Below are 43,979 nucleotides of genomic sequence, written 5' to 3'. Positions count from 1 at the left end.
GACCTTGCGGGCGATCCGCCAGCGTCCGTCGCAACCGTCGGAGCCCTCGGCCGGCTCGACGTCCTGGCCGGCCACCAGCGCCAGCAGCGCCAGGGCCGCAGCCGCGTCGTCACCCAGTTCGCCGGCGACGGCGGCCGCCTGGAATGCCTCCACCACGGTGAGCGCGTCGTTGACCAGGCCGGAGACCAGCTCCTGACGCGCGGTGGCGTCGTTCCAGGCGATCGCGGGCTTACCCGGATCGGTGTAGTCGGTGGCCTGGCAGCGTTCGGCGATCAGCTGGGCGGCGCCGGGCACCTGCCGGCCCGCCCGCCGCATCGCCGCGATCAGCTGGGTGATGGTGTCCTGGGTCGCGACCGCGTCCTCCAGCACCGCCGAGTCCAGTACTCGCCGCATCCGGCCGCGCAGGGCCCCGCTGGCCGCGGCCACCTGGCCAACCCGGGCGAAGATCCGGTTCGGATCACCGGACCGGCGCAGCCGCTGCCGGAAATACACCAGCGGTGAGGGGTCGAAGCCCCGATCGTGCAGGCCCAGCCCGCAGGCGGCCTTCCAGCGCAGATCACACCGCACCGCCAGCGCAGCCTCGGGATCGGAGTGGTGCAGCAGCACCTGCAGGACCGTCACACACGCCAGCACCTGCGGCGGGATACTCGGCCGGCCGTCGGTCGCGGCATACAGGTCGGCGAACATCTCCTCGGGCAACAGCTCATCCCGATGTTCGGCCAAGAACGCGTACACGCTGCCTGCCGGGATCAACTCCCGGCAGGTGCTCCATACATCCGGCCCCACCGGCCGCTCGGGACGATGCCCCATCATGCTGCCCAGCCTGACCCTCGACCTACATGATCGGAAGCCTGACCAGCAACATCATCAGAAGTCTCCTAGCGGACCTCGCCGCGTACTCCGCGCGCCAGGCGGCGGAAGAACGCGGCCGGGTGAACGCGGCCGGGTGAACGCTGCCGGGTGAACGCTGCCGGGTGAACGCGGGTCAGGGCAGGTGGAGCTCGGCGAAGACGCCGCGGTGGTCGGTGCGCGGCACGTCCAGGACCTCCACCCGGCTCACCGCCACCCGCCGATCGGCCACCACGTGGTCGATGGAGATGATCGGCGGGATCGGGCGGAAGTTCGGCCACGTCGGCACCAGCCCCTTGCCCACCTGCTCGGCCGCGTCCACGTACCCGCGGTCCAGCAGGTCGCGGAAGGCCCGGTGGTCGAGGCTGGCGTTGAAGTCACCCGCCAGCACCCGCACCACCGACGGCGAGGGGGAGGGGAGGGCGCGCAGGGCGGCGTTCCACTCCGCCTCCTTGCGGCCCAGGGGCGGGTTGGGGTGCACGGCCACGAACTCGATCTTCCCGCCTCCGGGCAGCGACACGGCGGCGGCCGGCATGTTGTGCCCGATCGGCGTGAACAGGCCGGGCAGCTCCGTCACCGGATACTTGGAGTAGATGCCGCTGCCCGTCACGTCGAACTCCGGCTGCAGCACCCGGTACGGCATGAGCTGCCGCAGCCCCGCAGCGTCCAGCTGCTCGGCCTCGGCATGGGTCAGTTCCAGGGCGCTGAGCACCTCGACGTCGTTGCGGCGGACGTAGTCCACCACGGTCCGCGCGTCACCCCGGCCGAACAGGTTGACCGCCAGCACCCGGAGCGCCGGCCCCTTGGCCGCGGGCTGCTCGGCGGCGATCGTCCGCGGCGCCACGACCGCGACCATCGCCACGCACGCCAGCGCGGCCACGAGCGCCGCCCACCGGTTGCGCCGCAGCAGCGACACCAGCGCGGTCAGCGCCGCCAGCCCGGCGCCCCACGGTGTCACGGTCATGAGCTGGGTCGGGAAGGAGCCCTGCTCCCAGCCGCCGATCCGGACGACGGCCCACACGGCCAACAGCACGGCGACCGTCCAGGTGAACCATCGCCTGCGCCGCCTCTTCGGTTTCCGCTGCTCGCCGGCCCCGGCCTGCTCGATGCCGACCGCCGTGCTCACGCCGCGGTCCCGTCGTCCCCGATCCGATACACAGCTTGCACCTTAAACGGCTCGGCAGGAGACGGCGCCGCGCAACCTGTGAAGGCCCTCAGGTTCGCGGCTAGCGCTTGCGCCCCACCCCGGCGTACATCCAGGCCGTCTCGTCGGGGAAGAGCGGCTCGTCGCGCCACTTGGAGACCGCCACCAGGCCGGGCTCGACCAGATCGAACCCCTCGAAGTAGCGGGCGATCTGCTCGCCGGTCCGCGGCGTGCGGTGCATCGCCTGCGACCGCGTCGCCTCCAGGTAGTCGTCGGCCACCTGCCGCGGGATGAGGTCGAGCGTCAGATGGCTGAGCACCAGGTAGCTGCCCGGCGGCAGGGCCTGCGCGTACGTCTTGACCAGCCGCTCGGGGTCGTCGGCGTCGGGGATGTGCATGAGGATCGCGACCATGACCAGGGCGATCGGCTGGGTGAAGTCGAGGGTGGCCAGCACGTCGGGGTGCTCGAGGATCGAGCGCGGCTCGCGGACGTCGGCCTCGATGTAGGCCGTCCTGCCCTCGGGCGTGCTGGTCAGCAGGGCCCGGGCGTGTGCCATCACGATGGGGTCGTTGTCGACGTAGACCACCCGCGACTGCGGCGCCCGCTCCTGCGCCACCTCGTGGGTGTTGCCCTGGCTGGGGATGCCGGTGCCCAGGTCGAGGAACTGCCGCACGCCGAGGTCGGCCAGGTGGCGCACCGCCCGGCCCAGGAAGGCCCGGTTGTTCCTGGCGCTCTCGCGGATCCCCGGCACCGCGGCCATGGTCTGCTCGGCCACCCGGCGATCGGCCTCGAAATTGTCCTTGCCGCCGAGCCAGTAGTCGTAGACGCGGGCGGAGTGAGGGATGTTCGGGTTGATGCCGTGCGGTGCGGTCACACGCCGATCTTAAGTCAGGCGACTGTCACGCCGTCACGAATTCGGCGATGATCACCGTCGCGTCGCCCTTCGGCTCCGCGGCGGCCATCTCGTCATACATCCGGTCCAGGCAGGCCGCCGGCGACGCACCTCCGGCGAGCAGCACCATCATCCGCGCCGTGCCCAGCGCCTTGATCGCCCCGTCGGTGACGATCGCCACGCGGTCGCCGGGGCGCAGCACCACCGAGCCGATCTCCGGGGTCAGCGCCGGGAGCAGGCCGGCCCCGTCCGTCGGCGGGCCGACGCCGGACGCGTGCGGCGTCGTCAGCCGGCGCGGCTCCCCGCCCTTCGGGCAGTGCCAGATCTCGCCGTCGCCCACATGCGCGAAGCGCAGCCGCGGGATCTCCGCCCGCTCCAGCACGACCAGGTCCAGGGTGCTGACCGGCTCGGGCCCCGCCGGCTCGGGCCCCGCCGGACCGGGCCCCGCCGAACCTGGCCCCGCCGAACCTGGCCCCGCCGGACCGGTCAGGGCCGGGCCGGTCAGGGTCGCGGTCCGCACGGCGCGGTGTGCCGCCTGCGCGCACTCGTCCAGCCCCTCCTCGCCGTGCTGCGGGCGCGCCGCGACGACCGCGCCGAGTGCCAGCGCGGCGGCCGCCTGGGCGGAATCCCCGCCGCCCACACCCCTGGCCGCCGCGATCAACCGTTCCTGGACGACGTACGCGTCTGACGGCCGCCCCTGCCCGCCCTCGTACGTGCCCCCCACCGCCACCAGCCGCGGTCGCGCCACCGGCATTCCGGCCGGCCAGTTCCCGTGCCGTCCCCTGACCGTCATCACGGACAGGCAGCCCAGCAGGAACGTGATCACGAACACTGTCATCAGGTCCCCTCCCACCGCGATCTCCGCGGCACATCGCGTCCTAGTACACGCTCTTGTGAAGGGACGCGGCTGACGGCCGTTCGGCCGTCGTAGCACCCTGACGGCCGATCAGCCGTCATGCCACGGGGCGGGGCGCGGGGCAGGGTTCGGTTGGGGCGGGACCACCGCAGCAGAGCCGAGGAAGACGACAATGAGGCCCACGACGCCACGCGTCATCGCAAAAACCGCGACATGCGCGGAAGAAACCCTTTCGCATGCTCTATTAGCCATTATCGTGAGATCCATTCTGTGCCCATATCGCGTGCGGACGGCTTATGGCTCTCACCGGCTCCACGAGATACGACACGAGGTACGACTCGGCCACCAGGCAACTGACCAAGGCCGTCGCGCGGACGGGGGCGGGCGCACGCAGCGCCGTGGGCTCGGTGGCGGTCGTGGCGGCCCTGTTCGGGGCGGTCGCGCCGGTCTCCGCCTCGTGGCTGGCGCCCATGCTGCTGATCCACCTCGCCTCGACGCTCCTGTACGTGCGCGTGTTCTGGCGCAAGGACCTGCTGCCCCACTGGCTGGTGGCCGGTGATGTGGCCATCACTGTCGCGCTCTGCCTGGCGCAGGTCCACCTCGTGCCGGTGGAGGCGCTCGTCACGGGGTCGAGCTGGGTGCACGGGCTGGTCACGATGACCGTCGTCATGGCCGGGGTGACCTGGCGACCCAGGACGGCGATCCCCGTCGGGCTCGCCGTGGCCGCGGCGTTCGCGGCCGGCGTGCGGCTGGCCTCGCCCGCCCACGACGCGTACGGCTCCCTCGGGATCCACCTCGTCCAGCTGCTCGCGATCGTGCTGCTCATGACGCTGCTGCGCCGCTCGGCCGCCTCGGCCGACGCCTTCCTGCGGCAGAGCGCGCGCGCCCAGATCTCCCTCATGGTGGAACGGCTGCGCCGCGAGGACGAGCTGCGCCAGGTCGGCAGCATCCACGAGACCTCGCTGCACACGCTCACCATGGTCGGCCACGGCACCTACGACGAGCCGTCGCCCACCCTGCGCGACCAGGTCGCCACCGACCTGGCGGCGCTGGAGAAGCTGCGCGACCAGCCGCACGCCGGCTCCGTTCCCATCGCCCTGGACTCGCTGCTCGACGAGGTGGCCGGGCGGGCCGCCGGCCTCGACGTACGCCGCCGCCTGACCCCCGAGACCGTCCCCGGCGACGTCGCGGAGCGCTTCGCCCGCGCCGTCACCGAGGCCCTGGCGAACGTCGCCCTGCACGCCGGCGTCCGCGAGGCCGAGCTCGTCTCCGGCAGGCGCGACGGCGAGATCGTGGTCGAGGTCGCCGACTCCGGCCGCGGCTTCGACCAGCACCGCTTACCGCCCGACCGGTTCGGCGTGCGCGGCTCGATCCTCGACACGATGCGCTCCCTGCCGAACGGCGGCGCGGAGATCTCCTCCGGTGACCGGGGCACCCGGGTGAGCCTGTGGTGGCGCCCATGACCGAGGAGATCGAGCAGATCGCCCGCCGCTACGCCCGCTACACCGCGCTCGGCGCGGTCGTCATCGCCGGCGTCTGGCACCTCGGCTACGACCTCACCGTCACCCTCACCGGCTGGAGCTCCTTCCGCTGGCCGTGGGTCGCCCTCGCCGCCTGGGTGCTCTACTCCGCCGTCTTCGTGGTCGGCGCGCTCGCGCTGTCGAACACCTCCCGCGGCCCTGACCGCATCCTGGGGCTCGCCCTCGCCGCCCTCGCCGTGGACGTCGCGGTGATCCTGGCCTCCCGCCCCGAGGAACTGCTCGGCATCAGCGACTGGGGCTGGGGCTCCATCGGCTGGATCGGCGTCATGCTGACCTGGGGCCGGCCGCGCTGGCGTACCGAGATCATCGTGTTCCTGGCCGCGAACGCCGGGATCATGCTGGCCGCCATGGCCGTCCTGGGCGCGCTCGACCGCGTCTCCATCGCCAAGTACCTGGTCGTCATCGCCGGCGGCGTCACCATGCAGCTCGGCTACATGGCGGGTTGCCACCTGCTGCGCACCCGCGCCGAGGAGACCGTGCTGCTGGCCCGCAGGCTCGCCGCCGACGACGCCTGGCGCGAGTCGGCCCAGCGCATCCACGCCGACCGGCTGCGCCGCTACGAGGCCATCCGCGACGTCGCCGAGTCGCTGCTCACCCAGCTCGCCAACGGCGCCGACCCCGGCGACCCGCGCGTGCGCGAGGACTGCACGGCCGGCGCGATGCGCCTGCGGCGGCTCATCACCGAGCGCGAGGACGTGCCGGACGAGCTGGTGTCCGTGCTGCGCGAGCGCATCGACGCCGCCGAGCGGCGCCAGGTCCTCGTGACGGCGCCGCCGTTCGGCGAGCGGCTGCCCGCCCTGCCGGACGGCGTGCGCGAGGACCTGCTCAGAGCGCCCGTCAGGGCACTGGACGGCGCCAGGAGCCGTGCCAGGGTCACCGTGTCCGCCATGTCCACGATGGTCAGCGTGGCGGTCGTGGCGGACAACGAGGACCTGCCCATCAGCCCCACCCCTGTCCGGGAGGCCAGCGGGGTCGTCGTCAGCTACCAGCGGCTTGGAGGTGAGGTATGGGTCAACAGCATCTGGCAGGGCCGGTGACGGTCGCCCTGGTGGAGGATCACCAGGTCGTGGTGGACGGCGTGCGCTCGTGGTTCGCGCCGCCCACCCCGGTCGAGCTCGTCGCGCAGGGCCCCACCATCGAGTCCGTCCGCGGCACGACCGCCGACGTGCTGCTGCTCGACCTCAACCTCAACGGCACCATGGTCGTGGACCGGGTCGCCGAGCTGTGCGCGGGCGGGCAACGGGTGATCGTCTTCTCCGAGCACGAGGAGCCCGAGATCGTCCGCAAGGTGCTGGACGCCGGCGCCTCTGCCTTCATCGGCAAGGGCCGCGCGACCAGGGAGTCCTGCGTGGAGACGATCCTGGAGGTGGCCGCCGACCGGCCCACCGTCACGCCGCCGATGGCCCACGCCATCGCCACCGACGAGGGCCCTCACCGGCCCCAGCTGTCCGACAAGGAGCGGGCGGCGCTGCTGTACTGGTTCCAGTCCATGTCCAAGGCGTCGGTGGCGGCGCGCATGGGGATCAAGGAACGGACGGTGCGGCAGTACATAGACCGGGCGCGGGTCAAATACGCGGCGGCCGGAAGGCCCGCGCCCACCAAGGAGAAGCTGCTCATCTGCGCCATCCAGGACGGCCTGGTCCGCCCTGACGAGGTGACCGTCTACACTTCGTTGGCCGCTCAGACGCCTGCTGACCAGCAGGAATGATGCTCCTGGACCTCGGTGCTCCCGGCAGGAGGGGGCCGGCAGAGCCGGGGTCCAGGTCTATTCGAGAAGCTGGGCGGGGTCGAAGCTGACGGGGAAGGGCTTGGCCAGTTCCGCTACGGTGCCGGCCTTGTAGGCGGTCGGCGGGCCGTAGGTGTCGCCGTTGAGCTCGTGAACGTAGAGGACGGGACCTTCGTCCAGCTCGATTCGCCAGTAGGTGGGAATGCCGGCCTTCGCATAGACCTTGGCTTTGAGATCTTCATCCCGCAGGCGGGTGCTCGGGCTTCCTATCTCCACCGCGAGCAGCATGTCCTGCGGGGTGAACATGAGCTGCCTGATCCTCACCGAGCTTCTCGGCACGATGACGACATCGGGTATGTAGTCATCCTTGTCCGACACGCGCAAGTTGATGGCGGTCAAGGTCACCAGGTCGGGCGGTGCTGCGGCCTGCAGGATGAACATCACGTTGGATATCGCCAGCTGGTGCAGGATGGTGGGGGAAGGGCTCACCAGTAGGCTCCCGTTGAAGAGCTCGTAGCGGTTCCCGTCGTCGGGGAGCTCGAGCAGATCGTCGATCGTGAACGGTCGGCCGCTCGGAAGAAACGGGTTCGTCCTGTGCGGTTCGATCGTTGCCATGGTTGTCACCCACCCATTGTCGGGAGCCGCGCCCTCGCCCACATGCTACTTCCCCGAATTCCGTCACTTTAAGTTTCGATGCCGTTACATAACGGACGAGGCGGTCGCCGGTTGAAACTTTCAACTCTGTGACCCATCCACGGAAAGCCCTTTCCGCTGCTCAGCAGGGACATCGCCCCGTCCCGCCCGCCGCTGACAACCACCCTCACTTGGCCCCGCCCGGACGGTCAGATACCGTCCCCCACCGGGAGCGCTCCTCACCACCGGAACCCCGACCGGAAACACGGAGACCGCACATGCCCCAAGTAGCACCCCGCCGGGCGAAGCGCGCCCTGATCCTGCTGATGTCCCTGGCGATGATCTTCACCGTCCCGCTGACCGGCACCGCCTCGGCGCACGGCTCGGTCGTCGACCCGGCCTCCCGCAACTACGGCTGCTGGCTGCGCTGGGGCAGCGACTTCCAGAACCCCACCATGCAGCAGCAGGACCCCATGTGCTGGCAGGCATGGCAGGACAACACCAACGCCATGTGGAACTGGAACGGCCTCTACCGTGACGGCGTCGGCGGCAACCACCAGGGCGTCATCCCCAACGGCCAGCTCTGCAGCGCCGGCCAGACGCAGGACGGCCGCTACCGCTCCATGGACACGCCCGGCGCCTGGAAGATGACGAACCTCGGCAGCACGTTCGACATCCGCCTCACCGACCAGGCCTACCACGGGGCCGACTACATCCTCGTGTACATCACCCGCCAGGGTTACGACGCGACGACCACGCGGCTCGGCTGGAACCACCTGGAGCTGGTCCGCACCACGCCCAGGTACGCACCCGCCAACACGTACCCGATCACGGGCCTGAGCAAGGGCTCGCGCACCGGCCGCCACGTGGTCTTCACGGTGTGGAAGGCCTCGCACATGGACCAGACGTACTACTTCTGCAGCGACGTCAACTTCAGCTAGCCGCCCCGCCCACGAGCGGCCCCGCCGGGCAACGCGCCACGGCGGGGCCGCTCCGGCCGTTCACCAGGTCACGCGGAGCGCGTTCAGGCCGTACACGATGCTGGACGCGCGGAACGCGGGCTGCTCGTCCGGGTCGGCCAGGGCGAGGCCGGGGAAGCGGCGCAGCAGGGCGGGGAAGGCGATGCGCATCTCCATCCGCGCCAGCGGCGCCCCGAGGCAGTGGTGCACGCCGTGGCCGAAGGCGAGGTGGCCGGCGGCTCCCCGGGTGATGTCGAGGGCGTCGGGGTCGTCGATGAAGGCGCCGTCGCGGTTGGCGGCCGGGGTGGAGCAGATGACGAGCGAGTTCGCGGGGATGGCGTGCCCGGCGATCTCCACGTCCGTGGTGGTCGTGCGCGGCGGCAGCGCCTGTACGACGGACAGCCAGCGCAGCAGCTCCTCGACGGCGGGCTCGACCTGCGCCGGATCGTCGCGGACCAGCGCGAGCTGCTCGGGGTGCCGCAGCAGGGCCAGGGTGCCCACGGCGAGCATGTTCGCGGTCGTCTCGTGGCCGGCCAGCAGGAGCAGGCTCGCGATGCCGATCAGCTCGTCGGTGGACAGGTCGTCGCCGTGCTCGCGCACCAGCATGCCCAGCAGGTCCTCGCCGGGATCGGCCTGCGCGCGGGCGACCAGGCCGGCCATGTAGGCGCGGTCCTCCCGCCGGGCCGCGGCCTGCTCCTCGGCCGGCAGCGACGCGTCCACCATGCGGGCCGAACGCTCGTGGAACTCGGCGCGGTCGGCGTACGGCACCCCCAGCAGCTCGCAGATCACCAGCGACGGCACGGGCAACGTGAAGTGCGCCACCAGGTCGGCCGGCTTGCCCGCCCGCTCCAGATCGTCCAGGGCCGCCCGCACGATCTCCTCGATCCGCGGCTCCAGCCTGCGCATCCGGCGCACCGTGAACTCCGCGGTCAGCATCCGGCGCAGCCGCGTGTGCTCCGGCGGGTCGAACCCGATGAGCTGGCCCGCGCGCAGCCTCTCCCGCTCGCCGGCGTCCAGCGCGGCGGCGCCCGGCATCGGCGTCAGCGCGCTGCTGAACCGGGCCGGATCCGCCAGCACCGCGCGCACGTCCTCATGGCGGCAGACCAGGTACGCGGGCATGCCGAACGGCGTCTCGACCCGCACCACCCCCTCGCCGTCGCGGGCCCTGGCCAGCGCCTCGACCGGGTCGAGACCGTCGCGTCGCATGTGCAGCGGCGATTCCAGCGTTCGTGCCATTGTCCGTCCTTTCGACCGGCTCAGGACGCCGTCCAGAGCCGGAGCTTGTCGGGGTTGCGCACGGCCCAGATGTGCTTGATCCGGTCGTCCGTGATGTCGAACGCGCACACCGTCACGGTGACGCCGTCGCGCTGGACGATCAGGCCGGGCCGGCCGTTGACCGTACGCTCCAGGATCGTCACGTCCCGTAGCAGCGTGGTGAACTTGGTCAGCCCGCGCACGATCTGCTCGGCGCCTTCGACCGGGTGGAGCAGGGTGCTGACGATGCCTCCGCCGTCGGCGGTCACCGTGGCGTCGGGGTCGAGGAGCGCGACGAGGGCGGCGATGTCCTTGGCCTCCCAGGCCTGCTTGAAGTCCCTGACGATGCCGGCCTGCCGGGTCTCCTGGGCCGTGGGGGCGTGCGCGTCGCGGATGCGGCGGCGGGCGGAGGTGGCGAGCTGGCGGCAGGCCGCCGGGCTGCGGCCGACGATCTCGGCCACCTCGGCGAACGGGTAGCGGAAGACGTCGTGCAGGATGAACGCGACGCGTTCCGCCGGGGTCATCGATTCGAGCACGACGAGGAAGGCCATGTTGACCGACTCGTCGAGGGTCACCCGGTCGGCCGGGTCGCCCGGCCTGGCGCCCATCCACTCCGTACGGTCGGGCAGCGGCTCCGGCAGCCACTCGCCCACGTAGGTCTCGCGCCGGACCCGGGCCGAGGTGAGCACGTTGAGGCACAGGCGGCCGGCCACCTTCGTCAGCCAGGCGCCGGGCGACTCGATGGCCTCCTGCTCCTCGCGGGACATCGCGTACCAGCGGGCGTAGGTCTCCTGGACGACGTCCTCGGCGTCGGCCAGCGAGCCGAGCAGCCGGTAGCCGAGGTTGATCAGGTGCTGCCGCTCGCTCATGATCACGCTCAGTCCGGCATCGGGTCGAGTGGGCATCGTGTCGCTGACTCCCTTGGTCGTGTCGGGCTTCACCCATTCGACAAGACGGCCCGGCGAACTGTGAGGCCGGGGCGGTCACCTCACATTCCCGGCCGCAGCACTGTCGGACGTACCGGAGCCACCTGGCGCAAGGCACGAGCCGGAGAAGAGAAGACCTCATGTCCACACCCACGACGATCAAGCAGGGCAACCTCACGTTCTTGCGTGTCGCGATCGCCCTGCAAACCCTGGCCGTCTTCGCCGCCCCGGTCACCGCCGGGTTGCTGCTGACCACGCCCAGCGGGCACGTTCTGCACAGCGCCGCGGCGTACAGCGTGTTCACCGTGGCCCTGGTGCACCTGGCGGCGGCGATCCTGGCGTGGCGGCCGGGCGGCGGCCCGCCCGGGCCGATCCTGAACGCGGCCGGGTTCCTCGCGGCCACGCTGGCGCAGGTCGCGCTGGGCATCGCGCACGTGACGACCCTGCACGTCCCGCTGGGCGTGCTGATGTTCGGCATGAGCCTCCTCCAGCTCAGCCGCATCCTCAAGACCTCCTGATCGCTGATATCGAGAAGGGAACCTTCACCATGTCCACACCTCACAAGATCGTTGTCATCGGCGGCGGTTACGCCGGCACGCTCGCGGCCAACCACCTGCGGATGCGCGACGACCTCGACATCACGCTGGTCAATCCCCGGCCGCAGTTCGTCGACCGGATCCGGCTGCACCAGTACGTGGCCGGCACCGGCGAGGCCACGGCCGACTACGGCACGCTGCTCGGCGAGGGCGTCAAGCTGGTCGTGGACAGCGTCGCGCGCATCGACACCGCCGCCCGCGAGGTGCGGCTGGAGTCGGGGGGCGCGCTGGACTACGACTACGTCATCTACGCGGTCGGCAGCACCGGGGCGATACCGCCGGCGGTGCCCGGCGTGGCCGAATTCGCGTTCGACATCGCCGAATGGGAGTCCGCGCAGCGGCTGCGCGCCGGGCTGGCGGAGTTGCCCCGCGATGCCCGCGTCACCGTGGTCGGCGGCGGGTTGACCGGCATCGAGACGGCCGCCGAGCTGGCCGAGCAGGGGCGCAAGGTCACGCTGGTGTGCGGCCAGGCCCTGGCGCCGACGTTCGGCGCGTCGAGTCGCCGGTACATCGCGAGCTGGCTGTCCAGGCACGATGTGACCGTGCTCGAAGGCGTCGCGGTGAGCGAGGTCCGGCCGGACTCGGTCGTCCTCACCGATGGTGCGGCGCGACCGAGCGGGCTGACCATCTGGGCGACCGGTTTCGGCGTGCCGCAACTGGCGGTCGCGAGCGGGCTGCGTACCGACGAGCTCGGCCGCCTGCTCACCGACGAGACGCTGACCAGCATCGACGACGACCGCATCGTCGCGGCGGGGGACGCCGCCGCACCGTCGGGCCGGCCGCTGCGGATGAGCTGCTACGCCGCCGGGCCGCTCGGCGCGCAGGCCGCCGACACCGTGCTGAGCCGCATCGCGGGCACCGAACCGGAGCTGATCAACGTGCGCTTCACGGGGGCGTGCGTCAGCGTCGGCCGGCACGCGGGCATCCGGCAGTTCGCCCGCAAGGACGACACCGCGGTGAACTTCTTCATCGGCGGCCGCCCTGGCGCGGCGATCAAGGAGGCGACCTGCAAGCTCGCGCTGGGCAGGATCCGCCGCGAGGCCCGCAAACCGGGCTCCGTGGTCTACGTGAAGGGCGGCCCGCGCGCCGTGGAACCGGCCCTCGTCTGACCAGCCGGGTCGGGGCGGCGACCGCTCCGAAAGGGCGCCGGCGTGGCCGGAGCCCGCCTCCTACGGGCGTGGCGTGGCCGGAGCCCGCCTCCTACGGGCGTGGCGTGGTCGAGGCGCGGATCTCCAGCTCGATCGGATGCACCCGCTCCGTCCCCGGCTGCGCCGCGCCCGACAGCAGCTCGAACAGCAACTCCGCGCAACTCGCGCCGGCCTCGCGCGGGCGCAGGTCGATCGCCGTGATGGGCGGGTCGGCCATCCGGGTGGCGGCGCTGTCCACGCACGAGGCGAGCAGCACGTTCGCCCCGGCCTCCCGCAACAGCGGCGCCACCTCGGTCGAGGCCCCCGCGGGAGCGCACACCAGCGCGTCCATCGGCATCCCGCCACCCGCCCCAAGCATGTCACCGGCCGCTCCGGGCGTGCCGTCGCCCGCCCCGAGCAGGGCGCGGGCGGCGGCGCGGATCTCGTCGCCCGTCGCGTCGAACGACACCCGCCGCACCAGCGGCGCGACCCCGTGCGCGGCGCACCACTCCTGGTAGCCCCGGTGCACGCTGGCCGCCCAGTCGCTCTCGTCGCCCGCCACGATGAGCCCCGGCCGCGCCGCCCCGGCCGAGCGCAGGTGGTCGAGCAGCCGCGCGAGCATGAGCGCGTGCTCCGACCACACCACCCCGTCCGCCTGCCGCGCCCCGGGGAACCGCTCGCACGAGACCGTCGGCAGCCCGGTCGCCATCAGGCTCTCCACCACGGGATCCCCGCCGAGCGGGTCGCCGAGCACCAGCCCGTCCACGCGCGGCGCCCGGGCACGGCGCTGCCCTGAGGTGATCAGCGTGACGTCGTAGTCGTGCCGCGCCGCCTGCTCCACCACGCCGAACACGAACGACATGTAGTACGAGGACCGGGTCAGCACCTCGGGCACGTGCAGCCCTATCGTGCCGGTGCTGGCCCTGCGCAGGTGGCGGGCCGAGCCGTTGGGCACGTAGCCGAGCCGCTCGGCGACCGCCACCACGGTCTCGCGGGTGCGCTCCGACACCCGCCCCGAGCCGCGCAACGCGTCGGAGGCCGTCGTCTTGGACACCCCAGCCTCGCGGGCGACGGTGAGGATCGTGACCGGCTCGTCTGCTTGCACGCCCCGATCGTAGCGGCCCATTCACACCCCTCTTCGAGCCCCGCGTCCCGTAAACGATGTGTTTCGCCTGGGCTCCAGGTCTTGTGCCCTCCGGCCATCGCAATTAAGTTAGCGCGAAATTTGCCGGAACGTTCCGGCAGCAGAAAGGGGCCGTACGTGCACCTGTCCACCGGGACGCATCCCCATCCTCTCGACCCGCTCGCCGCACAGGAGATCGACGAGGTCAGACGGGTCCTCATGACGGAGGGCCTGCTGGCCGAGACGGTCCGCGTGGCCTATCTCGGGCTGGAGGAGCCGCCGAAGGACGAGGTGCTGGCGTACGAGACCGGCGCCGCCCGTCCGGCCCGCAAGGCCCGCGCCTTCCTGCTGGACCTGGCCACCGAGGCCGCGCAGGACGTGATCGTGTCCATCGGCGACGGCAAGGTCGAGACCACCGCCCCCATCGACCCCCTGACCGACGGCCAGGTGCCGATGCTGGACGAGGAGCACGCCCTGGTCCGCAGGGTGCTCCGCGAGGACCCGGGCTGGGCGAGGGCCCTGGCCGCACGGGGCATCGAGGACCCGGCGGGCGTCTACCTCGCCGCCCTCAGCGCCGGCCACTTCGGGCTGCCGAAGGAGGAGGGCAGGCGGGTCGCCAGGGTGCTGGCGCACCGGATGCCCACCCTCGGGAGCCTCCCGTGGGCCCACCCCGTGGACGGCCTGGTCGCCTACGTCGACCTGGTCAAGGGCGAGGTGCTGGAGATCGTGGACACCGGCCCCCAGCCCATCCCGCAGGAGAGCGGCGACTACACCCAGGTCGAGCACCGCACCACGCAGAAGCCCATCCACATCACCCAGCCGGACGGCCCCAGCTTCACCGTCGACGGCCCGCTCGTCACCTGGGAGAAGTGGAGTCTGCGCCTCGGCTACGACATGCGCGAGGGCCTCACGCTGCACCGGATCGGCTTCGAGGACGGCGGCCGCACCAGGCCGATCGTCTACCGGGCGTCGGTGGCCGAGATGGTCGTCCCGTACGGCGACCCGAGCCCGATCCGCTTCTGGCAGAACTACTTCGACACCGGCGAGTACCAGCTCGGCAAGCTCGCCAACTCCCTCGAACTCGGCTGCGACTGCCTCGGCGAGATCACCTACTTCGACGCCGTCGTCACCGACGCCGCCGGCACCCCCAAGGTGATCAGGAACGCCATCTGCATGCACGAGGAGGACTACGGCGTGCTGTGGAAGCACACCGACCCGGCCAACGGCTCCAGGGAGACCCGCAGGCAGCGGCGCCTGGTGATCTCGTTCTTCGTGACCGTCGGCAACTACGACTACGGCTTCTACTGGTACCTCTACCTCGACGGCACCATCGAGCTGGAGGTCAAGGCCACCGGCATCGTCTTCACCGGCGCCTACGACGACCGGGCCGCCCCGTACGCGTCCGAGGTCGCGCCCGGGCTGGCGGCGCCGTACCACCAGCACCTGTTCAGCGCCCGGCTCGACATGACGGTGGACGGCGTGGCCAACGCCGTGGACGAGGTCGAGGCCAGGCCGCTCGACAGCGCGCACGGCAACGCGTTCGGCCGCACCGTCACCCGGCTGCGTACCGAACGGGAGGCCAGGCGCGACGCCGACCTGAAGGCGGAGCGCACCTGGCACGTCGTCAACCCGGAGGTGCGCAACCGCCTGGGCCGCCCCGTCGGCTACGCGCTGCACGCCGAGGGCAAGCCGACCCTGATGGCCGCCGAGGGCTCCAGCATCCACCGCAGGGCCGAGTTCGCGACCAACCACCTGTGGGTCACCCGCTACCACCCCGCGGAGCGCTATCCCGCCGGAGACCTGGTCAACCAGCATCCCGGCGGCGCGGGCCTGCCCGCCTACACCAGGGCCGACCGCGACCTCGACGGGCAGGACATCGTGCTGTGGCACACGTTCGGCCTGACGCATTTCCCCCGCACCGAGGACTGGCCGATCATGCCGGTCGACACCTGCGGGTTCGTACTCAAGCCGGTCGGCTTCTTCGACCGGAACCCCACGCTCGACGTCCCGCCGAGCGCCTCCCCACGCTCGTCCTGCCACTAGAGGAGAAGAGGCCCATGCGTCCCATACGCCTGGCCTGCGGTGTCGCGGCAGCCCTGCTGGCAACGGCCTGCGCCGCCACCGGAACGACCACCACCCCCGCGGCCGCCCCCCAGGAGACCGCCGCCCCCGGCTACCTGGCCGTCGCCGACCAGGCACTCGCGCCGGGCGGCACGCTCAACCTCCAGGTGCACATCGACAGCGGCGCCGCCACCGGGTACGACCCCCAGCTCGCCGACGTGGCCACCACCTGGCAGCTCCTCTCGCTGTCGTACGAGACGCTGGTCACGGTGGGCCCGGACTTCAGCGTTCAGCCGCTGCTCGCCGAGAAGTGGGACACCCCCGACGACCAGACGTACGTCTTCCACCTGCGCAAGGGCGTCAGGTTCGCCAACGGCAGGGAGATGACCGCCGGCGACGTGGTGGGCAGCCTCAAGCGGCTGCTGGCCTCCAAGTCGGTGTGGGTGGGCCAGCTCGGGCCGGTGGACTCCGTGGCCGAGGACGGCGACGGCAAGGTCAAGGTCACGCTGAAGGAGCCGTACGCGCCGTTCCTCGCCGCCCTGGCCAACGTGCCCGCCGCGATCCTGCCGATGAAGGAGATCGGCGACAAGTCGGTCGATCCGGCCACCACGCTGCTCGGCACCGGCCCGTACGTGGTCGAGAGCCACCGCCAGGACGTCTCGTGGACGTTCAAGCGCAACGGCACGTACTGGAACCAGGGCAAGCCCGCCGCCGACACCCTCACCATCACGATCGCCCCCGAGGAGGCCGCCCGCATCGCGGCCCTGCAGAACGGCGGCGCCGCCCTGGCCACCCTGGGCAACGTGGACTCCGGGACCATGCTGGCCGGCGCCAAGGACGTCAAGGTCGTCACCCAGGCCACCACGGACTTCTACTACCTGATGCTCAACAGCCTGAAGCCGGGCTCGAAGCTCGCCGACCCCAAGGTCCGGCAGGCGATCAACATCGCGCTCGACCCCCAGCAGATCGCCGGCGTGGCGCTCGGCGGCAAGGGCAAGCCGACCGCCGTCACCCCGGCGGGCCTGCCCGGCGCCTGCGACCCGGCCGCCCTCCCGTCGGCCGCCAAGAGCCTGGACGAGGCCAGGAAGCTGCTGGCGGAAGCCGGGGCGCAGAACCTGTCGTTCACGCTCACCATCTTCAACACCGAGCCCGCCCCCGCCGTCGCCCAGGTGATCCAGCAGAACCTCCAGCAGGCCGGCATCACCGTCAAGATCGAGCAGATGGACGAGGCGAGCTGGTCCGGCAAGGTGTACGGCAAGGCGCCCGCCGAGTTCGACGCCGCCCTGTCCTGGTTCGCCGGCTACGCCGACCCCGGCATGGTCACCAAGTGGTGGAACCCGGAGACGGCCGGCTTCAACGCCGGCTTCATGAAGCCGGACCAGGAGCTCAGCACCCTCATCGACGCGGCCAACAAGCAGACGCGGAACAGGGACAAGGCGCTGGCCGACGTGTGCGCCAAGGCCGACGCGGACGCGCAGATGATCCCGCTGGTCACCCGCCCGGCCACCGTCGCCTACCGCGCCGACGCGCTCAGCCCGAGCCTGTACGCCACCGAGGGCTACGGCAACGTGCTGCGCCTGGTCGCCGACGCCCGCGTGAAGAAGCCGCAGTAACCATGCGGCTGATGATGTGGTGGTCCGGCCGGGCGCTCAGCTCGGCCGCCACGCTCCTGGGCGTCTCCGTGCTGATCTTCGCCGCCGTGCGCCTGATGCCCGGCGGCTTCGCGGAGACCGTGCTCGGGCCGTTCGCCACGGCCGAGCAGAAGGCGGAGCTGGCCGCCCGCTACGGGCTCGACCAGCCGGTCTTCATGCAGTACGGGCACTGGCTGGGCGCCGTCGCGGGCGGCGACTTCGGCATCTCCATGATCAGCCGCCAGCCGGTGGGGGCGGAGTTGCTGGCCCGCCTGCCGGTGACGGCCGAGCTGACCGTGCTGGCGGTGGCCGCGAGCGTGCTGCTCGGCGTCAGCGTGCCGGAGTTCGTGCTGGGCAGCCTGGTCGTGTTCGTCTTCTCCCGGTACGCGCTCGGCCTGGAGGTCGGCTCCTGGGTGCCGCTCACCCGGGACCCCGCCGCGAACCTGGCCACGATGATCCTGCCCGCCGCCGTCCTGTCGGTCTTCTCCGTCTCGGTGACCGCCAGGACCACCCGCGACGCCGTCATGGGCGTGTGACCGGCAGGGTGGAGCTGATCGACGACGCGCTGGAGGTGGTCGAGCGCACGGTGGCGGCGGCGGAGTCGCCGCGCTCGCCGTCCTGGGAGCCGACGCCCGCCTCCAGGGAGAGGTTCCGCGCGCTGCTGCCCGGGGTAGTGGCCTTTCGCGTACATGTCCGTACGCGGGAGAGCGTGTTCAAGCTGAGCCAGGACCTCGACGACGAGCGGTACGCTCGCGTGCGCGCCTGCGCCGGCGCTGAGAACCCGAGACTCGCCGAGTTGATGGACAGGTCATGACATTTCCCACGTTCACCTCCAGCCAGACCGACCCCCGCGCCCGCGGCAAGGAACTGGGCACGCACCTGCGCAAGCAGGTCGCCGCCAACCTCGCCGGCTACACCGACCTCTTCCGGGTCGCCGGAGCCGGTGACGCCCAGGTGCGCGCGTGGGGCGAGCGGGCGCTGGACGCCGGCGCCGCCTGGGCGCCGGAGCTGGCCGAGGAGATCGCCGGCATCGCGGCGGGCGCCGGGCTGGAGCCGTGGCAGGTCGCCGTGATCAACGCCCGCACCGAGATCCTGGCCGCCATCGACATGGTCGGGCACGGCGAGTGCTCGACCTCGGTGGTGCTGCCGCAGGACGGCCCGCCGCGCACGGTGCAGACCTGGGACTGGCACGACCACCTGCGCGACGCGCCGGTGCTGTGGGAGTACGAGCAGGCCTCGGGCCGCGTCGTGCGCACGTTCACCGAGGCGGGCACGCTGGCCAAGATCGGCGCCACCACGGCGGGCCTCGGCGTGCACTTCAACATCCTGCGCCACGAGTCCGACAGCCCCGAGCTGGGCGTGCCCGTGCACCTGATCGCCCGCCGCATCCTCGACGAGGCGGCCACCGTGGAGGAGGCGGCCGACATCGCCCGCTCGGCCCGGGTGTCGGCCTCCACCGTCATCACGGTGGTGACCGAGTCGCACGCGGCCTCCATCGAGATCTCCCCGGCAGGGGTGGCCGTCATCCCGCCGGGCCCCGACGGCGTCCTGCTGCACTGCAACCACTTCCTCGACGCCGGCCTGGCGGCGGGGGAGCGGCACGCCACCGAGCGGCCGGGCACCTACGACCGCATGCGGCACCTGGAGGCCAACGTCGAGGGGCTGAGCGGTGCCGAGCTGAACGGCCGGGCGCTGGCCATGCTCAGCCACGCCCCCGAGGGCGCGCCCGTCTGCGCCCACCCCGACCTCACCCAGCCGATCAACCAGCGCTGGGAGACCGTGGCGACGATCGGGCTCGACCTGCGGGCCGGGCGGCTGCGGGTGCACCGGGGCGGGCCCTGCCAGGTCACCGAGGCGACCTGGCAGACGTTCTGAGTGCCTACTTGAAGGCGGCGATCCCGGTCAGGGCCTTGCCGATGACCAGCGAGTGGATTTCGGAGGTCCCCTCGTAGGTCAGCACCGACTCCAGGTTCACGGAGTGCCTGATCACCGGGTACTCGAGGGTGATGCCGCTCGCGCCGAGCAGCGTGCGGCACTTCCTGGCGATCTCCAGCGCCTCGCGCACGTTGTTCAGCTTGCCGGCGCTCACCTGCTCGGGGGTGAGCGTGCCGGCCTCCTTCAGCCGGCCCAGGTGCACGGCCAGCAGCAGGCCCTTGCCCAGCTCCAGCGCCATGTCCGCGAGCTTCTCCTGGGTGAGCTGGTACGACGACAGCGGCCTGGCGAACACCTCGCGGTCGGCGGCGTACGCGATGGCCGTCTCCAGGCAGTCGAGCGCGGCCCCCATCGCCCCGAACACGATCCCGAACCTGGCCTCGTTCAGGCAGCCGAGCGGCCCGGACAGGCCCCTGGCGCCGGGCAGCATGGCCTGCGCCGGCAGGCGCACGCCGTCGAGCACCAGCTCGCTGGTCACGCTCGCGCGCAGGGAGATCTTGTGCTTGACGTCGTTGACGGTGAACCCCTTGGTGCCGGCCGGGACCAGGAAGCCCCTGATGCCCTCGTCCGTGCGCGCCCAGACCACCGCGACGTCCGACACCGAGCCGTTGGTGATCCACAGCTTGGTGCCGTTCAGCACCCAGTCGCCGCCCTCGCGCTTGGCCGTGGTGCGCATGCCGCCCGGGTCGGAGCCGAAGTCGGGCTCGGTCAGGCCGAAGCAGCCGATGCGCTCGCCGGCCGCCATCGCGGGCAGCCACTCCTGCTTCTGCTCCTCGCTGCCGTACTTCCAGATCGCGTACATGGCCAGCGAGCCCTGCACCGAGACGAGGCTGCGCAGCCCGGAGTCGGCGGCCTCCAGCTCCAGGCAGGCCAGGCCGTACGAGACGGCGCCCATCCCGGCGCAGCCGTAGCCGTCGAGGTGCATGCCGAGCACGCCGATCGAGCCGAGCGTGCGGGCCAGCTCGCGCGCGGGCAGCTCGCCGGCCTCGAACCAGCCGGCGACGTGCGGCCGGATCTCCCGGTCGCACACGCGCCTGACCGTGCTCCTGATCTCGCGTTCCTCCTCGGTCAGCAGCGTGTCCAGGGCGAACAGGGCGGTGGGTGCGATCATCGGCCTCTCCGTATTTTGGATCCAATATTGAAAATCCAATATGGCACAGTTAGGCTGCGTTGACCATGGACGTTCTGAATCTCATCGATGGCCGCTGGGTCGAGGGCGAGGGCGAGGAGTTCGCCGACACCAACCCCGCGCGGCCCGCCGAGGTCGTGGCGCGCGGAAGGTTCGCCTCCGCGCGCGAGGTGGAGGAGGCGATCGTCGCGGCGCGCGCCGCCGCGCCCGGCTGGGCCGCGACCCCGCACCACGCCCGCGCCGCCGTGCTGGCGGGAGCCGCCGACCTCGTGGACGCCGGCGCCGCGGAGTGGGGCGCGGAGCTGGCCCGCGAGGAGGGCAAGACGCTGGCCGAGGCCGTCGCCGAGGTCAGGGGCGCCGCCCGTATCCTGCGCTACTACGCGAGCGAGGCCGACCGGGACAGCGGCGAGATCTTCGCCTCCCCGCGCCCCGGCGAGAACGTGCTCGTCGTCCGCAAGCCGATCGGCGTCGCCGGGCTGATCACCCCGTTCAACTTCCCGATCGCCATCCCCGCCTGGAAGATCGGCCCGGCCCTGACCTACGGCAACACCGTGGTGTGGAAGCCGTCCTCGCTGGTGCCGCTGCTGGCCTACCGGCTGGCGCATGCGCTGGTCGAGGCCGGGCTGCCGGACGGGGTGCTCAACCTCGTCCACGGCGAGGGCGAGGCGGGCTCGGCGATCGTCGGCCACCCGGGCGTGGACGCCGTGTCGTTCACCGGGTCCACGGCCGTCGGGCGGGCCGTCATCGCGCGCTGCGGCGAGCTGGGCAAGCCGGTGCAGACCGAGATGGGCGGCAAGAACGCCTCCGTCGTGCTCGCCGACGCCGACCTCGACCACGCCGCCGAGCAGGTCTGCCTGGGGGCGTTCCGGTCGGCCGGGCAGAAGTGCACCGCCACCTCCCGGCTCATCGTGGCCGCGCAGGTGGCCGACGAGCTGCTGGAGCGGGTGGCCGAGCGGGCCGCGCGGCTCGTCGTGGGCGACCCGCTGTCGCCGGAGGTGGAGATGGGCCCGCTGGTGAGCTCGGCCGCGCGGGACCGGGTGTCGGCCGGGGTGCGGCAGGCCGTCGGCGAGGGGGCCAAGCCGCTGGCCGGCGCCTCGCCGCTGGAACGCGAGGGCTGGTTCGTGCCGCCGACCGTGCTGGACCTGCCCGGGACAGGGGTGGACTTCTGGCGTACCGAGCTGTTCGGGCCCGTGGTCGGCGCCGTGCGGGCGTCGAGCGCGGAGGAGGCGCTCGGGCTGGCCAACCTCAGCGAACACGGCCTGTCGGCGGCCGTCTTCACCCGGGACCTCGGGGTGGCGCTGTCGGCGGTCGAGCGGCTGGAGGTGGGGGTGCTGCACATCAACTCGGAGTCGGCGGGGACGTTCCCGTACGTGCCGTTCGGCGGGGCCAAGCAGAGCGGGTTCGGGCCCAAGGAGCAGGGGCGGGCGGCCAGGGAGTTCTACACCCGCACGGTCACCGTCTACCTGGGGGCGCCGGCGTGAGCGGAGCGCTCTCGGGGCTGCTGGTGGCCGACTTCAGCCGGGTGCTGGCCGGGCCCTACTGCACGATGTTGCTCGCCGACCTGGGGGCCGAGGTGGTCAAGGTCGAGCGGCCGGGGACCGGGGACGACACCCGCGCCTGGGGGCCGCCGTACGCCGCCGGGGAGGCGACGTACTTCCTGGGCGTGAACAGGAACAAACGCTCGATCACCCTCGACCTGCGGGCCGACGTGGAGGTGGCACGGGCGCTCGCCGCGCGGGCGGACGTGCTCGTCGAGAACTTCAGGCCCGGCACGATGGACCGGCTCGGCCTGGGCTACGAGGCGCTGCGGGAGCTCAACCCCGGGCTGGTGTACTGCTCGATCACCGGGTTCGGGTCGGGGGCCGGGGCCGGGCTGCCCGGGTACGACCTGATCGCGCAGGCGGTCGGCGGGCTGATGAGCGTCACGGGCGAGCCGGACGGGCCGGGGACGAAGGCCGGGGTCGCGCTGGTGGACGTGATCACCGGCCTGCACGCGGCCCTCGGCGTCATGGCCGCCCTCCGCCACCGCGACCACACGGGACAGGGCGGCCGGGTGGGCGACGCCGCGCGGCCGTCCGGCGCCGGGCAGCGCGTGGAGGTCTCGCTCCTGTCGTCGCTGCTGTCGGCGCTGACCAACCACGCCTCCGCCTACGCCGCCGCCGGAGTCGTCCCTCAGGCCATGGGCAACCGGCACCCCAGCATCGTCCCGTACGAGGTGTTCCGGGCCGCCGACCGGCCGATCGTCATCGCGGCCGGGAACGACCGCCAGTTCCAGGCCCTGTGCGCGGCACTCGACCGGCCGGACCTCGCCCAGGACCCCCGCTACGCGACCAACGCCGAACGGGTGGCCGCCAGGGACACCCTGGTCGCCGACCTGAACGCGGCGCTGGCCGGGCGCACGGCGGACGAGTGGTTCGAGCGGCTCACCGCCGCCGGGGTGCCGTGCGGGCCGATCAACGACCTGGCCGCCGCCTTCGCCCTCGCCCAGGACCTCGGCCTGGAGCCGGCCGTCGAGCTCGACGGCGTCGGCCAGGTCGCCAACCCCATCCGTCTCAGCGCCACCCCGCCCTCCTACCACCGCCCGCCGCCCGCGCTCGGGCAGGACGACACGTGGCTCCGTGAGATATTGGACCGGTGAGTCCGGACGAGGCACGACGCAGGCCGCCCACGGCCCAGCAGTTCGTGCTGGGTGAGCTGCGCCGTGCCATCACCACCGGCCGGCTGCGCCCCGGCACCCCCATCAGGCAGGACGCGCTGGCCGAGGAGCTGCAGGTCAGCCGGGTCCCCCTGCGGGAGGCGCTCAAGACGCTCGAAGGCGAGGGCCTGGTCACGTACAAGCCGCACAAGGGCTACTGCGTCGCCATGCTCTCCCTCGACGACCTGCGCGAGGTCTACCGCATCCGCGAGCTGCTCGAGGAGGAGGCCGTGCGCGCGGCGGTGGCCAGGCTCACCGACGACGACCTCCACCGGATCGAGGCGGCGCAGGAGGCGGTCGAGCGGGCCGCCGCGGCGGGCGACGTGGCGGCCATGGCGACGGCCAACCGGACCTTCCACATGACGCTGTTCGACTGCGCCGGCATGCCGCGCCTGGCCCGGCTGATCAGAACACTGTGGGACACGACCGACGCCTACCGGTCGATGTACTACGGCGACGCGGGCAACAGGGAGCGGGTGGTCAAGGAGCACCGCGCCGCGCTCGACGCGCTGCGCCGCCGCTCCGCCGACGAGGCCGTGACCACGCTCAACGTCCACCGCGACCGCGCCGTCGCCGAGCTGGAGCCGCTCCTGGACGCCTGAGATCGTCGATCACCAGGCGCGGCGGCTGCTGATCGCCGTGCACCTCGCCCGCCTCGCGCCTGCTGACAACTAGCGCAGGGTCAGGGCCGAGAGGTGCTCGCCCCGGTGGCCCAGCAGGTCCACCTCGACCCCCGTGCCGCCGGCCTGCCAGGCCAGCGCCTGCAGGCCGTGCTCCGGGACCATGACGTCCCGCTCCCCGAGCCGCACCACCCCCACCTCGGCCGACAGCCGCACGATCCCGTAACCGACCCACCGGTACGGCCGGCGCAGCCACGGCACCGGGCTGGCGTTGAACCGGGCGCTCTGCCCGGTGTGGGCGTGCCCGTCGAGCGCGGTGCACCCCGGGCGCGGTCGCAGGACGCTCTCGTCGTCCGGGTCGGCCGCGACGGTGCCGCCGGTACGCAGGTGCCACCGGCCGCCGCGCTTCGGGGACAGCAGCCACACGTCGAGCCAGAACAGCCCCACCCCGTCGAGCCGGGCGAAGGCCGTGGCCGCCAGGCGGTCGCCGACGTACAGGGAGAGCGGGGTGAAGCGGTGCCGGCCGCCGAGCGTCTCCGGCAGCTCCTTGGGCAGACCGTGCGCGATGAGGCGGCGGCTCTCGGTGGCGGGTGTGTACCCCAGGTACTCGGCACGATCCACAGGTCTCATCGGAGCTCCTGGCTCGCCGTCAGTTGGCACGGACCTCGCTGCACCCGCCGAACCGGGCGGTTTCGGGTGGGGTGAAGGGCGTGCCCCCGGCGTCCGCCGGCGCGGCGATGACGACGTGTAGGCAGGGCACCACCGGATCCTACGTGGGTGCGGGTCCCGCCGCGATGCCGCCGGGGAGGAGCTTCGGCTTACGCTCGAACCACGTAGGAGTCGACCGTGAGCCTCCGGCCCCCGAGGAGACCGTATGACCTGGTTCCACACGTTCGATCCCCGCCCGGACGCCGCCATGCGGCTGTTCTGCTTCCCGCACGCCGGCGGCGCCGCCGCGGCCTACCGGGACTGGCACCGGTCGGTCCCGCCGGGCGTGGAGGTGCGGGCCGTGCAGTACCCGGGCCGCGCCGACCGCGCGCGCGAGGCGCCCGTCGGCGACGCGCACGTGCTGGCCGACCTGATCGCCGAGGCCATGCGCCCGTTGCTCGACCGCCCGGCCGTGCTGTTCGGGCACAGCATGGGCTCGGTGCTCGCGTACGAGACGGCGCTGCGCGTCCGCCCCGCCCACCTGGTCGTCTCGGGCCGCCGGGCCGCGCACGTGCCCCGCCCCGGCACCGTGCACCTGGGCACCGACGAGGAGCTGACCGCCGAGCTGCGGCGGCTCGGCGGCACCGAGCCCGAGCTGCTGGACGACGAGGAGATCCGCGCGTACATCCTGCCGATCGTGCGCGCCGACTACCGCCTGGCCGAGACCTACCGCTGCCGCCCGGCCGAGCCGCTGGACTGCCCCATCACGGCCATCATCGGCGACCGCGATCCCCAGGTGGACACCTCGAACGCCCGCGGCTGGGCCGAGCTGACCCGCGCCGGCTTCAAGCTGCACGTCCTGCCCGGCGACCACTTCTACCTGACCCGGCGCCGCGCCGAGGTGATCGACCTGATCCTGGACGCCGTGAGCCCGGGAGGCTGATGGCCGTTCGGGGCACCACTGCCTCAGGAGACCGGGCGGCGGTGGAGGAGGCCGAACTTGGCCCACATCGCCTCCGCGGCCTCGATGGAGGCTCCCGTGCGTGCCGGGTCCATGGCGGCGAGCTGGGTGACCAGCGCCTGGGCCACGGCGATGCCGGCCGTCAGCGAGGGGAAGAACGCCTCGCCCTCCGCGGGCACCATCACGACCTCCTCCGCCGCGGCGGCCAGCGCGGGGCTGGCGGCGTCCGTGACGGCGAACACGCGGACGCCACGCGAGCGTGCCTCGTTGGCGGCCAGCACGGTGCTCTCGTACAGCCGCCAGAAGCTGATCGCGATCAGCACGTCCCGCTCGCCGATCGCGGCCATCACGTTCGCCAGCTCCGCGTCGCCGCCCGTCACGGCCTGCACCGGGTAGCCGGCCAGCCGGGCGTTGTGGGCGAGCGCGATCCCGACGGCCGCGTAACTGCCGTCGGCGACGATCACCGTGCGGCGGGCCTCCGCCATGGCCCGGGCGATCGTGAGCAGCACGCCCTCGTCCAGGCGCCGGTTGAGCAGGGCCAGGCTGTCGAGGTCGCGGCGCAGCGAGCGTGAGGAGGGCGAGCCGGTGCCCCGGTGCTCGGCCGCGACCTGGCCGGCGCTGAGCGAGGACAGGTAGCGGGCGCGCAACTCCTGTTGCAGGGCGGGCCAGCCGGCGAAGCCGAGCGACTGCGCCGTACGGGTGACGGTGGCGACGTTGACGCCCGCGAGCTGGGCCAGCTCCCCGGCGGACCCGAACGCGGCCCGGCGCGGCTGCGAGAGCAGGAGCTCCAGCACGGCGGCTGCCTTGCCGCGCAGCCCGCGCTCCGGCAGGCGTTCGCGCAGCCAGTCCTGGAAGCTGTCGGTGGCGCGCTCCGTCACGTGGTCCCTTCCTGAGGCCGGACGTCGCCATGGTACGCGCTCGCGGCCAAGCCAACTTGCAAAGACCATTGCAATTTCACCAATTTGCACTATATGTTGCTGCGCAATCGACTTGCAGGGCCATGACCTGGTGAAAGGTGTGCTTCGATGACCTTGTTGGCCCGTCTGGACCGGCTCCCGCTGAGCCGTCCGCACTACGTCCTGCTCCTGATAGGCGGCCTCGGCTACACCTTCGACGGCATGGACTCGGCCGTCGTCGCCTTCCTGCTGCCGAGCGCGCAGGAGGCCTGGGGCCTGTCCAACGGCCAGCTCGGCTTCATCGGGTCCGCGACGCCGTTCGGGTTCCTGTTCGGCGCGACCGTGGCGGGCCTGCTCGGCGACCGCATCGGCCGCAAGAAGGTGATGATGTACGCGCTCGCCTTCTACGCGGTCTTCTCCGTGGTGGCCGCGTTCGCGCCGAACTACGAGGTGTTCCTCGGCGCCCGGGTGCTCGCCGGGGCCGGGGCGGGGGCGGAGAGCGCGATCATCGCCCCGTTCCTGTCGGAGTTCGTGCCCGCCAAGCGGCGCGGGTGGTTCATCGGGGCGCTGGCCGGGTTCTTCTCGTTCGGGTTCGTGATGGCGGCGCTGATCGGGCGGTTCGTCGTGCCGACGTTCGACGACGGCTGGCGGATCGCTCAGGTGATCACCGCGCTGCCGATCGTGATGCTGCTGTGGTGGCGCCGCTCGCTGCCGGAGTCGCCGCGCTTCCTGCTCCAGCAGGGCCGTACGGGTGAGGCCGAGGCGGTGGTCGCCGACCTGGAGCGGCGCGTCGAGCGGGCGACGGGGCAGCCACTGCCGCCGGTGCCCGAGACCGCCGTCGCCCCCGCCTCCGCCGGCGCGCCGAAGGTGAACCTGTTCAGCGCGCTGCGCTTCCTGTGGAGCCCGGCCATGGCCAGGCGCACGGCGGTGATCTGGCTGGTGTGGTTCGTGATCACGTTCTCGTACTACGGGTTCTTCTCCTGGATCCCCACGCTGCTCGTGCAGCGCGGCATCACGGTCACCAAGAGCTTCGAGTTCTCGATCATCATCTACCTGGCGCAGATCCCGGGATACTTCTCCGCGGCCTGGCTGTCGGAGCGGATGGACCGCAAGAACACGATCGCGCTCTACCTCGCGGGCTCGGCGGTCAGCGCGTTCTGGCTGTCGCAGATGGACTCGCCCGTCATGATCACGCTCGCGGGCGCGGTGCTGTCGTTCTTCCTGAACGGCACGTACGCCGGCGTCTACTCCTACACCCCCGAGGTGTTCCCCACCTGGATCCGCGCCACCGGCACCGGGCTGTCCAGCGCGTTCGGCCGGGTCGGCAGCATCCTCGCCCCGACGATCATCGGCCTGTCGGCCGCGAGTTTGGGCTTCGCCGGCGTGTTCGGGCTGACGACCGCGGTGCTGGTGGCCGGGGTGGTGTGCGTGATCGTGTTCGGTCTGGCCACGGCAGGGCGATCACTGGAAGAGCTGACGGAGACGACTGAGGAGGCAACCCGATGATCGGGCTGGAGGAGAGGGTGCGCCGGGAGGTGGGCGTGCGGTTGTTCACCGTGCTCGCCTGGGTGCCGGAGCGGCGGGCGCTGCGCCGCGTGCACAGCAGCCACCCGGAGCAGTACCCGGTGGGCGGCGAGAAGACCGTCGAGGTGGCCCAGAACTGGCTGGCCACCTGCATCGAGGGGCGGCAGCCGTACTTCGGCAGGGACAAGGCCGCCGTACGCGAGATCTTCGCCGACCACGAGCTGATCGAGAGCCTGGGCTGCGGGTCCATCATCAACGTGCCCGTACTCGGGGACGACGGCGAGGTCCTCGGCGTGCTCAACATCCTCGACGCCGAGGGGACCTACGACGACGCGTCCGTGGCCGCCGCCCAGGCCATCGCCAAGGACGCCGCCGCCTGCCTCAGGGGCGGTGCGGCATGAGCCTGCTGCTCAAGAACGCCCTGCTGCTCGACGTGCGGACCGGCGAGTACGCCGAGAGCGACCTGCGGTGCGCCGACGGCCGCATCGCCGAGACCGGCTCCGGGCTCACCGCCCCCGACGGCACGCGGGTGCTCGACCTGGCGGGCGCCCGCGTCGTGCCCGGCCTGATCGACGCGCACGTCCACGTCACCGCCTCCACCGCGAACCTCGGCACGCTCGGCTCCATGTCGCCCGCGTACGTGACCGCCCACAGCGCCCGCATCATGAGCGACATGCTGAGCCGCGGCTTCACCACGGTCCGCGACGCGTCCGGCGCCGACTTCGGCCTCGCCGACGCGCAGGCGGAGGGCCTCGTACGCGGCCCGCGCCTGCTGTTCTGCGGCAAGGGCCTGAGCCAGACCGGCGGGCACGCCGACTTCCGCGGCAGGGGCGAGCACCTCAAGGACGACCACCCGTGCTGCGCCGGAGTCGGCCGGGTGGCCGACGGCGTGGACGCGGTCCGCGCCGCGGCCCGCGACGAGCTGCGCAAGGGCGCCCACCACATCAAGGTGATGGCCTCCGGCGGCGTGGCCTCGCCGACCGACCGCATCGACTCGACCCAGTACTCGATGGACGAGCTTCGCGCCGCCGTCGAGGAGGCCGAGGCCGCCAACCGGTACGTCGCCGCCCACGCCTACACCGCCCGCGCCGTCAACCGGGCCCTGGAGGCCGGGGTGCGCTCCATCGAGCACGGCAACCTGATCGACGACACGAGCGTGGAGCTGTTCCTGCGGCACGAGGCGTACCTGGTGCCGACGCTCGTGACGTACTGGGCGCTCAAGGAGGAGGGCCGCGAGTTCGGCCTGCCCGAGCGGAGCTGGCGCAAGGTGGACGAGGTGCTCGGCGCGGGGCTCGTCGCGCTGGAGCGGGCGGCGCGGGGCGGGGTGCGGCTCGCGTACGGGACCGACCTGCTCGGCGGCATGCACCGGCACCAGAACCAGGAGTTCCGGCTCAGGGCCGAGGTGCAGCGGCCGATCGACGTGCTGCGGGCGGCCACCACGGGGGCGGCGGAGCTGGTCGGGCTGGCGGGCGAGATCGGCACGCTGGCCGTGGGCGCGCACGCCGACCTGCTCGTGCTCGACGGGGATCCGCTGGAGGACATCGGCGTGCTGGCCGACCCCGGGCACGTGCGTCACGTCGTCCAGGCGGGCGCGCTCGTGTGATCGACGGGCGGTGTGCCCGCGTCGGGTGCTGGGCGACACGGCGCGCCGTCGTGCGTACCGTGGTCGTCGTGACGACGCTCGCGCGCACCGCCCTGGTCGTCGGAGCGGTGCTCATCCTGCTGCTGGGGCTGCTGTGGGTGTTCCAGCGGCGGCTCATCTACCTGCCCGACAGCGCCCCCGTGCCCCCGGCCGCCTCGGTGCTGCCGGGGGCGCGCGACATCACGCTCACGACCCGCGACGGGCTGCGGCTCGCCGCCTGGTACGTGCCCGGCCAGCACGACGTGACCGTGCTGGTCACCGGCGGCAACGCGGGCAACCGGCTGCACCGCGCGCCGCTGGCCAGGGCGCTGGCCGCGTACGGGCTGCCGGTGCTGCTCATGGACTACCGCGGCTACGGCGGCAACCCCGGCAGCCCCACCGAGGAGGGCCTCCACCTCGACGCCCTGGCCGCCCGCGACGCCATCCGCAGCCCGCGGGTGATCTACTTCGGCGAGAGCCTCGGCGCGGCGGTGGCCACCAGGCTCGCGCTGGAGCGCCCGCCCGACGGGCTGGTGCTGCGCTCGCCGTTCACCGACCTGGCCGCCGCCGGCCAGGCCAACTACCCGTTCCTGCCGGTGCGCGCGCTGCTGCGCGACCGCTTCCCCGTCGCCGACGGCATCGCCTCGGTACGGGCCCCGGTCGTGGTCGTGTACGGCACCGGCGACACGATCGTCCCTCCTGACCTGAGCCGCGCGGTCGCCGGCGCCGCGCGGGCGACGACCGTGGAGGTGGCCGGGGCGGGGCACAACGACCTGGTCCTGCTGAACGGCCGGGAGCTCGTCGGCGCGGTCGTCGAGCTGGCCGAACGCGTCAGCAAGGCGGGCTGACACCCCGCGGGCGGGCGACGCCGGCGGGAAGCCCGTGTCCGTGGCCGAAGACGTCTCGGCTACAACCAGCTCGCCCGCACGCTCGTGGCCGATCCGGCGCCGACCGGGCCGTTCGGGTCGGCGGCGCGTACGGTGTCGAGCAGGCGGGCGACCGTCTCGACGATCTCCGGAGCCCGGTCGCGCAGGCCGGTCACGTCGGCCGGGCTGGCCTCGTCGCGGCCGACCCCGGACTCCTCCAGCACCCCCTCCAGATCGGCCAGCCGCTCACCGAGCCACTTCAGCGGCTCCTCCGACAGCCGCTCGTCGAACACCCGCCGCCCCGGCTCCCACCCCTTGACCCCGGGGTGATGGTGGGTGCGGTCGAAGCTGCCCGGCGTGCCGGTGACCGACTCCAGCAGGTCGACGCGCCAGATCGGCCGGTCGACGGTGATGGGCCGGGAGGAGTAGATCGAGCCCTTGAGCTCGCCGGTCTCCAGCCGGCGCAGCTCCAGCCGGACGCCGCGCTCGGCGCCCTCCTGGCCTTCGAGGGGGTTGGGGTCGACGAAGTAGATGTCACTCACGGCCACGCCGATCCGATCGAAGCCGAAGAGGTAGAGCACGGTGACCACGTCCTTCGCGCAGGTGTCGGGCACGCCTCACCCTCAACGTAACACCGGGGCCCACCGGACGATCAAGGCCGCATCGCGGGCGGCCCCCGAGATGTGTCGCTGTGGATGGTCACGCCGTAACGCCGGCGGTGGATCGGAGGCCGGCTGCAGCAGCGCTGCCTGACACGGCGGCTCAGGTGTGATCGGGGTTCGGCGGGGCCGGTGCCGTCTTCGGAGGGGGAGGGCGGGGTCGTCAGGGTTCGACGAGGCCGGCGCGGATGGCGTACCGGGTCAGCTCCAGGCGGTCGCGCATGCCGAGCTTCTGCAGGATGTTCGCCCGGTGGCGATCGACCGTCTTGACGCTGATGACCAGCGTCTCGGCGATCTCCTTCGCCGAGTTGCCCTCGGCGATCAGCTTGACGATCTCCTCCTCCCGCGGCGTCAGGATGCTCTCGGGCATGCGCTCGCCCTCCCGGGCCCGCTGCAGGTAGTCGCGGATGAGGGCGGTGATCGCGCCCGGGTAGAGGAACGGCTCGCCGCGCATCGTGGCCCGGCACGCCTCCAGCAGGTCCTGGTCGGCGACCGACTTGAGCACGTAGCCCGACGCGCCGACCTTGAGCGACTCGAAGAAGTACTGCTCGTTGTCGTACATCGACAGGATCAGGATGCGGATGCCGGGCGACCGCCGGGAGATCTCCCTGGCCGCCTGGAGGCCGGTCATGCGGGGCATCGCGATGTCGAGGATGGCCAGGTCGACGTCCTCCTCCGAGGCCGCGGCCACGGCCTGCGCGCCGTCGGCGGCCTCGGCGACCACCTCCAGGTCGGGCTCGGCGTCGAGGATCAGCCGCAGGCCCCGGCGGACCAGCGCGTGGTCGTCGGCCAGCAGGATCCGGGTCTTGTTCACGGGGCCGTCCTTCGCTCCTGAGGGATGACGAGGCTGACGCGGGTGCCCTGGCCCGGCGGGGAGTCGACGGTCAGGCGGGCGCCGATGAGCAGGGCGCGCTCGCGCATGCCCCGGATGCCGGCGCCGTCCTGGAGGGCGCCGCCCCGGCCGTCGTCGGTGATGCGCAGCACCAGGCGGCCGTCCTCGTCCGCGAGCGACAGCTCGGCGCGGGTGGCGCGGGCGTGCCTGGCGATGTTGGTCAGGCTCTCCTGCGCGATCCGGTACAGGACGAGCTCGACGTCCGGGCCCAGGGCCGGGTGGTCGGGTTGCAGGTGGCGGGTCACCGGGATGCCGCTCATCCGGGAGACGTCCGTGGCCAGGGCGCTGAGGGCGCTGTGCAGCCCGAGGTCCTCCAGCACGCCGGGGCGCAGGCGGCGGGCGACCTGGCGTACCTCGTCGAGGCTGGCCCGTACGGTCTCCTGCACGCCGTGCAGGTCCTCCTTCAGGTCGGCGGGGGCGCGGTCCACCACCCGCTTCAGGCCCAGCAGCACCACGGTCAGGCTCTGGCCGATCTCGTCGTGCAGCTCGCGAGCGATGCGCTGCCGCTCGCCCTCCTGCGCGGCCAGCGCGTGGGCGCTGCTGGCGCTGCGCTCGGCCTCCAGCCGGTCCAGCATCGCGTTGAACGTGGCGATCAGGTGGGTGAGATCGCTGTTGCCGCTGTCGGACAGGCGGTCGCCGGTACGCAGCAGGTCCACCCGCTGCATCAGCGTGGTCAGCGCGTCCAGCGGGGCCAGGCTGCGGCGCAGCAGCAGCGCGTTGGCGCCCAGCATCACCGCCAGCCCGATCAGCAGGACCGGCACCTCGGCCCACACGACCGGGGCGGAGACGGTGGCGGGGGAGAGCGCGAGCACGAGCGTGCCGGTCGCGAACACCAGGCCGTTGATGGCGACCAGCCGGCGGCGCGTCCCCCGTGCCGCCCTTCGCGCGATCGTTCATCGCCTCTAGCCTCTTCGTCCGAGAGTGCGATTGTCCATGCGGTCTGACCCCCATAAAGAAGTACGTCCCTACATGTTCTATCCCTGCCCAGATGGGTGCCGGACCCGATAGCCCCCGCACCGCGCCTCCCTGGAGGATGGACCGGAGCCGGAGGGAGACAGCGACGTGGAAGCCAGCAACATCGCCGTGAACCTGCCGACCGTGACCGCGCACGACCCCGTCACCAGGGCCGTGCGGATCATGGCGCTGGGCCGGATGCCCGGCCTGATCGTCGTGGACGGCAGGGGCCGGCCGTCGGCCGTGCTCCCGGGGACGCAGGTGCTGCGGCTGGCGGTGCCGGGGGCGTACCAGGAGGATCCGGCGCTCTGCCGGACGATCGACGAGGCGCACGCCGATTTGTTCTGGGGCGAGCTGGGCGACCTGACGGTGGGCGACTGCCTGCCGGGCCGGCCCGCCACGCCGGCGACCGTGCCGCTCGACGCGACCCTGCTCGAAGTGGCCGCCCTGATGGCCAGGCTGCGCAGCCCGATCGTCGCGGTCGTCGGCCGCGACGGCGTGCTCGCCGGGGCGATCACCCTGGAGCGGCTGCTGACCTGCCTGGCGCTCTCCGGCCAGGACGACTGACACCTTTCCCCACGAACCGGACGGGCGCCGCGTGCCCGCCCGGGCCGAAGCATGCCCACCCTACGGAGGTCACCATGATCCGCTGTTGTCCCGCCCTGCACTCATCCTGCGCGGCAGGCCGGTCCGGGCCGCCGGGGCAGGCGGGATGAGCGCCTTCGCCGCACTGGCGATCTTCCTGGTGGCCTTCTTCTTCATCGCGACGGAGAAGGCGAACAAGGTCAAGGTGGTGCTGATCGCCGCCGGGCTGATGGCCGTGCTCGGCCTCATCCCCGGCGCCGAGGTGTTCTTCTCCGAGCACGAGGGCATCGACTGGAACGTCATCTTCCTGCTGCTCGGCATGATGATCATCGTTGGCGTCATCAAGCAGACGGGTGTCTTCGACTATCTCGCCATCTGGGCCGCCAAGAAGTCGAAGGGCCGCCCGTACCGGCTGATGGTGATGCTCATGGCGATCACCGCCATCGCCTCGCCGTTCCTCGACAACGTCACCACGATCATGCTGGTCGCGCCGGTCACGATCGTGGTGTGCAACCGGCTGCGGATCGCCGCTCAGCCGTACCTGATCGCGGAGGTCCTCGCCTCGAACATCGGCGGCGCGGCCACCCTCATCGGCGACCCGCCGAACATCATCATCGGCAGCCGCGCCGGGCTGACCTTCAACGACTTCCTGGTGCACATGGCGCCGATCGTGGTCGTCATCTTCGCCGTGTTCGTGCTGTGCGCCCGGTGGCTGTTCGCCGGCTCCTTCCAGTACAACGCCGATCGCGTGGCCGAGGTGATGGCGCTGCAGGAGCGGCGGGCCATCACCGACCCGCGGCTGCTCGTACGCTGCCTGGTGGTGCTGGCCGCGGTCGTGGCCGGGTTCGGGCTGCACGCCGTGGTGCACGTCGATCCGTCGATCGTGGCGCTGGTGGGCGCGGGCGTGATGCTGCTGGTCTCCCGCGCGAACGTCTCGGAGGTGCTGCACGAGGTCGAGTGGCCGACGCTGGTGTTCTTCATGGGGCTGTTCGTCATGGTCGCGGGCCTGGTGCACACCGGCGTGATCGCGGCGATCGGCACGTGGGCGCTGGACACGCTGGGCGACGACTACTTCGTGGCCGCGACGGCTCTGCTGTTCGGCTCGGGCGTGCTGGGTGCCTTCTTCGACAACATCCCGTACGTCGCCACGACCGCCCCCATCGTCGAGGGCGTGGTCGCCGCGGCGCCCGACCCGCAGACCGGCCAGGCGCTGTGGTGGGCCTTCGCCCTGGGCGCCGACTTCGGCGGGAACGGCACCGCGGTCGCGGCCAGCGCCAACGTGGTGGCCCTCGGCATCGCCGCCCGCAACGGACACAAGATCAGCTTCTGGCAGTTCACCCGGTACGGGATCGTCGTCACCGCCTTCAGCACGCTGCTGGCCTGGCTGTACGTCTGGATGCGGTATTTCCTGTGACGACCCGAGCTCGTCCCTGATCCCGGGCCAGGGGGAAATCAGGGACGATCACCGATGAGCCGGGCGGCCACCGGAAGGCATCGTGGCAGTATGAACCCCGCGACCCGCCTGGCCCAGATCTCCTTCACCGCCGGACCAGCCGCCCTGCTGGCCGGCTGGTTCCTGATGCGCCCCATCCACGGCGACCTCGAACCGGGGCTCTGGTGGACGGCCGCGCACGCGGTCTGGCTGGCGGCCTTCGTGATGTTCGGCCTGATGACGCTGGCCATGCGCGGCCTGGCGGAGCCGGTGACGGGCGGGGCGCGGGTGGCCGTGGAGGTGGTGACGGGCCTGGCGCTGTTCAGCGTGGCGGCCAACCTCACCCAGCTCGTCATCGACCTGTACACCGGGTTCGCCGCGGTGGACGGCGAGGCCCTGCGCGGCCTGCTGGACGACGTCAAGGCGTACCCCGGGGTCGAGCCGGTCGTGTACGGGCCCGGGGCGCAGCTCTTCTACGCCGCGGTGCTCGCGCAGGCGATCGTCCTGGCCGTGCTGCGCCGCGTCACGCCCGTCAGCGCCGCCGTCACCGCGGGGGGCGTGGTGCTGCTGGCGGTGGCCACGTTCGAGGAGGGCAGGAGCTCGGCCCTGGTCGCTCTGGGCATGGCCGTGCTGTGGCTGGGCACGCTGCTGCTGGGCCGGGGCAGGTCCGGCGGCCTGGGCGCGGCCGCGCCGTCGCCCAGCCCCCAGGGCTAGGACAGGTCCAGGACCCGGCCGCCGGGCAGCTCCGCCGGAAGGGCCGGCCGGGCGGCCGGTCACCGCCCCGAGGCGACCGGCCGGCCGGTAGCCGCCGAGCCGCTGCGGATCCCCGTCGATGAGCGCGTTCCCCATGACAGGTGGGATGACCGCGGTGGCCGTCTGGTCGGGGACCTACACGCGCCGCCCGTTCACCCACACGTTACGCAGCTCGAAGCCGGTCACCTCGGTTACCACGTCGGCCTCGGCCATCTCCTCGAACACGCTGTCGCGCACGGTCACGCCCTCGATCGGGTTGCCCGGGTTGCCGATCAGGTAGAACGCCCTGGGCGCCTTCCCGGCCCGCAGGCCCCGGATGTCGATCGTGCCGACGTCGGGGAAGTAGGGGCCGGTGTGCTTGTTCTCGTAGTTGAGCGCCACCTCCACCACCGAGTCGGCGGCCTGCCCCACCGTGATGTCCTTGAAGTACAGGTCCCTGACGTAGCCGCCGCGCTCCGGGTTCGTCTTGATCCGGATCGCCCGCTCCAGGCGGGCGCTGCTCATCGTGCAGTTCCACGCGAACACCCAGCGCACGCCGCCGGTCGTCTCGCTGCCGACCGTCACGCCGCCGTTGCCGTCGCGCATCACGCACGAGTCGACCAGCACGTTCATGGACGGCTCGTTCACCCGGCGGCCGTCGGCGTTCTTGCCCGCCTTGATCGCCACGCAGTCGTCGCCGGTGTTGAACTCGCACCGCTCGATCAGCACGTCCACGCACGACTCCGGGTCGCAGCCGTCGTTGTTGGGGCCGTGCGGGCTGTCCACGGTGACCTCGCGGATCGTGACGTTGGCGCACAGGACCGGGTGGATGTTCCACATGGGGGAGTCCCTGACCGTCACGCCCTCGATGAGCACGTTGCGGCAGCGGTAGAGCTGGATGAGGTTCGGCCGCAGGTGGTGGCCCTCGCCGAAGACCCGCTCCGCCACCGGCACGCCGGCCTCGGCCTGCTGCGCCAGCAGCTTCTTGTCGGGGCCCTCCGACGGCGCGGGGTCGCTCGACCAGTCCCACCAGTGGGTGGCGTCGGCCTGGCCGTCGATCACGCCGGCGCCGGTGATCGCCACGTTGGTGCGGCCGTGGGCGTAGATGAACGGGGAGTAGTTCATCAGCTCGATGCCCTCGTACCGCGTGAACACCACCGGCAGGTAGTCGGCCGGGTCGCGGCTGAAGCGGATCGTCGCGCCCTCCTCCAGGTGCAGCTCGACGTTGTCGGCCAGGTGGATCGCGCCCGTCAGCCACGTGCCGGCGGGCACCAGCACGCGCCCGCCGCCCGCCGCAGCGCACGCCTCCACGGCCCGCCTGAACGCCTCGGTGCACTTCGCCGTCCCGTCGCCGACGGCCCCGTGGCCGGTGATCGGGAAGGTGCGGGCGGGGAAGCGGGGCGGCCGGATGCGCCGCCGGATGGCGGGCACGCGCGCCCACGCCGCGGCGGCCCGAACCGCCGGGCCCGCCGCTCCGGTGGCCTGCGCGTGCGCCGCCGGCGCGCTCACCAGGGCGCCGCCGGCGCCCGCCGCCGCCAGGGCCAGGAAACTCCTGCGAGGTAATGGCTGCATGGATGTCCTCCGTTGCGTGGGTTGGGGGGTCACGACCGGGCCACGGAGATTCCGCGCCGCTCGGCCATGGGGTGCTCGCCGACCCGGTACGGCTCGGCCCGCCGCACCGCCGTGTAGAAGTGGTGCAGGCGGCCGTCGCGGGTCACGACGGCCGGTTTGTGCGCGTACGTGTCGTCGGCGGAGCCGGGCGGGCCCACGTCGACGAGGATCTCGTCGCTCTTCTCCCAGGTACGCAGGTCGCGCGAGACCGCGTAGCCCTCGCGGGCGTGCCCGTCGAAGGAGAGCCCGAAGTAGAACATCACCCACCAGTCGCCGTCGCGCAGCACGCACGGGTCGGAGGCGAAGCGCTCGTCGAACGCGCCGGCGCCGCCGTTCGCGATCACCGGCGTGCGCCGGGGACGTTCCCAGCGTTCGAGGTCGGGGGAGACGGCGTAGCCGATCTGCTCGCGCCAGCCGTCGTAGGTGCGGTTCTTGGCGTTGTAGAAGCAGTAGTAGAGGCCGTCGTGGCGCAGCAGCCACGACTTGTACAGGCCGCCGCGCTCCCACTGCCCGCCGTCCTGCGGGCGCAGCACCGAGCCGGTGTCCGTCCAGCTCCGCAGGTCGTCGCTGACGCAGAACCCGATGATCGCCGCGCCCGCCTCCATGCCGGGCTCCGGATAGGCGTGGTACGTGCCCACCGCCCGCCCGTCCAGCCAGGCCACCTGGCCGCGGGAGCCGAGCCGGTTGTCGCGGACGATCGAGGTGAGCGCGGCGTTGTAGCGGCGGTACGGATGGCCGGGGTCGCGCGGGAAGATCACCTCGCCCGGGCTCCAGGTCTCCAGGTCGGGGGACCGGCTCAGGGCGGTCTGGTAGCCGGTGCCGTCGAAGCCGACGTACGTCATCAGGTACTCGCCGGCGTCGGAGCAGACGAACGGGCAGTCCACGAAGAGGCTGTCGAAGCGGCCGGGCTCGCCGGACGGGCCGATCAGCAGGCGGCCCGCCTTGTGCGGGGTTCTGATCCGCACCGGGTCGTAGCCGCTCACGTGGCCGCCCACGTGGCCGCTCATGTGGCCGCTCCGAACGTCCAGTGTCCGGCCGGCACCTGCCACGCCCGTTCCCCGACCGCGACCGCCCCTTCGGGGGCCGCGTGCCGGGGCAGGCCGAGGTCCGGCAGCCGCACCTCGGCCGACGAGCCCGGCGGCACCTCCACCTCCAGCGCGAACTCGCCGTCCGACCGCTGCCACGACACGCCGACCGGCCCGTAGGGCGTCCGCGTGGCCGCCCGGACCGACTCCAGGTCGCCCGGCGCGGCGGGCGCGACGAGCAGCCTGCGGAAGCCGTTCGAGCCGGGGGCCTGGCCGATGCCGCCGAGACCCCGGTAGAACCAGGCGTCGATGGCGCCCAGCATGTAGTGGTTCTGCGACAGGCCGCGCGTCGGCCCGTCCCAGGCCTCGGTGAGCGCGGTGGCGCCGTGCCGCACCTGGTAGCCGTAGCTCGGATGGCTGGTCGAGGTGGCGAAACCCCACAGCGCCTCGTGCCGGCCCGCCCTGGTCAGCACCTGGTAGAGGGCGGGCAGCGCGATCTCCCCGACCGTGATGGCGCCCTCGCGCACGTCCCGGCTCAGCCGGTCCAGCGCGGCCGGCGCCAGCTCGTCCGGGACCACGCCCATGTCCAGCGCGAACACCTGCGAGGCCTGCCCGCCGAAGCCGCCGTCCTCCCGGCGGAACGCGCCGGTGAACGCGGCCGAGATCGCGTCGGTCAGCGCCCGGTAGCGCTTGGCGTCGTCGTCGCGGCCGAGCACGCCCGCGACCCTGGCCATCGTGGCCGCCGCCCGCCAGTAGCCCCACGTGGACACCAGCGGCACCGGTGTCGAGGTGTCCAGGCCGAACCAGTCGCCGAGCCCGTGCCCGAGGATGCCGTCCTCGGCCTTGCCCGTCAGGTAGTCCAGGTAGCGGCCCATCGCGTCGTAGTGCCGCTCCATGGCGGTGGTGTCGCCGTACCAGCGGTAGATCTGCCACGGCATGCGGATCAGCGCGCCGCCCCAGTTCGGGTCGTCCCTGAACGCGCCGTCGAACACCACGTACTCGGGCGCGGTGTCCGGGACGAGCCCGTCCTCGGTCTGCGCCTCCGCGATGCCGACCAGCAGCTCCCGGCAGTAGGCGGCCACGTCGTAGTTGTAGGCCACGACGTCGAACAGCAGGTGGGCCTGCTCCAGCCAGCCCAGCTTCTCCCGGTGCGGGCAGTCGGTCAGGACGCTGTACATGTTGCCGCGCACCGCGCGGTCGATGATCCGGTGGATGTCGTTCAGCAGCGGGTCGGAGGTCTCGAACCGGCCGATGTGCTCGTTGCCGGCGCGCAGCACCAGCGCCGTCAGGGCCTCCGCGCCGACGTGCCCGGGCAGGCCCTGGACCTCGACGTAGCGGAAGCCGTCGTAGCGGAAGGCGGGGTGCCAGGTCTGCGGGCCGTCCTTGGTGACGTACGTGTTGAAGATCGGCGCGCCGGTCGTGGGCTTCGACTGGACCACGCGGCCGAACGCGTCGAGCTGGTCGCCGGGCAGCAGCCGCAGGTAGCGGCCCGCCGGGAGGTCGAGCCGCAGCTCCGCCCAGCCGGCCGTGACCGCGCCGACGTCGAAGACCGCCGTGCCGTCGGTGGCGACCAGCTTCCGCGCCGCCGGCAGCTCCTCGGTGACCCGGATCGGCGGGCAGGCCCTCGACCGCAACATCGCGGCCCCCTCGGGCCGGACGGTCACCGGGCGCCACCCGGAGCGGTCCGTGCCGGGGGCGTCCCAGCCGGGGATCTCCAGGCGGGCGTCGTGGTCCTCGCCGCCGTACCAGTGCGAGCGCGTCGTCGGACCCTCGGTGGCCAGCCAGTCCGCACCCGTGCGGAAGCGGCCGGTCGTTCCGTCGGCGTAGCGCACCTCGAGCTGCGCGATCGCCCTGGGGGCCGCCTTGGAGCCGAAGAACTTCATGTAGCGGTCCTGGTGCGGGAACACGTGCGCGATGCCGGGGCCGAGCGCGATGCCGATGGCGTTGCGGCCCTCGCGCAGCAGCGCCGTCACGTCGTGCGTGGCGTACACCACCCGCTTGGTGAAGTCCGAGTACGGCGGCTCCAGCACGGCGTCGGTCACCGGGGAGCCGTTCACCGACGCCACGTAGACGCCCAGGCCGGCGACGTGCAGCCGGGCGCTCCGCACGGGACCGGCCAGGGTGAACTCGCCTGCCAGCAGCGGCAGCGGGCGGCCCTCGCCGACGCGGGGGTCGTCGTTCTCGTCGTACCAGTCGGGGTGGGTGATCCAGGCGGCGCTCCAGTCGTCCGGCGAGAGCAGCCCCAGCTCGAAGCGCGCCTCCTGGCTCCAGCCCGACCAGTTCCCGTCCGCGTCGCGCACCCGCACCCGCCAGCGCGCGGCGGTCCTGCTGGTCAGGGGCTCGCCGCCGTAGAGCACGCGCTGGTCGGCCGACTCCACCTCGCCGCTGTCCCACAGCCCGTCCACGCGCACGTGGTAGGCGGTCTGCGCGGTGGCGCCCGCGAGCTGCCAGCTCAGGGCGGGGCGGGTGGTCTCCAGGCCGAGGGGGTCGGTCAGGTCGCAGGTACGCAGGTTCTTCACCGTCACACTCCCGTGATCTTGAGCATGTGGGCGGCCTTGGTCGGCGGCTCCGGCGGCAGGTCCGCGTGGAGTGCCCGGCCGGACTGCCGCCAGGGGACGGGGCCGTGGCCGAGCAGCTCGACGGCGACGGGTGGCCGCTCGAGCAGCCCGGCGGTGCTGCTCAGGCTGGTGATCGTGGCCGTCCGGTCCTCCGGCCAGGCCAGGAGGGTGGCGTAGAGGGTGTCGCCGCGCCGGGTGAAGCGCACGTCGCTCGCCCGGTAGGCGCGGTCGGCCTCGTTGTAGCCCTCGTACCCCTTGACGCCGCCGAGCCCGGTCGTGCCCTCTGCCGCGCGCAGCCACGGCGTGGTGCCGTACACGCCCTCGCCGCAGACCCGCAGCCAGGCGCCCACCTCGGCCAGCAGCTCGCGGGCGCGGGCGTCCACCGTGCCGTCGGCGTGCTGCGGGATGTTCAGCAGCAGGCAGCCGTTCTTGCTGACCACGTCGATCAGCGTGTGGATGACCTGCTGCGCGCTCTTGCGGGGGTGGAACATCGGGTCGTCGTCGGAGCAGTCGAACCACTCGCCGTCGCTGGTGTCGAACTGCCAGGGATGGGGCTGGGCCTCGTCGAGCTGGCGGCGCTCGCAGTCCAGGAGCACGGCCGTGCGGTCCGCGTCCGGCACGTCCTTGATCGTGACCAGGCCGCCGGTGGCGCAGGTGTTGTAGTAGTGGGCGAGCAGGTCGAGGCCCGCCGTGCTGATCGGCTGCGACTCCACCACGCTGCCCGCGTCGAAGGGCAGGCGGCCGTCGTCGAGGTAGACCAGGTCGGGCCGGTAGCGGTCGAGGGCCTCGCGGACGCGGGCGTAGAACCGCTCGGCCTCGCGGGCCGGCGGCTTCGTGCCCGGCTCGTGGCGTTCGGGGTAGAGCTCGGCGGGGTCGAGGCCCTCCCACCACGTGCCGGCGCCGTCGTCCCTGGTCAGGGCGCCGTCGTACGGCTCGCCGGTCTCCGGGTCGCGGCCGTGGGCCACGTCCAGCCAGCGCCAGGTCCAGTTGTGGTGGAAGCTGAGCCCGAACGGCAGCCCGGCCGCGCGGGCCGCCCGCTCCCACGCCGCCACGATGTCGCGCCCCGGGCCGACCCTGGCGGCGTTCCAGCCGCGTTGCCCGGAGTTCCACAGGTCGAAGTTGTCGCAGTGGGTGGCCAGGGCGACGAAGTAGCGGGCGCCGCCGGCCACGTACAGGTCGATGAGCTCGTCAGGGTCGAAGCGCTCGGCTCGCCAGTGCCGGAACAGGTCCTTGGCGCCGCCCTGGAAGTGGGCGCGGTGGTGGGCGTGCTGGCGGCCGGCGCGCTTGCGCTCCCAGGGCTCGGACCAGGGTTGCATGCCGTAGAGGTGGCGGGCGTACCAGTCGCCTGAGCGGGCCACGGACTGCGGGCCCCAGTGCGACCAGATGCCGAACTTCGCCTCGCGGAACCACTGCGGGATGCGGTGCGCGCGCAGGGACTCCCAGGTGGGCTGGAACTCGGTCATTTCACCACTTTTACGTCGAAGGGGGCCAGGCGCAGGGGGCCCGGCAGGAGCGGTTCTCGGCGGCCGGTGACCTCGGTCGCCGGGGCGGTCAGGGTCACCGTGCTCTCCTGGCCGGACCAGTTGTGGGCGAACCAGAGGCGCTCGCCGCGCGCGTTGACCGCCGAGTGCACGGTGACGCGCGGGGACTCCGTGGTCACCAGGCCCGCGGGCCGCTCCTGGCGGAACAGCTCGGCGGTCAGCTCCGGGCCGGGCAGGGTGCCCACGTAGGTCACCGTGCCGGCGCCCACGCGGTGGCGGGTGATCGCGGGCCAGCGGCCGAAGTGGTGGTGGTCGTAGAACGCCAGCGGCTCGGCTCCCTCCAGCTCCAGGGCGTCGGCCCAGTGCCGGGCGACGTCCCGCTTCCCGAGGCCGTGCAGGGGGACCGGCTCCAGCAGCGTCGAGTACTCCAGGTACCGCACCCCGGCCAGGGCGCGCAGCGGGCCGGGCGCGATCTCGGTGCGCGCCCTGGCCTCCTCGTCGGCGTAGCCGGTGCGGAAGGTCATGATGAGGTGCCCGCCGCCGCGCACGTACGCCTCCAGCGCCCGCGCCGTCGCGGCGGACAGGCAGTAGAGCGCGGGCGCGACGAGCGTGGGCAAACGTTTGACCTGCGTGGGCGTCACGAAGGCCGCCTGCAGCCCCGCGTCGGCCGCGCCCTGGTAGAAGGTGGCCAGGATGCGCTCGTAGGAGTCGTTGTCCGGGTTGCGGCCGTCGAGGGTGAGCGGCGGCTGGAAGGTCAGGGCCCACTTGCTGTCGTGCGAGTACACGAACCCCACGTCGGCGTCCGGGGTCAGGCCGGTGACGTCCTCGGCCGCCCGCGCCAGCTCCGCGCCCAGCGCCGCGATCTCGCGGTAGAGGCGGCCTGGCTCCATGGCGTGCCCGAGGATCCCGCCCCAGTACGTCTCCGCGCCGTAGGGCAGCGTGTGCCAGTGCCAGTACGAGATCAGCTCCGCGCCGCGCGCCACCAGCGCCCACGCGGCCTGGCGGAGCTGGCCGTCGTTGGGCGGCAGGTTGAGCTGGGACCCGGCGATGGAGCCCGCGTTGGTCTCCGTCACCCAGAAGCGCCGCTGCTTGGCGGCGTACATCCGGTCGGCCGCCTGGAACAGCCCGGCCGGGCCGGTGGCGAACCAGGTGATCTCCGGAGGCGAGTCGCGGGCCAGGGCGTCCTGGGGCAGGTAGTACGCGTTCCCGCCGGTGACCGTCAGGTGCTCCGACAACTCGACGTCGTGCAGGGCCGGGCGCTGGTAGGCCAGGCACGTGGTCAGCTCGCGGTCCTGCGGGACCAGCTCGCGCACGACGGCCGCCTGCCAGGCGATGAACTCGGTGGTCAGCTCGGCCTGGAAGCGCCGCCAGGCCAGGTCGTAGGACGGGGTGGTGTTGCCGGCGGGCGGCCACAGCTCGTCCCAGGCGCCGAGACGGTGCGACCAGTACGCCAGGCCCCACTCCTCGTTCAGGCGCCCGACGTCGCCGTACCGCTCCGCCAGCCAGGACTTGAACCGCTCGAACACCGGCTCGTTGTGGATGAGGTGCAGGCCGGGCTCGTTGTCGAGCTGGATCCCGAACACGGCCGGATGGCCGCCGTGGTGGCCGACGACCTGGCGGATGACGCGTCCGGCGTACCGGCGGAAGACGGGGGAGGTGAAGTCCACCTCCTGGCGCGCACCCCAGGGGATCCGGCGGCCGTCGGCCCGCACGACGGCCAGCTCGGGGTGCTTGCGCTGCAACCACGGCGGGACGGCGTACGTCGGGGTGCCGAGCAGGACCTTCATGCCGCGCTCGTGGGCGCCGTCCAGGACGGGGGTCAGCCAGTCGAGGTCGAACT

Annotated in this window: 41 protein-coding genes (1 of these 41 running past the window's edge); 22 read left to right on the top strand and 19 right to left on the bottom strand. The window is 72.6% G+C overall.

Annotated features, from left to right (window positions below):
• From ACBJ32_RS31835 to ACBJ32_RS31820, 4 genes are all read right to left on the bottom strand, one after another.
• Window positions 1–813: transposase (locus tag ACBJ32_RS31835; protein ID WP_375129854.1), on the bottom strand; the 813-nt coding region annotated here is incomplete at its 3' end.
• Window positions 814–985: 172 nt separating this feature from the next.
• Entirely contained in the window at window positions 986–1,975 is a 990-nt protein-coding gene (locus ACBJ32_RS31830; RefSeq protein ID WP_375129853.1) for an endonuclease/exonuclease/phosphatase family protein, read from the bottom strand.
• Between the two features lie 100 nt (window positions 1,976–2,075).
• Window positions 2,076–2,867, bottom strand: a complete 792-nt coding sequence (locus ACBJ32_RS31825) for an SAM-dependent methyltransferase (protein WP_375129852.1) — start codon at window positions 2,865–2,867, stop codon at window positions 2,076–2,078.
• 25 nt (window positions 2,868–2,892) lie between these two features.
• Window positions 2,893–3,723: a protein phosphatase 2C domain-containing protein gene (locus ACBJ32_RS31820; protein WP_375129851.1), complete on the bottom strand. Its 831-nt coding sequence runs from the start codon at window positions 3,721–3,723 to the stop codon at window positions 2,893–2,895.
• Window positions 3,724–4,037: 314 nt separating this feature from the next.
• Between ACBJ32_RS31820 and ACBJ32_RS31815 the strand changes: the two genes are divergently transcribed.
• From ACBJ32_RS31815 to ACBJ32_RS31805, 3 genes are read left to right on the top strand one after another with little or no spacing between them, the layout of a single operon-like run.
• A complete protein-coding gene (locus ACBJ32_RS31815) occupies window positions 4,038–5,204 on the top strand; it encodes a hypothetical protein (protein ID WP_357871347.1) in 1,167 nt (388 codons plus the stop codon).
• On the top strand, window positions 5,201–6,319 hold the full coding sequence (locus ACBJ32_RS31810) for a hypothetical protein (protein ID WP_375129850.1): 1,119 nt from the start codon (window positions 5,201–5,203) through the stop codon (window positions 6,317–6,319). The genes ACBJ32_RS31815 and ACBJ32_RS31810 overlap by 4 nt, the downstream gene beginning before the upstream one ends.
• The gene (locus ACBJ32_RS31805) at window positions 6,289–6,990 is read left to right on the top strand and encodes a response regulator (protein WP_375129849.1); all 702 of its coding nucleotides are present in this window, start codon (window positions 6,289–6,291) and stop codon (window positions 6,988–6,990) included. Before ACBJ32_RS31810 ends, ACBJ32_RS31805 begins: the two co-directional genes overlap by 31 nt.
• Before the next feature lie 57 nt (window positions 6,991–7,047).
• Here ACBJ32_RS31805 and ACBJ32_RS31800 read toward each other — a convergent pair whose 3' ends face one another.
• On the bottom strand, window positions 7,048–7,623 hold the full coding sequence (locus ACBJ32_RS31800) for a Uma2 family endonuclease (protein ID WP_375129848.1): 576 nt from the start codon (window positions 7,621–7,623) through the stop codon (window positions 7,048–7,050).
• 296 nt (window positions 7,624–7,919) lie between these two features.
• Here ACBJ32_RS31800 and ACBJ32_RS31795 point away from each other — a divergent pair, with 296 nt between their 5' ends.
• Complete coding sequence (locus ACBJ32_RS31795) at window positions 7,920–8,582, top strand: lytic polysaccharide monooxygenase (RefSeq protein WP_357871359.1); 663 nt, start codon at window positions 7,920–7,922, stop codon at window positions 8,580–8,582.
• Between the two features lie 60 nt (window positions 8,583–8,642).
• Here the strand turns inward: ACBJ32_RS31795 and ACBJ32_RS31790 are convergent, their stop codons facing one another.
• Together ACBJ32_RS31790 and sigJ are read right to left on the bottom strand one after the other, a co-directional pair.
• Complete coding sequence (locus ACBJ32_RS31790; protein WP_375129847.1) at window positions 8,643–9,836, bottom strand: cytochrome P450; 1,194 nt, start codon at window positions 9,834–9,836, stop codon at window positions 8,643–8,645.
• Window positions 9,837–9,856: 20 nt separating this feature from the next.
• Window positions 9,857–10,759 carry an RNA polymerase sigma factor SigJ gene (gene sigJ / locus ACBJ32_RS31785; RefSeq protein ID WP_375129846.1) on the bottom strand — a complete coding sequence of 301 codons (903 nt, stop codon included), beginning with the start codon at window positions 10,757–10,759 and terminating at the stop codon, window positions 9,857–9,859.
• 161 nt (window positions 10,760–10,920) lie between these two features.
• Between sigJ and ACBJ32_RS31780 the strand changes: the two genes are divergently transcribed.
• Both ACBJ32_RS31780 and ACBJ32_RS31775 read left to right on the top strand, forming a co-directional pair.
• Window positions 10,921–11,298 (top strand): hypothetical protein, encoded by a 378-nt coding sequence (locus ACBJ32_RS31780; RefSeq protein ID WP_375129845.1) that lies wholly within the window; start codon window positions 10,921–10,923, stop codon window positions 11,296–11,298.
• A gap of 29 nt (window positions 11,299–11,327) precedes the next feature.
• Complete coding sequence (locus tag ACBJ32_RS31775; protein WP_375129844.1) at window positions 11,328–12,485, top strand: NAD(P)/FAD-dependent oxidoreductase; 1,158 nt, start codon at window positions 11,328–11,330, stop codon at window positions 12,483–12,485.
• Window positions 12,486–12,576: 91 nt separating this feature from the next.
• On the opposite strand, the gene ACBJ32_RS31770 is transcribed toward ACBJ32_RS31775, so the two are convergent.
• Window positions 12,577–13,608, bottom strand: a complete 1,032-nt coding sequence (locus tag ACBJ32_RS31770) for a LacI family DNA-binding transcriptional regulator (protein ID WP_375129843.1) — start codon at window positions 13,606–13,608, stop codon at window positions 12,577–12,579.
• Between the two features lie 156 nt (window positions 13,609–13,764).
• Here ACBJ32_RS31770 and ACBJ32_RS31765 point away from each other — a divergent pair, with 156 nt between their 5' ends.
• The 5 genes from ACBJ32_RS31765 to ACBJ32_RS31745 are packed head-to-tail and all read left to right on the top strand — an operon-like array spanning window position 13,765 to window position 19,193.
• Entirely contained in the window at window positions 13,765–15,669 is a 1,905-nt protein-coding gene (locus ACBJ32_RS31765; protein WP_375129842.1) for a primary-amine oxidase, read from the top strand.
• Window positions 15,670–15,683: 14 nt separating this feature from the next.
• Complete coding sequence (locus ACBJ32_RS31760; protein WP_375129841.1) at window positions 15,684–17,300, top strand: ABC transporter substrate-binding protein; 1,617 nt, start codon at window positions 15,684–15,686, stop codon at window positions 17,298–17,300.
• Window positions 17,301–17,302: 2 nt separating this feature from the next.
• Window positions 17,303–17,854 (top strand): ABC transporter permease, encoded by a 552-nt coding sequence (locus ACBJ32_RS31755; RefSeq protein WP_375129840.1) that lies wholly within the window; start codon window positions 17,303–17,305, stop codon window positions 17,852–17,854.
• A complete protein-coding gene (locus ACBJ32_RS31750; RefSeq protein WP_375129839.1) occupies window positions 17,851–18,132 on the top strand; it encodes a hypothetical protein in 282 nt (93 codons plus the stop codon). Before ACBJ32_RS31755 ends, ACBJ32_RS31750 begins: the two co-directional genes overlap by 4 nt.
• Window positions 18,129–19,193 carry a C45 family autoproteolytic acyltransferase/hydolase gene (locus ACBJ32_RS31745; protein ID WP_375129838.1) on the top strand — a complete coding sequence of 355 codons (1,065 nt, stop codon included), beginning with the start codon at window positions 18,129–18,131 and terminating at the stop codon, window positions 19,191–19,193. Before ACBJ32_RS31750 ends, ACBJ32_RS31745 begins: the two co-directional genes overlap by 4 nt.
• A gap of 4 nt (window positions 19,194–19,197) precedes the next feature.
• On the opposite strand, the gene ACBJ32_RS31740 is transcribed toward ACBJ32_RS31745, so the two are convergent.
• On the bottom strand, window positions 19,198–20,361 hold the full coding sequence (locus ACBJ32_RS31740) for an acyl-CoA dehydrogenase family protein (RefSeq protein WP_357871376.1): 1,164 nt from the start codon (window positions 20,359–20,361) through the stop codon (window positions 19,198–19,200).
• Between the two features lie 65 nt (window positions 20,362–20,426).
• On the opposite strand from ACBJ32_RS31740, the gene ACBJ32_RS31735 reads away from it, so the two are divergent.
• From ACBJ32_RS31735 to ACBJ32_RS31725, 3 genes are read left to right on the top strand one after another with little or no spacing between them, the layout of a single operon-like run.
• On the top strand, window positions 20,427–21,860 hold the full coding sequence (locus ACBJ32_RS31735) for an aldehyde dehydrogenase family protein (protein ID WP_375129837.1): 1,434 nt from the start codon (window positions 20,427–20,429) through the stop codon (window positions 21,858–21,860).
• A complete protein-coding gene (locus tag ACBJ32_RS31730) occupies window positions 21,857–23,017 on the top strand; it encodes a CaiB/BaiF CoA transferase family protein (protein ID WP_375129836.1) in 1,161 nt (386 codons plus the stop codon). The genes ACBJ32_RS31735 and ACBJ32_RS31730 overlap by 4 nt, the downstream gene beginning before the upstream one ends.
• A complete protein-coding gene (locus tag ACBJ32_RS31725; RefSeq protein WP_375129835.1) occupies window positions 23,014–23,676 on the top strand; it encodes a GntR family transcriptional regulator in 663 nt (220 codons plus the stop codon). Before ACBJ32_RS31730 ends, ACBJ32_RS31725 begins: the two co-directional genes overlap by 4 nt.
• A 69-nt stretch (window positions 23,677–23,745) precedes the next feature.
• Here the strand turns inward: ACBJ32_RS31725 and ACBJ32_RS31720 are convergent, their stop codons facing one another.
• Window positions 23,746–24,324: a hypothetical protein gene (locus ACBJ32_RS31720; RefSeq protein ID WP_375129834.1), complete on the bottom strand. Its 579-nt coding sequence runs from the start codon at window positions 24,322–24,324 to the stop codon at window positions 23,746–23,748.
• Between the two features lie 244 nt (window positions 24,325–24,568).
• Here ACBJ32_RS31720 and ACBJ32_RS31715 point away from each other — a divergent pair, with 244 nt between their 5' ends.
• Window positions 24,569–25,285 carry a thioesterase II family protein gene (locus ACBJ32_RS31715; protein ID WP_375129833.1) on the top strand — a complete coding sequence of 239 codons (717 nt, stop codon included), beginning with the start codon at window positions 24,569–24,571 and terminating at the stop codon, window positions 25,283–25,285.
• A 23-nt stretch (window positions 25,286–25,308) separates the two neighbouring features.
• Here the strand turns inward: ACBJ32_RS31715 and ACBJ32_RS31710 are convergent, their stop codons facing one another.
• Window positions 25,309–26,181 carry a MurR/RpiR family transcriptional regulator gene (locus ACBJ32_RS31710; RefSeq protein WP_357871391.1) on the bottom strand — a complete coding sequence of 291 codons (873 nt, stop codon included), beginning with the start codon at window positions 26,179–26,181 and terminating at the stop codon, window positions 25,309–25,311.
• Window positions 26,182–26,328: 147 nt separating this feature from the next.
• Between ACBJ32_RS31710 and ACBJ32_RS31705 the strand changes: the two genes are divergently transcribed.
• The 4 genes from ACBJ32_RS31705 to ACBJ32_RS31690 all read left to right on the top strand — a co-directional run bounded on the left by ACBJ32_RS31705 (window position 26,329) and on the right by ACBJ32_RS31690 (window position 30,192).
• Window positions 26,329–27,705 carry an MFS transporter gene (locus ACBJ32_RS31705; protein WP_357871394.1) on the top strand — a complete coding sequence of 459 codons (1,377 nt, stop codon included), beginning with the start codon at window positions 26,329–26,331 and terminating at the stop codon, window positions 27,703–27,705.
• Window positions 27,702–28,124, top strand: a complete 423-nt coding sequence (locus ACBJ32_RS31700; protein ID WP_375129832.1) for a GAF domain-containing protein — start codon at window positions 27,702–27,704, stop codon at window positions 28,122–28,124. The genes ACBJ32_RS31705 and ACBJ32_RS31700 overlap by 4 nt, the downstream gene beginning before the upstream one ends.
• Window positions 28,121–29,326, top strand: coding sequence for an amidohydrolase family protein (locus ACBJ32_RS31695; protein WP_357871400.1), 1,206 nt, complete (start codon window positions 28,121–28,123; stop codon window positions 29,324–29,326). The genes ACBJ32_RS31700 and ACBJ32_RS31695 overlap by 4 nt, the downstream gene beginning before the upstream one ends.
• 68 nt (window positions 29,327–29,394) lie before the next feature.
• Window positions 29,395–30,192 (top strand): alpha/beta hydrolase, encoded by a 798-nt coding sequence (locus ACBJ32_RS31690; RefSeq protein WP_375129831.1) that lies wholly within the window; start codon window positions 29,395–29,397, stop codon window positions 30,190–30,192.
• A 59-nt stretch (window positions 30,193–30,251) separates the two neighbouring features.
• Here the strand turns inward: ACBJ32_RS31690 and ACBJ32_RS31685 are convergent, their stop codons facing one another.
• The 3 genes from ACBJ32_RS31685 to ACBJ32_RS31675 all read right to left on the bottom strand — a co-directional run bounded on the left by ACBJ32_RS31685 (window position 30,252) and on the right by ACBJ32_RS31675 (window position 32,594).
• A complete protein-coding gene (locus ACBJ32_RS31685) occupies window positions 30,252–30,824 on the bottom strand; it encodes a hypothetical protein (RefSeq protein WP_375129830.1) in 573 nt (190 codons plus the stop codon).
• 208 nt (window positions 30,825–31,032) lie between these two features.
• Window positions 31,033–31,683 (bottom strand): response regulator transcription factor, encoded by a 651-nt coding sequence (locus ACBJ32_RS31680; protein ID WP_357871409.1) that lies wholly within the window; start codon window positions 31,681–31,683, stop codon window positions 31,033–31,035.
• Window positions 31,680–32,594, bottom strand: coding sequence for a histidine kinase (locus ACBJ32_RS31675; protein ID WP_375129829.1), 915 nt, complete (start codon window positions 32,592–32,594; stop codon window positions 31,680–31,682). The genes ACBJ32_RS31680 and ACBJ32_RS31675 overlap by 4 nt, the downstream gene beginning before the upstream one ends.
• A gap of 229 nt (window positions 32,595–32,823) precedes the next feature.
• Between ACBJ32_RS31675 and ACBJ32_RS31670 the strand changes: the two genes are divergently transcribed.
• The 3 genes from ACBJ32_RS31670 (at window position 32,824) to ACBJ32_RS31660 (ending at window position 35,446) form a co-directional block, all read left to right on the top strand.
• Window positions 32,824–33,282 (top strand): CBS domain-containing protein, encoded by a 459-nt coding sequence (locus ACBJ32_RS31670; RefSeq protein WP_357871415.1) that lies wholly within the window; start codon window positions 32,824–32,826, stop codon window positions 33,280–33,282.
• Between the two features lie 145 nt (window positions 33,283–33,427).
• On the top strand, window positions 33,428–34,714 hold the full coding sequence (locus tag ACBJ32_RS31665) for an SLC13 family permease (RefSeq protein ID WP_375129863.1): 1,287 nt from the start codon (window positions 33,428–33,430) through the stop codon (window positions 34,712–34,714).
• Window positions 34,715–34,804: 90 nt separating this feature from the next.
• Complete coding sequence (locus tag ACBJ32_RS31660; protein ID WP_375129828.1) at window positions 34,805–35,446, top strand: hypothetical protein; 642 nt, start codon at window positions 34,805–34,807, stop codon at window positions 35,444–35,446.
• 174 nt (window positions 35,447–35,620) lie between these two features.
• Here the strand turns inward: ACBJ32_RS31660 and ACBJ32_RS31655 are convergent, their stop codons facing one another.
• The 5 genes in view from ACBJ32_RS31655 to ACBJ32_RS31635 are tightly spaced (at most 29 nt apart) and all read right to left on the bottom strand, a layout consistent with a single transcriptional unit that may run on beyond the window.
• Complete coding sequence (locus ACBJ32_RS31655) at window positions 35,621–37,036, bottom strand: glycoside hydrolase family 28 protein (RefSeq protein WP_375129827.1); 1,416 nt, start codon at window positions 37,034–37,036, stop codon at window positions 35,621–35,623.
• Between the two features lie 29 nt (window positions 37,037–37,065).
• Window positions 37,066–38,082: a hypothetical protein gene (locus ACBJ32_RS31650; RefSeq protein ID WP_375129826.1), complete on the bottom strand. Its 1,017-nt coding sequence runs from the start codon at window positions 38,080–38,082 to the stop codon at window positions 37,066–37,068.
• A complete protein-coding gene (locus ACBJ32_RS31645; RefSeq protein WP_375129825.1) occupies window positions 38,079–40,619 on the bottom strand; it encodes a family 78 glycoside hydrolase catalytic domain in 2,541 nt (846 codons plus the stop codon). The genes ACBJ32_RS31650 and ACBJ32_RS31645 overlap by 4 nt, the downstream gene beginning before the upstream one ends.
• Before the next feature lie 2 nt (window positions 40,620–40,621).
• The gene (locus ACBJ32_RS31640; RefSeq protein ID WP_357871434.1) at window positions 40,622–42,121 is read right to left on the bottom strand and encodes an alpha-L-fucosidase; all 1,500 of its coding nucleotides are present in this window, start codon (window positions 42,119–42,121) and stop codon (window positions 40,622–40,624) included.
• On the bottom strand, window positions 42,118–43,979 hold the 3' portion of the coding sequence (locus ACBJ32_RS31635) for a beta-galactosidase (RefSeq protein WP_375129824.1). 175 nt of this gene lie beyond the right edge of the window; 1,862 of the gene's 2,037 nt are visible here — the last part of the coding sequence; the start codon falls outside the window, past its right edge; its stop codon occupies window positions 42,118–42,120. Before ACBJ32_RS31635 ends, ACBJ32_RS31640 begins: the two co-directional genes overlap by 4 nt.

The organism is Nonomuraea sp. GTA35 (assembly GCF_041950525.1).
Classification (GTDB): Bacteria; Actinomycetota; Actinomycetes; order Streptosporangiales; family Streptosporangiaceae; genus Nonomuraea.
The sequence above is the reverse complement of the archived record's forward strand: the minus strand, read 5'-3'. Positions and strand labels throughout refer to the sequence as shown.

Bases quoted from the DNA above. Each gene is read 5' to 3' on its own strand.
- ACBJ32_RS31820 (WP_375129851.1), bottom strand. From the start codon at position 3,723: ATGACAGTGTTCGTGATCACGTTCCTGCTGGGCTGCCTGTCCGTGATG.
- ACBJ32_RS31815 (WP_357871347.1), top strand. From the start codon at position 4,038: ATGGCTCTCACCGGCTCCACGAGATACGACACGAGGTACGACTCGGCC.
- ACBJ32_RS31810 (WP_375129850.1), top strand. From the start codon at position 5,201: ATGACCGAGGAGATCGAGCAGATCGCCCGCCGCTACGCCCGCTACACC.
- ACBJ32_RS31805 (WP_375129849.1), top strand. From the start codon at position 6,289: ATGGGTCAACAGCATCTGGCAGGGCCGGTGACGGTCGCCCTGGTGGAG.
- ACBJ32_RS31800 (WP_375129848.1), bottom strand. From the start codon at position 7,623: ATGGCAACGATCGAACCGCACAGGACGAACCCGTTTCTTCCGAGCGGC.
- ACBJ32_RS31795 (WP_357871359.1), top strand. From the start codon at position 7,920: ATGCCCCAAGTAGCACCCCGCCGGGCGAAGCGCGCCCTGATCCTGCTG.
- ACBJ32_RS31790 (WP_375129847.1), bottom strand. From the start codon at position 9,836: ATGGCACGAACGCTGGAATCGCCGCTGCACATGCGACGCGACGGTCTC.
- sigJ (WP_375129846.1), bottom strand. From the start codon at position 10,759: ATGCCCACTCGACCCGATGCCGGACTGAGCGTGATCATGAGCGAGCGG.
- ACBJ32_RS31780 (WP_375129845.1), top strand. From the start codon at position 10,921: ATGTCCACACCCACGACGATCAAGCAGGGCAACCTCACGTTCTTGCGT.
- ACBJ32_RS31775 (WP_375129844.1), top strand. From the start codon at position 11,328: ATGTCCACACCTCACAAGATCGTTGTCATCGGCGGCGGTTACGCCGGC.
- ACBJ32_RS31760 (WP_375129841.1), top strand. From the start codon at position 15,684: ATGCGTCCCATACGCCTGGCCTGCGGTGTCGCGGCAGCCCTGCTGGCA.
- ACBJ32_RS31755 (WP_375129840.1), top strand. From the start codon at position 17,303: ATGCGGCTGATGATGTGGTGGTCCGGCCGGGCGCTCAGCTCGGCCGCC.
- ACBJ32_RS31745 (WP_375129838.1), top strand. From the start codon at position 18,129: ATGACATTTCCCACGTTCACCTCCAGCCAGACCGACCCCCGCGCCCGC.
- ACBJ32_RS31740 (WP_357871376.1), bottom strand. From the start codon at position 20,361: ATGATCGCACCCACCGCCCTGTTCGCCCTGGACACGCTGCTGACCGAG.
- ACBJ32_RS31735 (WP_375129837.1), top strand. From the start codon at position 20,427: ATGGACGTTCTGAATCTCATCGATGGCCGCTGGGTCGAGGGCGAGGGC.
- ACBJ32_RS31720 (WP_375129834.1), bottom strand. From the start codon at position 24,324: ATGAGACCTGTGGATCGTGCCGAGTACCTGGGGTACACACCCGCCACC.
- ACBJ32_RS31715 (WP_375129833.1), top strand. From the start codon at position 24,569: ATGACCTGGTTCCACACGTTCGATCCCCGCCCGGACGCCGCCATGCGG.
- ACBJ32_RS31705 (WP_357871394.1), top strand. From the start codon at position 26,329: ATGACCTTGTTGGCCCGTCTGGACCGGCTCCCGCTGAGCCGTCCGCAC.
- ACBJ32_RS31700 (WP_375129832.1), top strand. From the start codon at position 27,702: ATGATCGGGCTGGAGGAGAGGGTGCGCCGGGAGGTGGGCGTGCGGTTG.
- ACBJ32_RS31695 (WP_357871400.1), top strand. From the start codon at position 28,121: ATGAGCCTGCTGCTCAAGAACGCCCTGCTGCTCGACGTGCGGACCGGC.
- ACBJ32_RS31665 (WP_375129863.1), top strand. From the start codon at position 33,428: ATGAGCGCCTTCGCCGCACTGGCGATCTTCCTGGTGGCCTTCTTCTTC.
- ACBJ32_RS31660 (WP_375129828.1), top strand. From the start codon at position 34,805: ATGAACCCCGCGACCCGCCTGGCCCAGATCTCCTTCACCGCCGGACCA.
- ACBJ32_RS31655 (WP_375129827.1), bottom strand. From the start codon at position 37,036: ATGCAGCCATTACCTCGCAGGAGTTTCCTGGCCCTGGCGGCGGCGGGC.
- ACBJ32_RS31650 (WP_375129826.1), bottom strand. From the start codon at position 38,082: ATGAGCGGCCACGTGGGCGGCCACGTGAGCGGCTACGACCCGGTGCGG.
- ACBJ32_RS31640 (WP_357871434.1), bottom strand. From the start codon at position 42,121: ATGACCGAGTTCCAGCCCACCTGGGAGTCCCTGCGCGCGCACCGCATC.